The 57,671-nt window shown below is 54.9% G+C and carries 33 protein-coding genes and 1 tRNA gene (1 of these 34 running past the window's edge); 18 read left to right on the top strand and 16 right to left on the bottom strand.

The window, feature by feature from the left end; translation table 11 throughout:
• The 3 genes from QN359_RS09795 to QN359_RS09785 form a co-directional block, all read right to left on the bottom strand.
• Window positions 1-1,170 carry the 5' portion of an HAD family hydrolase gene (locus QN359_RS09795; RefSeq protein ID WP_322249773.1) on the bottom strand. It extends 120 nt beyond the left edge of the window, so 1,170 of the gene's 1,290 nt are visible here — the first part of the coding sequence; the start codon lies at window positions 1,168-1,170; its stop codon lies beyond the left edge, outside the window.
• A 188-nt stretch (window positions 1,171-1,358) separates the two neighbouring features.
• Window positions 1,359-2,993, bottom strand: a complete 1,635-nt coding sequence (locus QN359_RS09790; RefSeq protein WP_322249774.1) for a methyl-accepting chemotaxis protein — start codon at window positions 2,991-2,993, stop codon at window positions 1,359-1,361.
• 187 nt (window positions 2,994-3,180) lie between these two features.
• Window positions 3,181-3,672 (bottom strand): YqaA family protein, encoded by a 492-nt coding sequence (locus tag QN359_RS09785; protein WP_322249775.1) that lies wholly within the window; start codon window positions 3,670-3,672, stop codon window positions 3,181-3,183.
• Window positions 3,673-3,826: 154 nt separating this feature from the next.
• Here QN359_RS09785 and ilvA point away from each other — a divergent pair, with 154 nt between their 5' ends.
• The 7 genes from ilvA to rapZ all read left to right on the top strand — a co-directional run bounded on the left by ilvA (window position 3,827) and on the right by rapZ (window position 12,167).
• Window positions 3,827-5,374, top strand: coding sequence for a threonine ammonia-lyase, biosynthetic (gene ilvA, locus QN359_RS09780; protein WP_322249776.1), 1,548 nt, complete (start codon window positions 3,827-3,829; stop codon window positions 5,372-5,374).
• Window positions 5,371-6,228: an NADPH-dependent 7-cyano-7-deazaguanine reductase QueF gene (queF, locus tag QN359_RS09775; RefSeq protein ID WP_322249777.1), complete on the top strand. Its 858-nt coding sequence runs from the start codon at window positions 5,371-5,373 to the stop codon at window positions 6,226-6,228. The genes ilvA and queF overlap by 4 nt, the downstream gene beginning before the upstream one ends.
• 53 nt (window positions 6,229-6,281) lie before the next feature.
• Window positions 6,282-6,869 (top strand): hypothetical protein, encoded by a 588-nt coding sequence (locus QN359_RS09770; RefSeq protein ID WP_323493573.1) that lies wholly within the window; start codon window positions 6,282-6,284, stop codon window positions 6,867-6,869.
• 165 nt (window positions 6,870-7,034) lie between these two features.
• Window positions 7,035-9,701, top strand: a complete 2,667-nt coding sequence (locus QN359_RS09765) for an EAL domain-containing protein (protein WP_322249779.1) — start codon at window positions 7,035-7,037, stop codon at window positions 9,699-9,701.
• Between the two features lie 146 nt (window positions 9,702-9,847).
• Window positions 9,848-10,321: a PTS sugar transporter subunit IIA gene (locus QN359_RS09760; protein ID WP_322249780.1), complete on the top strand. Its 474-nt coding sequence runs from the start codon at window positions 9,848-9,850 to the stop codon at window positions 10,319-10,321.
• Window positions 10,322-10,360: 39 nt separating this feature from the next.
• Window positions 10,361-11,302, top strand: coding sequence for an HPr(Ser) kinase/phosphatase (gene hprK, locus QN359_RS09755; RefSeq protein WP_322249781.1), 942 nt, complete (start codon window positions 10,361-10,363; stop codon window positions 11,300-11,302).
• Window position 11,303: 1 nt separating this feature from the next.
• A complete protein-coding gene (gene rapZ / locus QN359_RS09750; RefSeq protein WP_322249782.1) occupies window positions 11,304-12,167 on the top strand; it encodes an RNase adapter RapZ in 864 nt (287 codons plus the stop codon).
• Between the two features lie 18 nt (window positions 12,168-12,185).
• Here the strand turns inward: rapZ and QN359_RS09745 are convergent, their stop codons facing one another.
• From QN359_RS09745 to mutM, 8 genes are all read right to left on the bottom strand, one after another.
• Window positions 12,186-13,754 (bottom strand): ShlB/FhaC/HecB family hemolysin secretion/activation protein, encoded by a 1,569-nt coding sequence (locus QN359_RS09745; RefSeq protein WP_323493572.1) that lies wholly within the window; start codon window positions 13,752-13,754, stop codon window positions 12,186-12,188.
• 92 nt (window positions 13,755-13,846) lie between these two features.
• Window positions 13,847-23,872, bottom strand: a complete 10,026-nt coding sequence (locus QN359_RS09740) for a hypothetical protein (protein ID WP_322249784.1) — start codon at window positions 23,870-23,872, stop codon at window positions 13,847-13,849.
• A gap of 386 nt (window positions 23,873-24,258) precedes the next feature.
• The gene (locus QN359_RS09735) at window positions 24,259-25,425 is read right to left on the bottom strand and encodes an ABC transporter permease (protein ID WP_322249785.1); all 1,167 of its coding nucleotides are present in this window, start codon (window positions 25,423-25,425) and stop codon (window positions 24,259-24,261) included.
• A complete protein-coding gene (locus QN359_RS09730) occupies window positions 25,422-26,225 on the bottom strand; it encodes an ATP-binding cassette domain-containing protein (RefSeq protein ID WP_322249786.1) in 804 nt (267 codons plus the stop codon). The genes QN359_RS09735 and QN359_RS09730 overlap by 4 nt, the downstream gene beginning before the upstream one ends.
• Window positions 26,222-27,649: an alpha/beta hydrolase gene (locus QN359_RS09725; protein WP_322249788.1), complete on the bottom strand. Its 1,428-nt coding sequence runs from the start codon at window positions 27,647-27,649 to the stop codon at window positions 26,222-26,224. Before QN359_RS09725 ends, QN359_RS09730 begins: the two co-directional genes overlap by 4 nt.
• Before the next feature lie 16 nt (window positions 27,650-27,665).
• Window positions 27,666-28,823: an A/G-specific adenine glycosylase gene (gene mutY, locus QN359_RS09720; protein WP_322249789.1), complete on the bottom strand. Its 1,158-nt coding sequence runs from the start codon at window positions 28,821-28,823 to the stop codon at window positions 27,666-27,668.
• A 4-nt stretch (window positions 28,824-28,827) separates the two neighbouring features.
• Entirely contained in the window at window positions 28,828-30,765 is a 1,938-nt protein-coding gene (locus tag QN359_RS09715; protein WP_322249790.1) for a dynamin family protein, read from the bottom strand.
• Window positions 30,766-30,866: 101 nt separating this feature from the next.
• Complete coding sequence (gene mutM, locus QN359_RS09710) at window positions 30,867-31,688, bottom strand: bifunctional DNA-formamidopyrimidine glycosylase/DNA-(apurinic or apyrimidinic site) lyase (RefSeq protein ID WP_322249791.1); 822 nt, start codon at window positions 31,686-31,688, stop codon at window positions 30,867-30,869.
• A 130-nt stretch (window positions 31,689-31,818) separates the two neighbouring features.
• On the opposite strand from mutM, the gene QN359_RS09705 reads away from it, so the two are divergent.
• From QN359_RS09705 to QN359_RS09680, 6 genes are all read left to right on the top strand, one after another.
• Window positions 31,819-33,666: a tetratricopeptide repeat protein gene (locus QN359_RS09705; protein ID WP_322249792.1), complete on the top strand. Its 1,848-nt coding sequence runs from the start codon at window positions 31,819-31,821 to the stop codon at window positions 33,664-33,666.
• A gap of 59 nt (window positions 33,667-33,725) precedes the next feature.
• Window positions 33,726-34,373: a lipoprotein insertase outer membrane protein LolB gene (gene lolB / locus QN359_RS09700; protein WP_322249793.1), complete on the top strand. Its 648-nt coding sequence runs from the start codon at window positions 33,726-33,728 to the stop codon at window positions 34,371-34,373.
• Between the two features lie 29 nt (window positions 34,374-34,402).
• A complete protein-coding gene (gene ispE / locus QN359_RS09695) occupies window positions 34,403-35,254 on the top strand; it encodes a 4-(cytidine 5'-diphospho)-2-C-methyl-D-erythritol kinase (RefSeq protein ID WP_322249794.1) in 852 nt (283 codons plus the stop codon).
• Between the two features lie 73 nt (window positions 35,255-35,327).
• Window positions 35,328-35,404, top strand: a tRNA-Gln gene (locus QN359_RS09690).
• A 118-nt stretch (window positions 35,405-35,522) separates the two neighbouring features.
• Window positions 35,523-36,485 (top strand): ribose-phosphate pyrophosphokinase, encoded by a 963-nt coding sequence (locus tag QN359_RS09685; RefSeq protein WP_322249795.1) that lies wholly within the window; start codon window positions 35,523-35,525, stop codon window positions 36,483-36,485.
• A 110-nt stretch (window positions 36,486-36,595) separates the two neighbouring features.
• Window positions 36,596-37,183: a 50S ribosomal protein L25/general stress protein Ctc gene (locus QN359_RS09680; protein ID WP_322249796.1), complete on the top strand. Its 588-nt coding sequence runs from the start codon at window positions 36,596-36,598 to the stop codon at window positions 37,181-37,183.
• A gap of 102 nt (window positions 37,184-37,285) precedes the next feature.
• Here the strand turns inward: QN359_RS09680 and QN359_RS09675 are convergent, their stop codons facing one another.
• Window positions 37,286-48,919 carry a hypothetical protein gene (locus tag QN359_RS09675; RefSeq protein WP_322249797.1) on the bottom strand — a complete coding sequence of 3,878 codons (11,634 nt, stop codon included), beginning with the start codon at window positions 48,917-48,919 and terminating at the stop codon, window positions 37,286-37,288.
• Between the two features lie 307 nt (window positions 48,920-49,226).
• Here QN359_RS09675 and ggt point away from each other — a divergent pair, with 307 nt between their 5' ends.
• Window positions 49,227-50,960 (top strand): gamma-glutamyltransferase, encoded by a 1,734-nt coding sequence (gene ggt / locus QN359_RS09670; protein WP_322249798.1) that lies wholly within the window; start codon window positions 49,227-49,229, stop codon window positions 50,958-50,960.
• Window positions 50,961-50,981: 21 nt separating this feature from the next.
• Here ggt and QN359_RS09665 read toward each other — a convergent pair whose 3' ends face one another.
• Window positions 50,982-51,578: a 5-formyltetrahydrofolate cyclo-ligase gene (locus QN359_RS09665; protein WP_322249800.1), complete on the bottom strand. Its 597-nt coding sequence runs from the start codon at window positions 51,576-51,578 to the stop codon at window positions 50,982-50,984.
• Between the two features lie 35 nt (window positions 51,579-51,613).
• On the opposite strand from QN359_RS09665, the gene QN359_RS09660 reads away from it, so the two are divergent.
• The 4 genes from QN359_RS09660 (at window position 51,614) to QN359_RS09645 (ending at window position 56,230) form a co-directional block, all read left to right on the top strand.
• Window positions 51,614-53,584 carry a lytic transglycosylase domain-containing protein gene (locus QN359_RS09660; protein WP_322249801.1) on the top strand — a complete coding sequence of 657 codons (1,971 nt, stop codon included), beginning with the start codon at window positions 51,614-51,616 and terminating at the stop codon, window positions 53,582-53,584.
• On the top strand, window positions 53,571-54,284 hold the full coding sequence (locus QN359_RS09655) for a glutathione S-transferase family protein (protein ID WP_322249803.1): 714 nt from the start codon (window positions 53,571-53,573) through the stop codon (window positions 54,282-54,284). The genes QN359_RS09660 and QN359_RS09655 overlap by 14 nt, the downstream gene beginning before the upstream one ends.
• 5 nt (window positions 54,285-54,289) lie before the next feature.
• Entirely contained in the window at window positions 54,290-55,486 is a 1,197-nt protein-coding gene (locus tag QN359_RS09650) for a multifunctional CCA addition/repair protein (protein WP_322249805.1), read from the top strand.
• A gap of 78 nt (window positions 55,487-55,564) precedes the next feature.
• Entirely contained in the window at window positions 55,565-56,230 is a 666-nt protein-coding gene (locus QN359_RS09645) for a GNAT family N-acetyltransferase (RefSeq protein WP_322249806.1), read from the top strand.
• 290 nt (window positions 56,231-56,520) lie between these two features.
• Here QN359_RS09645 and QN359_RS09640 read toward each other — a convergent pair whose 3' ends face one another.
• The 3 genes from QN359_RS09640 to QN359_RS09630 all read right to left on the bottom strand — a co-directional run.
• Window positions 56,521-57,180, bottom strand: coding sequence for a hypothetical protein (locus QN359_RS09640; protein WP_323493571.1), 660 nt, complete (start codon window positions 57,178-57,180; stop codon window positions 56,521-56,523).
• A complete protein-coding gene (locus tag QN359_RS09635; RefSeq protein ID WP_322249808.1) occupies window positions 57,159-57,410 on the bottom strand; it encodes a cysteine peptidase family C39 domain-containing protein in 252 nt (83 codons plus the stop codon). The genes QN359_RS09640 and QN359_RS09635 overlap by 22 nt, the downstream gene beginning before the upstream one ends.
• Window positions 57,410-57,671 (bottom strand): hypothetical protein (locus QN359_RS09630; protein WP_323493416.1); only part of this gene is annotated, 262 nt, incomplete at its 5' end. The genes QN359_RS09630 and QN359_RS09635, both read right to left, overlap by 1 nt.

Here is a 57,671-nt window from a genome sequence, read left to right as displayed (position 1 = left end):
AACGGCGGCGAGTTTTGACAAATCGCCGATTTTGCCTTTTTTGAGGCGATTCACGACCAAGCCGATTTCGGTATCGACAAAGTCGCGCAACATATCGTAATCGCCGTCGCTGTCGCCAGCCACGAAGACTGGGCCATAGCCCTTGGTCGCCACCAACTCTTGCTTGATCACTTGCGATTTGCCAGGCCCCCAGTTCAGTGGCCATTCTTTACGGTAAGCATTTTTATACACTTCACCACTTTGTTCCAGACGCAAGCCGAGCACGTTTTCACGTTTGACGTGATAACCGTATTTTGGATTGCAGGCAAATACCGCCACCACATCTTCTAACGACGCTGTGCTGACATACACATCAAAACCATTCTGACGGAACGTATCCATCAGTGTCGCTACTTCCGTGCATAAGCGAATACCATGGAAATGCGCGGTGGTGATCACGCCTGCCTGCCCGGGCAAAGTAGTCGGGCTGGTGTATTTGGTTTTAGTGAGTCCCATGCCAAGATTGGCATCGTTCGATGCTTCGGCCAGTGCACTGACTTCCGACACCGTCATATTGGCGAAGAAATAGATGACCCATGGGTAGCCGACATGGACGCCATGCGTATCATTCACTGCTTCATAGAGGAAATACAATTTGGCACGGAAATCAAGAAATTGTGCCGATTGCACGATATCAGCCAGACTCTGCGTACCAGCAAAACCTTGGTAATTGGCATGTAAATAGGCGTAATCGCTGTCGAGATCGGCGCAAATACTATCCAGATCAACAATTTTACCGGCAGCATTTTTATAATCGGCCGTAAAATTTCCAGTCGGTACGTTTTGACGCAGAATGCCGGAAAATTCGGCCAGCGTCAGTTTGAAGGCCAGTTGATTAATCTGGTACATTAATAAAGCTTCTTCGCAATCATTCATGATGCTGGTGTTATCCCAATCGAACACAGCATACGGTTTGCGTTTGGCCGTATAATTTTTCGCGCCAAGACCATGACGGGCAATCAAGCCAGCGACCAAGTCATGATTGCGTGGCGACCATTTGGCATGGTCCAAGTTCACCGTGGCAGCGACAGCATGCGCCTGCGCCAATGCCGGCACTGCCAGCGTGGCGCCGGCCGTGGTAGCGAGCAAAGTATGGAGAAAGCCGCGGCGCGGCGTAGTCGATATTGGCATAGGTTTGATCCTCAAATGTATGACTGAAATTAGGGCACTGATCGCCCGCGCGCTGCACAATCGGGTAGATGTGCGCGCGATTATAGTCAAACATTAAGACAACTTGACGACATGCTATGATTTTTTAATCCGACTGGCTTCAAACCGGGACAGCCGAGTGCCGATACCTTGCCCTCGGCGCGGCACCCTCAAGTTAGTTGCAAGGACTTGCCACGCGTCACTGCGATATTGCCGGCATGCGCCATTATACGTTTCATGCCATTGCCCGCCACGTCGGCCAATTTAAATACCGCCACCGCTTGGTTAAGTTGGTGCGCTTGCTCTTCCATGCTTTCAGCCGCCGCCGCAGCTTGCTCGACTAAGGCGGCATTTTGTTGCGTCATCTCATCCATTTGGGCAATCGCGATATTGATTTGTCCTATGCCCAGACTTTGTTCTTCGCTAGCTGCGGTAATTTCACTCATAATATCGGCCACATGCTGCACACTGGCGACGATATCATTCATGGTTTGACCAGCCTCGTCGACCAATTTACCACCTTGATCGACCTTCTCAACCGAGTCGCCAATCAGCGCCTTGATTTCTTTGGCGGCACCGGCGCTGCGCTGCGCCAGATTGCGTACTTCCGCCGCGACCACGGCAAAACCGCGCCCCTGTTCACCGGCACGAGCCGCTTCAACCGCCGCATTCAAGGCCAAAATATTGGTCTGAAACGCGATGCCATCGATGACACCGATGATATCGACAATTTTGCGTGAACTGTCTTTGATCGAACCCATGGTCGCGACCACTTGAGCGACCACATCCCCGCCCTTGACGGCGACGGCACTGGCGGAGAGCACCAATTGATTAGCTTGCCGGGCATTATCGGCATTTTGTTTCACGGTGGCGGTCAGTGTTTCCATGGAACTGGCGGTTTCTTCCAAGGATGCCGCTTGATTTTCTGTGCGCGACGATAAATCGGCATTACCGCTGGCAATTTCCTGCGATGCCACAGTGATGGTTTCTGTCGCCACCCGTATGCTTGAAACGGTAGCGGCTAAACTGTCATTCATGGTTTTGAGCGAAGTCAGCAATTGCCCGGTTTCATCGGTCGCATGCGACTCGATTTGCTGACTCAGGTCACCACCGGCCACCACTTGGGTGATCGTCAAGGCCGACAATAAGGGATTGGTGATGCTGCTGCTGACGCGGTTAAAGGTGAAGAAGAAGGCGACCAGGCAAAACAGAAAAACGGCCGCCAGCACGTATTGCGTTTGCTTAATCGTGGCTTTCGCGCTCGCTTCATCAAGCTCATTGTTCTTACTGACGGTACTAACCACTTGATCGATAGCATTACGGTGGCTGTCATACAGTGCTTGAATTTTCAGCATCGCCGCGGCAGCAGCGGCAGTATCTTGTTTTTGGATGGCTGGCACAAACTCATTGAACGCCAAGGCATAAAAGGCCAGCGCTGGTTCGTGCGCTTGTTTGAGCAGCAAATTCTGTACTTCAGTGCTCAAATTGGCATTTTTCCAGTAATCGTGGCGTTCATCATAATCTTTCTTAAAAACACGCAAACGCTCTATCAATTTCCCCTGTTTGCCAGCATCGCTCTCGGCTTGCAATTGAAACAGCGTCAAGTACGATTCGAGCACGTATTCGGGCGGCGGCAAGACATCGGCAATCAAATCCTTGCCCTGTACGATGCGCTGGTAAATCGGCCCATTGACCTTGATTTCAGAAAAAGTTTCCATGACCAAGGAGCCACAGCCGAGCAATACAACAAACGCGAAACCGAGCAGCAGACGAAAACGCTGACGAATACTGATTCTTGTAATCATGTTGACTCCATAGATATACGTGCACGCCTGCAGCAAAACTTAACTTTTCCCTGCCACGGTCGGAGACCGCGTCGGTGACGTTACAGTTAGTCAACAATACTACGATTCGTAAGACATACATCTAAGGCAACAACAAAATGTGCCGATAAGACAAAAATTCACATTCTTCAACAACACTTCACTATCGTTACGCCAACATTTCCCCTAGCCGATGCCAAAACCCATCGGGTATGCCGAGCAAGAGGTAAGTCATGCTCAGATAGCGCAAAAACTTCCCTATTGCCATATACATGACGCACGGCCAAAACGGTAATTTTAACCAACCGGCCAAGGTGCATAAGGGGTCACCGATCACCGGCAACCAACCGAGTAGCATGGTTTTACTGCCATAGTGGGCCAACCAGCGAAACCAAAAACTCTCGCGTTCACGTTGAAATGCTTGCTTTGCTGCATAGCCCATGCCGTAATCAATCACCCCGCCCAAGGTATTGCCAACCGTCGCGACCAGCAATACCGGCCAAAACATGGCTGGATTGGCCTTGATTGCGGCAAATACCGCCGGTTCCGAACCCATAGGCAGCAGGGTCGCAGAGATTAAGCTGATGCAAAATACCGAAACCAAACCGACCTGCGGTAGTGCAAGAATGCCTAAAAGATAATTTATTGCGGCGACAATCATGTATACCTAAGCGTGACGTAAAGGGCATCCATTATAATAGAAGGGCTTTTTACCGAGTTACTTGCATTTGAGCAAATTGTCGTCAGTGATAGCGCGTGGAGTGAGTCCCCTTCCCTGCGCCTGATTTTGTTGATTTACCTTTCATTCTGAGCTTATGAGCACCGATTATCTGAAAAAGATCTTGACCGCCCGCGTCTATGACGTGGCTACAGAAACCCCGCTGGAGTTCGCTCCGGGTTTGTCGGCACGCATCGATAATCGCATTTTTTACAAACGTGAAGACATGCAAAGCGTGTTCAGCTTCAAGCTGCGCGGTGCCTACAATAAAATTGCCCATTTAACGCCAGCACAACTCAAGCGCGGTGTGATTTGCGCTTCGGCCGGCAATCACGCCCAAGGTGTGGCCTTGAGTGCCAAACGGGTAGGCTGCAAAGCGGTGATTGTTATGCCGACCACCACGCCACCGGTAAAAATCGATGCCGTGCGTACCTTCGGTGGCGATGCGGTTGAAGTCATACTGTTCGGTGACTCATTTACCGAAGCCTGCGACCATGCGCTGGAATTGGAAAAGAAACGGAAGTTGACCTTCGTTCATCCCTTCGATGACCCGGATGTGATCGCTGGTCAAGGCACCGTGGGGATGGAAATACTGCGCCAGCACAGCGGCCCTATCCATGCGATTTTCGTCGCCATTGGCGGTGGTGGTCTGATTGCCGGCGTTGCCGCGTATGTGAAGGCGCTGCGCCCGGAAATCAAAATCATCGGCGTGCAAACCACTGATTCCGATGCCATGGCACGCAGTCTCAAAGCTGGCAAACGGGTAACGCTGGCAGAAGTCGGTCTGTTTTCTGATGGTACGGCGGTTAAATTGGTCGGTGAAGAAACCTTCCGTCTGGCCAAGTTGTATGTTGACGAAGTCATCACGGTCGATACCGATGCCGTCTGCGCGGCCATTAAAGATGTATTTCAAGATACCCGTAGCATTCTCGAACCGGCCGGCGCGCTGGCCGTAGCCGGCTGCAAAGCCTATATCGAACGCGAACGTGCCGCCAAACGGCCGCTTAAAAACGAAACCATGGTGACGATTGCCTGCGGTGCCAACATGAATTTCGACCGTCTGCGCTTTGTCGCCGAACGCGCCGAAGTCGGCGAAGCGCGCGAAGCCGTGTTTGCCGTCACGATTCCAGAAGCGCGCGGCAGCTTCCGCCGGTTTTGCGAGTTAGTTGGGCCGCGCAACGTAACCGAATTCAATTACCGCATCAGCGATGAAGCAGCGGCACATATCTTTGTTGGCATTCAAGTCAGCGACCGGCTCGAATCAGGAAAAATCGCCAAGAATTTTGAAAAGCATGGTTTCGCTTGTCTCGATTTGAGCCATGATGAATTGGCAAAACTCCATATCCGCCATTTGGTCGGCGGTAAAAGTGCCTTGGCAGAAAACGAATTGTTATACCGTTTTGAATTTCCCGAACGCCCAGGCGCCTTGATGCGCTTCTTGGACAGCATGGCGCCGAATTGGAATATCAGCCTGTTCCACTATCGTAATCATGGTGCCGACTATGGTCGCGCCTTAATCGGTCTGCAAGTGCCGAAAAAAGAAATGAAAGACTTCCGCGCATTTTTGGCCACACTCGGCTACCGCTATTGGGATGAGAGCGGCAACCCGGCCTACCAATTATTTCTCGGTGAAAGCGCTAAGTGAGCACAATAAACGACGCCTCTTGCGTAAATTTACCAGAACAATCGGCGCTGGGAAAAAGCACGGCCTACATCAGTCAGTATGACCCTGGCCTGTTGTTTCCAATTCCGCGCAGCGGCAAACGCGCCGAAATCGGGCTCACCACAACACTGCCGTTTTTCGGTGTCGACATCTGGAATGCCTACGAAGTGTCATGGCTCAATCTGCGCGGCAAACCGCAGATTGCCATCGCCACGATCACGGTGCCGGCCGAATCGCCCAATATCGTCGAATCGAAATCATTCAAGCTGTATTTAAACTCCTTTAACCAAACCCGTTTGGCCGATGCCGCCGCACTGGTCGCCTTAGTACAGACTGATTTGTCGGCCGCCGCCGGCGCTTCGGTCCATGTCAGCCTGACGCTGCCCGATGAATTCGCCCGGCTCAGCATGCAAGAACTGAGCGGCACCTCGCTCGATCGGCTCGACATTGAAGTCGACCACTACACGCCAGAACCTAGCCTGCTGCGCGCTGCGCACGATCATGTGGCGGTCACCGAAACCTTAGTATCTCACCTGCTGAAATCAAATTGTCTGGTGACTGGCCAACCGGACTGGGGCAGCGTGCAAATCAGTTATGTCGGTGCGCCGATAGACCAGGAGCGCTTGCTCAAATATTTGATCGGTTTTCGCGACCATAATGAGTTTCACGAACAATGCGTAGAGCGTATTTTTGTCGACATCATGCGCCATTGTCAACCGCAGAAATTGTCGGTGTATGCGCGTTACACACGCCGCGGTGGGCTCGATATCAATCCATGGCGCAGCAATTTTTCTACCTCGCAAAAGCCCGGCAACGGCCGCAATGCTCGCCAGTAGCGGCGCTCAGCCAGCGCTGACAGTCACTGATTTCTCACCCTTTTCTCTCTACTATGTGTAATTTAAAAATGTATTTCCCTCGCTCGGTTCTGCTGTTGGCGGCTGGTTTGATCAGCTTCAGCGCGGCCGCACAAACGGCCCCCGAGGCAGAAAATTCCAGTTGGTACCGCAGCGCTAAAAATAAGATTGAAAAAATCCTCGACGAAGGCGATTTGTCACTCAATTTGTCCGGCTACGCGCACCACGGGCGCGGCACGTATACGGCCGAACGCATTGCCGAACTCAATGAACGGGCCTGGGGCCTGGGGTTTACCAAGGCGTTACGTGATGACAAAGACAATGAAGAGCTGGTCTATGGGATGGTGATTTCCGATTCCCATTTCAAACCAATGCCGATGGCCGGTTATGCCTACCAATGGATGAAACCGATAGGCAGTAACTGGGAAGTCGGTGCCGGCTACACCATATCGCTGTTGAGTCGTACCGATTATTTTTCCGGCATACCATTTCCGGTACCACTGCCGGTGGCATCGATAGGCACAAAAAACACCAAACTCATGGCCGCCTACGTGCCGCGACTGTCGCAAAACAAGGGCAATGGCGATGTATTGTTGTTATTTGTGCGTATCGATTTAAAATAAATCGCGGCACTGTGACTAGCTGTGCCGTGCCGCCGCTGCATTATTGTGTTGACGAATTCCGGTGCGATCGCCATGATGGTCTCGCCGCACTTGCTTAGTGCTGGCACGATCGACCAGACTGTCCGTCGTCAACCTGATTCCTACCGTACCGTATAGACTGTTGTTGTGATATCGCCTATTTCCCTGCTGACGCCCAAGGCGCCCCCTGATGTTGTTGACCATGACTGGCATGCCAGTTTACTGGAACATCATCCCGACGCCGTGTACGTGCTCATCGCCGGCAGCATTGCCTATGCTAATCCGGCTGCTTTGGAACTCATGCAAGCGAAACGTCTGCAAGACTTGCAAGGCTTGTCACCGGACGCCCTTCTGGTCGGACACCATCACGAAACGGTACGACAACTGCTAGAACAAGCCGGTCGCGGTACCCCCCCGAGCGGCCCACGCTGCTATCAATGCATCCGTCTTGATGGCCATGTGATCAATATTGAAGTGTTAAGCAAGGTATTTTTCCACCGCGGTCAAGAAGCGATACTGCTCAGTGCACGCGCGATCGAAGCGGGCCAAATGCAGCATCAGCGCAGCGCTTTGGCGCTCAAAGATAGCCACACCGACACGGCCAGCCGGATTCACGAAGCGCTGCATCATGAGAAAGAAATTCTCGAAATGATCGCGCTCGACAAGCCGCTCGCGCATATTCTTGAAGATGTGTGCGACCGCATGGAGCGTTTGCTGGCCAACGGTTCGCTGTGCGCCATCAGCCTGTTCGACCAAAGCACGCAATTGCTCAGCGCTGCGGCCGGGCCCGGTTTGCCGCCGGAATTTCTCGCCACGCAGCGTAACATCCCAATCGGCAGCGGCTACGGTACCGCCGCCGCTGCGATTCATTTTAATCGCCTCACCATCGTCCAGAACATCGCGCTCAGTCCCTTATGGGAAAACGTCAAAGCCAGCGCTGCGGAATATGGCTTGCAAGCGTGCTGGTCGATCCCGATCACCACCGCCTTTCATAGCGTGCTCGGTACCGTCGACGTCTACTGCCAAGGCGTGCATAGCCCGGGTGATGAAGAACAGGCGATGATCATCGACGCCTGCGATCTGATCGGCTTGGCGATCGATAAAAAAAATATGGAGCAAAGCCTGGAGGAAAGCGAAGAACGCTATCGCTCGGTGGTGACCAATCTGTCGGAAGGCATCATGGTGATTGCGCCGAACGGGCAAATCGTCACCAGTAATCCCAGTGCTTTACGTATTTTAAAAATCATCGATGTCAGCCAAGTCGGACGACGCCACCGCTATTTCAAACGGGTTTTCGGTGAAGATGGAGCGGCACTGAAACTCGGTGACGATCCGGTTTCCTTCGTCTTCAAAACCCGCATGCCGATTTTGAATCTCTCGACCGGTGTCGAGCTCAGAGATGGTTCGATAGTCTGGCTACTGATAAATTGCTTGCCAATTTTCAAAAAGAGCAATGCCAGCATTTCCGCCGTACTGGTATCATTTACCGATACTACCGAGGTACGCGAAACGCAGCGCCAGCTCAGTTACATGGCTTCCTTTGATGCCTTGACCGGCCTGCCGAACCGCCATCAGCTCAATTTGCGACTGACCAAAGCGCTCAGCGTAGCGCGCATGCATCAGCAGCGCGTGGCCTTGTTGTTTCTCGATTTGGACCGCTTCAAAAACGTCAATGATACGGCTGGCCATGCGGCCGGCGATATTCTGTTGCGTGATGTCGCGGCCAGACTCAATTCATGCATACGCAGCAGCGATATGCTGGCGCGTCTCGGTGGCGATGAATTCGTCATCGTCGCTGAAAGCGTCGCCGATGCCGACTACCTGCGCAGCTTGGCGGAACGGGTGCTGGCCAGAATGCGCGAACCCTTCTTGATCGAAGGGAACCAATACCACCTCGGTACCTCGATAGGCATCAGCGTGTTTCCCCACGATGGTGACGATGCCTCGACCCTGATGCGCTGCGCCGATTCAGCGATGTATCATGCGAAGGAATCGGGACGCAATAACTATCAGTTTTTCACCACCGAACTCAATGTCCGCGCCCAGCATCGTTACGCACTGGAAACCAACTTACGCCGCGCCCTCAGCGATGGCGAATTTTTAGTCTACTACCAACCGAAAATCTGCCTGCAAACCTCGCGCATCGTTGGTGCGGAAGCCTTGATACGCTGGGATATGCCGGGTGTAGGCATCATTCCACCGAATGACTTCATTCCTATTTCGGAAGAAATCGGCCTGATCCTGCCGCTCGGCCGCTGGGTGATCGAACAAGTCTGCCGCCATACCAGCCAGTGGCGTGCCGAGTTCGTTGCCGATCTGGTGGTGAGCGTGAATATTTCGCCCAAACAGTTTCAAGATCCCGGATTATGCCAGTTCATAGCACAAACCTTGGCAGATACCGGCCTGCCCGGTTGCGCCTTGCAATTGGAGATCACCGAAGGTTTGCTCATGGGCGACATCGAATTGTTATTGCCGGTGTTTGAAGCCATCAAACAACTGGGAATCAGCATTTCGCTCGACGATTTCGGCACCGGCTTTTCTTCCCTGTCGTACCTGCAGCGTTTTCCCATCGATAATCTGAAGATCGACCGTTCCTTCATTAAACAAGTACCGGAAAATCCAGATTCCGTGGTGCTCACCCACGCCATTATTGCCATGGCCAAGGCGCTGGGCATGACGGTGACAGCCGAAGGGGTGGAAAATGTCGAACAAATGTTTTTCCTCACCGATTCCGGCTGCCAAGAAATGCAAGGTTATTATTTCAGCCAGCCACTGCCAGTGGCGCAATTTGAAAAACTGTTGCGGGCCTGCTAAATGGAAAGCGACACCGTACTAGCCGACAGAACAACACAGACCAAAGCCGTCGAGCATATTTACACTAAGACGACAAAAGAAGCCTATAATTCGGTGGGAATTTACCCTATGCCGATCGCGACAACGCGCTAACCCGCTCTTGCACCATGACGAATATTGCAAAAATTCTGCCCCTTGCCAACGTCCTTCTGGACTTGGAAATCTCGAGTAAAAAACGGGCCTTCGAGCAAGCTGGTTTATTATTTGAAAATAATTGCAGCATCGCCCGCTCGACAGTGTCGGAAAATCTGTTCGCCCGCGAGCGCCTCGGTTCGACCGGACTCGGCCACGGCGTAGCCGTGCCGCATGGTCGTATCAAGGGCCTCAAAGCACCGATTGCCGCTCTGATCCGCCTTAAGGAAGCGATTCCATTTGAATCACCAGACGGCCAACCGGTCAGTTTGCTGATTTTTTTGCTGATGCCAGACAATGTCACCCAGCAACATCTGGAAATTCTGTCAGAAATAGCAGAAATGCTGTCGAATGAAAACTTCCGCAATGAATTGAACTCCGAACCCGATGCCACGATGATTTATGAAAAAATCCTCGCTTGGCGCCCTGACCTGTTGCCTTCATCCTGAAGCAACAGTTCATCATCGCTGGATTTTTCTCCTGTTGCCATGCCTCTTAATACAGAATTAACGATACAAAAAATCTACGACGACAATCGCGACATCATGCAACTCGGCTGGTTTGCCGGGTTTGCAGGTGCCGATAAACAAATTACCGGCGATGCAGCCTCATCGGCCGATCAAGTCGGCCATCTGAATTTGATCCATCCTGGCCGTATCCAAGTGCTGGGCCATCAAGAACTCGAGTATTACCATCGCCTGTCGAATGCTTCGCGCGCCAATCTGATCCGCGAACTGGTGTCAGGTGGGCCACCAGCCTTGATCGTGGCACAAGGTCTCGATTCGCCACCAGCCTTTTTGACCACCTGCGACGACAATAACATTCCCCTGTTTTCCACGCCCTATCCGGCGGCCCAGGTAATCGATTATTTGCGCGTGTATTTGTCCAAAAAACTGGCCCAACGGATCACCATGCATGGCGTCTTCATGGATGTGCTCGGCGTCGGCGTACTCATCACTGGTGAATCCGGCTTGGGTAAGAGCGAATTGGGGCTGGAACTGATTTCACGCAGTCATGGTTTGGTGGCCGATGATGCCGTCGAATTTTCGCGTATCGCACCGAACATGATAGAAGGACGCTGCCCCGAATTGCTACAGAACTTACTCGAAGTGCGCGGCCTCGGACTGCTCGACATCAAAACCATCTTCGGCGAAACCGCCGTACGGCGCAAGATGCGCTTGAAACTGATCGTCCACTTGGTACGCCGCAGTACCCTGGAAGAAAATTACGAGCGCCTGCCCATCGATTCCCAGAGCGAAGATGTGTTGGGCTTGCCGATTCGTAAAGTTGTCATTCCCGTGGCTGCCGGCCGCAACATCGCGGTGTTGCTGGAAGCGGCGGTACGTAACACCATCTTGCAACTGCGTGGCATCAACACGCTCGAAGATTTCATGGAACGGCAGCGACGTGCCATGGAAGCCGGAGACTAAGATGCAAATTCTGCTCATTTCCGGCATTTCCGGTTCCGGTAAATCAGTCGCCCTCAATGTGCTCGAAGATGCAGGATATTACTGCGTCGACAATCTGCCGCCGACCTTGCTGCCGCAATTGATACTCACGCTCAGCCAAGAAGCGCACCCACAAGCGGCGATTGCCATCGATACCCGCAGCGCCCACTTGCTGACCGAGATGCCGGCGATGATACAGTCGCTGCGCGCCGAGGGCCACGATGTGCGGGTGTTATTTTTTACTGCCAACAGCGACTCCTTGGTGGCGCGTTTTTCCGAAACGCGTCGCAGCCACCCGCTCTCACATCGACTCGGCATCGATGAAAGCGGCACGCTGCACATGAGCCTGACCGAATGTATTGAAGAAGAACGAGAAATTTTGGCCGGTCTTCAAGCATTGGGGCATGTCATCGATACCACCGATCTGAGCGCCAACCAGTTACGTTCCTGGATCAAGCAATTAATCCATATCCGTCACGCGCCGCTGACACTGATGTTCGAATCGTTCGCCTTCAAACGCGGCGTACCGCTCGATGCTGATCTGGTATTCGATGTCAGAATGCTGCCCAATCCGCATTACGATCTGAAACTGCGTGCGCTCACCGGACGCGATGCACCGGTAGTGGCCTTTCTCGAACAACAGAAGATGGCACTCGAGATGTATGAAGATATTCTCAGTTTTCTCACCAAATGGATACCGGCCTTCAAGGCCGATAACCGCAGTTATTTAACCATTGCCATCGGCTGCACCGGCGGACAGCATCGCTCGGTGTATATGGTGGAAAAACTCAGTGCTTTTTTCCGACCGACCGAGCAGGTATTGGTGCGGCACCGACGCTTACAGTAACACCAAGCCGGTTTTTCATTAAAATATGCCACCGACACTGGCCCACATCCCACCGGCACGGGCCGTCGTGTCATAGCTTCGGCCCGCTGATTTTTGTGCATAATAAATATCCGCATTCAAAAATTTCCACTGCATTTTCATGCCCACGCCAATCGAGCTCAGATTGGCGCTGGCAATTTCTCCACTCTGTGCCGCTTTACGCGCAACATGGCCGGCATCGTAAAAGCTGTAGAGTCGCAGCGCCAGCATGTCAGTACTTAAATTCGGGGTGATTAACTCAACGCGGCCCGTCACACCACTATCCCCCCCGAGCAGACCATTCTTAAAACCACGCACCGCATTCGGGCCTGCAATATACACTTGTTCGCCCGAAACCAAAGGGCGATTAGCTGATTGGCCGGATATATTACTCTGCAACAGCCAGTCCGCCACGCTGGTATGCAGACTGAAACTATAGTTCAGCAGAGTGTAATTCCCCTCTGCTCCAACACGACTTTTTCCTAGTGCAGCCGAATTATCTGAGGCTAATTGCCCGGAAAAGTTATGGCTGAGCACCACATCGGCCGACAAGCTAGTCGTCACATTCAGATTGAGTAATCCATTCACGCCGAGTGTGATGAGTGAAGTACTGACACTCGGCACCAAGGCTGTTTGGCTGCTATCGTAATTGAACGTCACGTCGTTATCATAGTGACTGTAACGATAACCGGCGCTCACTGTGAAGGCATCGCTGCTACCAAATCGTGGCAAGACATAATTCCAACGCAAGCCCAAATTATGACCGGCACCACTGATATGAAACACATCAACATTGCCAGGATTGGATTTACTGTAAGCACCGTAAAACTCGATACTTTGTGCATTGGCATACAAAGGCAGGGTATAGCCGGTAGAAATCGCGCTCGCTTCCTGTTGGCCTAAAATATTCAGTTTCAGCACATCATCACGGCCGCTGAGATTACCATGCAAGTAACCGAGATTTATACGCGCCACCTGGTCATAACCAGGTATGGTGCCGAAATTATCAACCGTTACGTAGCCCTTATCGGCACGAGCGGTGCTGGTACTGATGTCGGCCGATAAACCATCTGATTGCGGTATTAATTTCGCATTCAAGTCTTTGCTGGGATTAGTTTGAGCCAACCGCAACTGACGATCCAGCAAATCCAAATCAACCGGCTGCCCAACTTGGAGGCTAGGAATAGAACGCCGAATATTATCGGCAGTAAAGCCAGCTGCGTCCGTAACATTCAGTGCTTTCAAGAGCGGCATTTTGCGTACTGAAACATGCAATGTGACCGTATTTTGGCTGATCGTTTGCGCTGGAACAGTCACTAGAAAATGGTTTTCTGCCAGTTGATCTAGCGCATGCTGCAAAGCCAAACGGGCGCGCTCAACATCATCCATACTCGTACCCTTAGTTGTTGCGCTCAGAGCCAGCGCGCGCTTGACCACAGTTTCATCAACTCCTTGCTCAACTTCGGTTTTCACCGTATCAAAGCGCACAGTAGGGGTTTCGGTCGCACCGGCAGATGCCGTGAAGACGATGACAGAGAACAAGCAAACACAAATGTATTTTGAGGTCATATCCACAGGAACTTTAAATAATTGAGAAAAATCGTCGGTTTCAAACAAGGCATCTCGCATCAGCATGAGGCAATGGGCTGATGCGCGATCGCCTAGCGAGAATTAATGTACGAACTCCGTTTTTTTACATTATCGATCGGTGTAGTGAGCCAACCTTCTGCGTCTGCAATCACTTCGTTGAGCAGTGTTTCGTCTATTGGGTAACTGGCAAGAATGGCGGCGGGAGTGACGGAAGCAGTGGGAGCGGCGGGAGCGGCGGGAGCGGCGGGAGCGGCATTTTTTCCTAAGATCACCACTTTAATACCGCCATGCAGATTGGCATTGCTGTCTATCGTCGTATCGCTGTGAATGTCCCCTATCGTCGCCACCGCAGCAACGCTGTCGACCGCACCTGTTACTGCCGTCGCGCCGGCACCAGCAACTGTCACGTTCCCAGCACTCCGCACGCTGCCACTACTGGTGAGAGTCATCTTACCGACCGCGTTCAGCGTGGCACTACCGGAACCACCTCTAAGCGTACCAGCGATCGTGGCGTCGCCTCCGCTGGCCACACTGATACCGTTACTACCACTCAAGATGCTGCTCGCAGCCACAGTCACCGGTATGCCGAGAACGATCACTTGTTGACCTGCTTGCAGCGCGCTCGTACCCTTAGCTATTGTGTTACTCGTGACACTGCCTATCGTCACATTGCCGAGCGTAGAGTTCGCTGCACCAGCGACATCGGTCACCGTCGTGCCTGCCACCAGTACATTGCCATTGCTGCTGTTGACGCTGCCCGTTGCAGTTTCGATCACATTGCTACCGCTAACCAGCGCATCACCAACGCTGTTGACCACGCCGGCTACCGTCACATTCGCTGCGCCATTGATCTTGACGCTTTGTGCCGTCACGGTACCGCTGCTGCCCAAGGTGACCGGAGCGCTGCTGGCCGCATTGCCAATCGTGACCAGACCACCACTACTGTTCGCAGCACCATCGACTTCTGTACTATTAACACCGACTATCGTGACACCCGTTGCACCGGCTACGCTGCCGCCAGCAACCATCATCGCACCGGCTGCAGTCAAGTTCGCGCTACCAGCGCCACCACTGAGCGTACCGGCGATTGTGGCGTCACCTCCGCTGGTGACGCTGATACCGTTATTACCAGTTAAGGTGCTGTTCGCCGCCACCGTCAAAGGTATGCCGAGAATAATCACTTGTTGACCCGCAGTGAGTGCACTCGTACCCTCAACGGTCGTGCTACTCGTCACGCTGCCTATCGTCACATTGCCCGTTGTAGAGTTCGCCGCACCAGCAACATCAGTCACCGTCGTTCCTGCTATCAGCACATTACCAGCGCTGCTGTTGACGCTGCCGCTGGCTGCTTCCTGCACATTGCTACCGCTGACTAAGGCGTCGCCGACGCTGTTGACGACACCAGCTACCGTCACATTCGCTGCACCATTGATCTTGACGCTTTGCGCGGTCACAGTTCCAGTACTACCCAAGGTGACCGGTGCGTTGCTAGCCGCATTACCGATGGTGACCAGGCCACCGCTACTGTTCGCAGCACCATCCACTTCGGTACCGTTGACACCGACTATCGTCACACCTGTCGCTCCCGCTACGCTGCCGCCGGCCACCATCATCGCCCCGGCTGCATTCAAGCTCGCAGTACCAGCACCACCGCTGAGAGCGCCGGCGATTGTCGCATCGCCACCGCTGGTGACACTGATACCGTTATTACCGGTCAAGCTGCTGCCGGCCGCAATATTGACCGGTATGCCGAGTATGATTACTTGTTGACCTGCTGTGAGTGCGCTCGTGCCTTCGACTGTCGTATTACTCGTCACGCTGCCTATCGTCACATTGCCGAGCGTAGAGTTCGCCGCACCAGCAACATCAGTCACCGTCGTTCCTGCTATCAGCACATTACCAGCGCTGCTGTTGACGCTGCCGCTGGCTGCTTCCTGCATATTGCTACCGCTGACTAAGGCGTCGCCGACGCTGTTGACCACACCGGCTACCGTCACATTCGCGGCACCATTGATCTTGACGCTTTGCGCGGTCACAGTTCCAGTACTACCCAAGGTGACCGGTGCGTTGCTAGCCGCATTACCGATGGTGACCAGGCCACCGCTACTGTTCGCAGCACCATCCACTTCGGTACCGTTGACACCGACTATCGTCACACCTGTCGCTCCCGCTACGCTGCCGCCGGCCACCATCATCGCCCCGGCTGCATTCAAGCTCGCAGTACCAGCACCACCGCTGAGCGTTCCGGCGATTGTGGCGTCACCTCCGCTGGTGACGCTGATACCGTTATTACCAGTTAAGGTGCTGTTCGCCGCCACCGTCACCGGTATGCCGAGAATAATCACTTGTTGACCCGCAGTGAGTGCACTCGTACCCTCAACGGTCGTGCTACTCGTCACGCTGCCTATCGTCACATTGCCCGTTGCAGAGTTCGCTGCACCAGCAACATCAGTCACCGTCGTTCCTGCTATCAGCACATTACCAGCGCTGCTGTTGACGCTGCCGCTGGCTGCTTCCTGCACATTGCTACCGCTGACTAAGGCGTCGCCGACGCTGTTGACGACACCAGCTACCGTTACATTCGCGGCACCATTGATCTTGACACTTTGTGCCGTCACCGTTCCTGTGCTACCCAAGGTCACCGGTGCGCTGCTAGCCGCATTACCGATGGTGACCAGGCCACCGCTACTGTTCGCAGCACCATCAACTTCGGTACTATTAACACCGACTATCGTGACACCCGTTGCACCGGCTACGCTACCGCCAGCAACCATCATCGCACCGGCTGCATTCAAGTTCGCGCTACCAGCGCCACCACTGAGCGTACCGGCGATTGTGGCGTCACCTCCGCTGGTGACGCTGATACCGTTATTACCAGTTAAGGTGCTGTTCGCCGCCACCGTCAAAGGTATGCCGAGAATAATCACTTGTTGACCCGCAGTGAGTGCACTCGTACCCTCAACGGTCGTGCTACTCGTCACGCTGCCTATCGTCACATTGCCCGTTGTAGAGTTCGCCGCACCAGCAACATCAGTCACCGTCGTTCCTGCTATCAGCACATTACCAGCGCTGCTGTTGACGCTGCCGCTGGCTGCTTCCTGCACATTGCTACCGCTGACTAAGGCGTCGCCGACGCTGTTGACGACACCAGCTACCGTTACATTCGCGGCACCATTGATCTTGACACTTTGTGCCGTCACCGTTCCTATGCTACCCAAGGTCACCGGTGCGCTGCTAGCCGCATTACCGATGGTGACCAGGCCACCGCTGCTGTTAGCTGCACCATCAACTTCAGTGCTATTAACACCGACTATCGTGACACCCGTTGCACCGGCTACGCTGCCGCCAGCCACCATCATCGCACCCGCTGCATTCAAGTTCGCGCTACCAGCGCCACCACTGAGCGTGCCGGCGATGGTGGCATCACCACCGCTGGTGACGTTGATACCCTGTGCGCCGGTCAGTGTGCTGTTCGCCGCGATATTTACCGGTATGCCGAGAATGATCACTTGTTGACCGGCCTTCAGCGCACTCGTACCTTCCACTTTCGTGCTACTCGTGACACTACCTATGGTCACATTGTTTCCTGCGGAATTGGCCGCACCAGCGACATCAGTCACCGTCGTTCCTGCTATCAGCACATTACCAGCGCTGCTGTTGACGCTGCCGCTGGCTGCTTCCTGCACATTGCTACCGCTGACTAAGGCGTCGCCGACGCTGTTGACGACACCGGCTACCGTTACATTCGCGGCACCATTGATCTTGACACTTTGCGCGGTCACCGTGCCAGTACTACCCAAGGTGACCGGTGCGTTGCTGGCGGCATTACCAATCGTTACCAAGCCACCGCTGCTGTTCGCAGCACCATCAACTTCGGTACTATTAACACCGACTATCGTGACACCCGTTGCACCGGCTACGCTGCCGCCAGCAACCATCATCGCACCGGCTGCATTCAAGCTCGCAGTACCAGCACCACCGCTGAGAGCGCCGGCGATTGTCGCATCGCCACCGCTGGTGACACTGATACCGTTATTACCGGTCAAGCTGCTGCCGGCCGCAATATTGACCGGTATGCCGAGTATGATTACTTGTTGACCTGCTGTGAGTGCGCTCGTGCCTTCGACTGTCGTATTACTCGTCACGCTGCCTATCGTCACATTGCCGAGCGTAGAGTTCGCCGCACCAGCAACATCGGTCACCGTTGTTCCTGCCATCAGCACATTACCAGCGCTGCTGTTGACGCTGCCGCTGGCTGCTTCCTGCACATTGCTACCGCTGACTAAGGCGTCGCCGACGCTGTTGACGACACCAGCTACCGTTACATTCGCGGCACCATTGATCTTGACACTTTGTGCCGTCACCGTTCCTGTGCTACCCAAGGTCACCGGTGCGCTGCTAGCCGCATTACCGATGGTGACCAGGCCACCGCTACTGTTCGCAGCACCATCAACTTCGGTACTATTAACACCGACTATCGTGACACCCGTTGCACCGGCTACGCTGCCGCCGGCAACCATCATCGCACCGGCTGCATTCAAGCTCGCAGTACCAGCACCACCGCTGAGCGTACCGGCGATGGTGGCATCACCACCGCTGGTAACGCTGATACCGTTATTACCAGTTAAGGTGCTGTTCGCAGCCACCGTCACAGGTATGCCGAGAATGATCACTTGTTGACCCGCAGTGAGTGCGCTCGTGCCTTCGACTGTCGTATTACTCGTGACACTACCTATCGTCACATTGCCCGTTGTAGAGTTCGCCGCACCAGCAACATCGGTCACCGTTGTTCCTGCCATCAGCACATTACCAGCGCTGCTGTTGACGCTGCCGCTTGCCGCTTCTTGGACATTGCTACCGCTAACCAGTGCATCACCGACGCTGTTGACGACACCAGCTACCGTCACATTCGCGGCACCATTGATCTTGACGCTTTGCGCGGTCACAGTTCCAGTACTACCCAAGGTGACCGGTGCGTTGCTGGCGGCATTACCAATCGTTACCAAGCCACCGCTACTGTTCGCAGCACCATCAACTTCGGTGCTATTAACACCGACTATCGTGACACCCGTTGCACCGGCTACGCTGCCGCCGGCAACCATCATCGCACCCGCTGCATTCAAGTTCGCGCTACCAGCGCCACCACTGAGCGTGCCGGCGATGGTGGCATCACCACCGCTGGTGACGTTGATACCCTGTGCGCCGGTCAGTGTGCTGTTCGCCGCGATATTTACCGGTATGCCGAGAATGATCACTTGTTGACCGGCCTTCAGCGCACTCGTACTTTCCACTTTCGTGCTACTCGTGACACTACCTATGGTCACATTGTTTCCTGCGGAATTGGCCGCACCAGCGACATCAGTCACCGTCGTTCCTGCTATCAGCACATTACCAGCGCTGCTGTTGACGCTGCCGCTGGCTGCTTCCTGCACATTGCTACCGCTGACTAAGGCGTCGCCGACGCTGTTAACTACACCAGCTACCGTCACATTCGCTGCACCATTGATCTTGACGCTTTGTGCTGTCACTGTTCCTGTACTGCCCAAGGTCACCGGTGCGCTGCTAGCCGCATTACCGATGGTGACCAGGCCACCGCTGCTATTAGCTGCACCATCAACTTCAGTGCTATTAACACCGACTATCGTGACACCCGTTGCACCGGCTACGCTGCCGCCGGCAACCATCATCGCACCCGCTGCATTCAAGTTCGCGCTACCAGCGCCACCACTGAGCGTGCCGGCGATGGTGGCATCACCACCGCTGGTGACGTTGATACCCTGTGCGCCGGTCAGTGTGCTGTTCGCCGCGATATTTACCGGTATGCCGAGAATGATCACTTGTTGACCGGCCTTCAGCGCACTCGTACCTTCCACTTTCGTGCTACTCGTGACACTACCTATGGTCACATTGTTTCCTGCGGAATTAGCCGCACCAGCGACATCAGTCACCGTCGTTCCTGCTATCAGCACATTACCAGCGCTGCTGTTGACGCTGCCGCTGGCTGCTTCCTGCACATTGCTACCGCTGACTAAGGCGTCGCCGACGCTGTTAACTACACCAGCTACCGTCACATTCGCTGCACCATTGATCTTGACACTTTGCGCGGTCACTGTTCCTGTACTGCCCAAGGTGACCGGTGCGTTGCTGGCGGCATTACCAATCGTTACCAAGCCACCGCTACTGTTCGCAGCACCATCAACTTCGGTACTATTAACACCGACTATCGTGACACCCGTTGCACCGGCTACGCTACCGCCAGCAACCATCATCGCACCGGCTGCATTCAAGCTCGCAGCACCAGCACCACCGCTGAGCGTACCGGCGATGGTGGCGTCACCTCCGCTGATGACACTGATACCGTTATTACCAGTTAAGGTGCTATTCGCCGCCACCGTCACCGGTATGCCGAGAATAATCACTTGTTGACCGGCTGTGAGAGCACTCGTACCCTCAACGGTCGTGCTACTCGTCACGCTGCCTATCGTCACATTGCCCGTTGTAGAGTTCGCCGCACCAGCAACATCAGTCACCGTCGTTCCTGCCATCAGCACATTACCAGCGCTGCTGTTGACGCTGCCGCTGGCTGCTTCCTGCACATTGCTACCGCTGACTAAGGCATCACCGACGCTGTTGACGACACCGGCTACCGTTACATTCGCGGCACCATTGATCTTGACACTTTGCGCGGTCACCGTGCCAGTACTACCCAAGGTGACCGGTGCGTTGCTGGCGGCATTACCAATCGTTACCAAGCCACCGCTGCTGTTAGCTGCACCATCAACTTCGGTGCTATTAACACCGACTATCGTGACACCCGTTGCACCGGCTACGCTACCGCCAGCAACCATCATCGCACCGGCTGCATTCAAGCTCGCAGCACCAGCACCACCGCTGAGCGTACCGGCGATGGTGGCGTCACCTCCGCTGATGACACTGATACCGTTATTACCAGTTAAGGTGCTATTCGCCGCCACCGTCACCGGTATGCCGAGAATAATCACTTGTTGACCGGCTGTGAGAGCACTCGTACCCTCAACGGTCGTGCTACTCGTGACACTACCTATGGTCACATTGTTTCCTGCGGAATTGGCCGCACCAGCGACATCAGTCACCGTCGTTCCTGCTATCAGCACATTACCAGCGCTGCTGCTGATGCTGCCGCTAGCTGTTTCCGTCAAAGAGTTAGCCGTGATACTGGTGCCGGCAACACTGTGAACCGTCCCACTGACCGACACTGGCCCGCTGGTAGCAATACTCACAGTTTGTCCGCTCAATGTCCCAGTAACATTGAAGGGAACGGTAGCGCTGGTGGAGCTGATGCTGATGCCCTTGGTAAAATTGACCGTATTACCTGGATTAAAATTCACGCCACTCGCTTGACTGAGATCGATAGCAAATATATTTGCCCCGCCCAAGGCCGTCAAAAATCCATCACTGATGCCCGAGGTATCATTGGCCTTCGCCGCGGCACCACCGACATCGACTACCACGCCAACCGGCGTGAAAATAACGGTACCGCCGACATTGAAATGATTGAGTGCAGGGTTATTGACACCGGTATTTTGTATGATGCCACTGCCCTCCAGTGTCAGATTATTATGGGCGTTAATCGTCAATTGATTGAGCACCAGTTCTGACGATTTCAACTTGTCGTTATTCGTCGTCAGCGAAACATTGTTCCCGCCGATAGTTCCATACAAGCCCACATCCAAACCGGTATTTTTATACGTGCCGGTGGTGATATCGTAAATATTATTAACCGGCATATGAATATTGACATCACCATTCACCGCCACGATGCTATCGGTGAGGTCAATCATACGAAACGGTGCGGCATTGCGGTAGACGTCACCGGCGGCGGCATCGATGGTGATATTGCCGCTGCCATTTTGTAAAATATGGCTGCTATTGCGCACGTAGATCGCTGTATTGTTTACCGGCCCACCGCCATCGCCGGCCACACCAAGACGCTGATGCGAATTAATCAACGTAATATCTCCACTGCCATCATGCTGTATCGTCGAGGCATTGTTGATATACATACCGTAGTTGGTGAAGGTGGCATTGTTATCATGCGAGAGCGTGATATTAATAGGCTTGCTGCCGGTCGCCTTGATGGTTGACGCAGACAAAAACATGTCGCTGTATTGACCAGCGCTGGCAGTATTGGCGTCGAAGTTTCCATTGATGGTGACGCCGCCGGCCGCCACAGCAATGTTGGAGCTGTTAATAGAGAGAATACTGTTACCCACATCAACCGTTGATTTTGAACTGCTGGCATTGAGATTGAAATCGCCGCCTTGTGTCGAAATTTGACCGTTATTCATATACATGCTGCTGATACCGAGTGTGCCACCGACCCCGCCGTTGAAATTGACGTTGCCACCATTCGTTTGTATGGTCTGCACACCGGCCACGCCATTGATGCTTAAACCACCCAGATCGGTGATGAGGCTGCTGTTGGCGCGCGTATTGAGTGCGACATTGAGCGTACCGATGCCGCTGGCAAGAATGCGGGCGCCGGCATCGAGAGTAATATTTTGGTCGGCATTGACGGTCAAATTCGTGTTTCCACCCAAAGTTTTATTAATGATCGCTGCACCGCCTGCATCGGCTGTGCCGCTGAAAAGCACATTGCCGACGTTACCAGTCGTGTTATTGATATGCGTATCGATCACGACATTGGTACCGCCATTCAAGGCGGCATTGATATCCCCATCTTTAACGCTGCTAACATTAAAACCACCACCGCTGGCAGCACCAGAAACGATAGTAATATTTGTCGGATCCATCAACCAAGTGCCGTTGCTAGCGCTGTGATTGCGTGCGCTCGCATCGACGCTGATGTCGGCGACATTCAAGCTCTGCTTACCGGAGGTTTCTACCAAACCACCATCCCCACCGAGCAGCCCGCCGCGTGCGGTCAGCGTCCCGCCGGCATGGGTTTGCTTATCAGACCAAACGATAATTTCACCACCATGACCATACTCCAGCGCATCGGCATGCAGTGTTGCACCGGGCGCGACAGTCGTCGTTAAGGCATTGGGCAGGTCGGCATTTTTCCCTTGATAGCCACCGCCTAGAAATATACTGCCGCCGCCTAACCTGCCGGAAGTATTGAGCTGTGCCGTGCTGGTCAGGGTGAGCGTTTCTCCCAGTATCTGAACTTGCCCGCCCTTACCATAGTTGGCGTCTTGCTGCGCGTTTTGCCAGCGTTTTTGCGTACTCGGATCAGGTAAATTGATCGATGCTAACGCAGCGGCGTTGGTGGCTGTAATCGTGCCATCAACATACGCCGTGCCACTGGCTTTAATCACCACCTCACCATGTTCATTGAGCGCCGCAGTATTGGCATTAATAAGCCCCGATACTTGGATGTCATGCGCAATCAAGGCCGCCTTCAAGCCATTGCCAAGCAATGACCCCAGATTAATCACTTTATTGTCCGGTGCCGTCACCACCAGTGACAAGGCCGGATTATAGATATCGACTAAGGTGACACTTTGACCGGCCAATAACATGATGCTGCCGTGATCGGCTTTGATGATGCCATTATTTTGTACCGTGTTGCCGAGCAAGGCGATACTGCCGGCATTGCTGATCAGCGTGCCGTTGTTGGTGACGTTTTCTCCCAGGCCGTTTTTTTGAAATGAATAATTCCCATTAAGAAAATCTTTATCACTCAATGCCAGCGTTGATGCCACTAAGCCCGCCGTATCGACGCGCGCACCGGCACCGAATACGATGCCGTTAGGATTGATTAAAAATACCCGCCCATTCGAAGTCAGCGTACCCAAGATGCTGCTCGGTGCGACGCCACTGACACGGTTCAATACCGCGCTATTGGCATTCTGCTGGGCAAATCGGACGACCTCATCGACAGCAATATTGAAGCCATTCCATTTAATGATGGCATTCGGGCTATTGGTCACCGTCATCACCTTACCGTTTTGCGTGATCACCACTTGACCATTGACGATGGTCGCATTCAAAGGCGTGACACCGATCGCTGCAGTGGGCATGAAACACAGGGAAATGCTCAGTATGCTTGGCCGAAAATTGAATCGGCAAACAAGCAGGTGACGACTATTTTTCATGGAATTCTCTCAGCAGTTGATTGGAGGAAACCAAACAAAAGAAACTGATAAAAATAAGCTGATGTAAAAAGATCTATCTCAGATATTTAGCGACCGCGCAAAATAATTGTCAATTTTAAAATATTAAAAATATAGAAAAATAGGCTATTTGTTGACCGTTCAGCACATCAAGAATAATTTCGTCGCAAGCCAGCAACAGGGGCGAAAAATTAAATTTCTGAGTGGGAAATTTCACTGCACGCGGAGTTTACCCACAGCATTTTTTTAAATGCTGTGTCGCAATTTATGGAAATTACTTGAAGGAAAATTGATACTGAGAAAATTTTTTCACCAAAAAAATTCAGCATTAATTTGAGAGGAATGATTGTAGCCTGCTGGAAAAACTTTCAGCCTTCCAACACGACCCGGCGCATCTTACGCGCGATGCGATACAACACCAACAGCGTCAGCACCGCGCACACCAAGGCGGCCGCCAGCAACGCCGCCAGTGTGGGTGGCTGTCCCTTCAGCACTTGGTTCATCATTTGGTTTTGCGCCAGCACCGGCAGCCATTGAAACCAAGTCGGTTCGCGGCCGGGGAACAGCACAGGCAGTAAACTGACCAAGGGTATCAAGATCGTCACGAGCTGATTTCTGACTTGCGCTTCCTTGTAAGTTTTACAGTCGAGTGCAATCGCAATTTGTAGTGCCGCCACTAAGGCCGCCAGCGGCAGCAGGATTAATAAAAAATTCCCCGCATCAGCTGGACCGAACTGGAACTCGGCACGCAGGGTATCACTGCGCAGCAGCCACTGCGCCGGAAAAAAACTGGCGATTGTTAAGCTTGCCACAGTCCAACTCAGCAGTGTCACCGCGCCCCATTTACCGAGCGCCAATTGCGTACCGCTCAAGGGATTCATCATCAAGGGTTCGAGTGAACCGCGCTCGCGTTCGCCGGCCGTGCTATCGATGGCAGCGACCATGCCACTGATGACGATGGCCATCATGACCATCATCGGCAACATTTCGGTCAAGCTGCCTTTGCGGCTTTCGGCCGCCTGCACATTGCGTTCGCGGATCTCTACCATCTGCAGCAATTCTGTCGATACGCCACGCAGGCTCAGCAAACGCAGCGTGGTTTCCTGCGCATAGGCAGTCAACAAGCGGCGCAGTGCGCGGACTCCGAACTGGGCCGGGCGGTTGCCGCTGTCATAGGCAATTTCCAAACTGACTTTTTCACCGGCGGCGAGTTTTTTTGAAAAATCGGCCGGTATGATTAAGACCGGCGCGTCGAGTTCTTTACTGCGCGATTTAGCGACATAATCGGCCGGTGCCGGCACAATTTGATAAGCATTGCGTAAGATGAAATTTTCCAATTCGGGTGCCGCTGCGATACCAACTACCAGCACACTGCGACGCTCGTCTTGGCTTTCCATTTGGGCCAGCAGAACTGAAAAAATCAATAACAATAAAGGCACGGCCAACATGGAACTGAGCAGTGCGGTCAACAAAGTGCGGCGGTCACGCAGCGCATCGAGCAATTCTTTGCGCACGATAATCAGGCTGCGTTTCATCGTCCCCCCGCGCGCTCGGCCATCGTATCGGCGAACGCCAGCTTGACGAAGGCATCTTCAAAATCTGCTTCCTGCGCCTGCGCCAGTAATTGTGCCACGCTACCCTCGGCGACGGTGCGACCGGCGGCAATCACCACCACGCGATCGCACAAACGCTCAACCTCGGGCATGATATGAGTAGAAAAAATAATGCATTTTCCACCGCCTTCGGGCGCACGTAGCCAACGTAAAAATTCGCGCAAAGCACGATTGGCGAGCACATCAAGACCATTGGTCGGTTCATCGAGAATAATATTGTGCGGATCATGCACTAAGGCGCGTGCCAGCGCCGTTTTCATGCGTTCACCCTGACTGAAACCAGCACAGCGACGCTCGAGCAAATGGCCCATATCGAGCCAGTGCGCCAGTTGCTCACAGCGTCGTCGCGCCGCCGCCGCCGACATGCCATGCAATAAGCCGTAGTATTCAATGTTTTCGCGCGCGCTTAAGCGTGGGTACAAACCGCGGGCGTCAGATAAAATTCCTAACCGCGCTTGCGTGCTCACCTGTCCGGCACAAACGGCTAGGCCATCGACGCGCAGCGTGCCGCGATCGGGTGCCAGCAAACCGGCCACCATGCGCAGGGCGGTGGTTTTGCCGGCACCATTGGCCCCCAATAAGCCGGTGATGCAGCCGTCCTCGGCACGCAGGCTCAGGCCATTGACGGCCGCGACCGTGGCAGCATGGCCGCGCCCGAACCAGCCCATCACACCAGGGGCCGGCAGCCTAAAGTGTTTAACGACATCATCGATTTCTATCATGGCAAACCCGCCGGTGTCAGCGGCTGCCACGCCAGCGCGCGCGGAATCGGCCGCAGGCAGCCGGTACCAAGTTCAAGGGCAGCGGCAGCCGTGGCGGCATCGATGAAATGAAATACCAGCTCACGCACACAGCCTTGTGCCAGCATGCCGTGGCCGGCATGCTCTAGTGTCAGATGCAAGGCGAGTGGGCCGAGTGCCGCGCTGACCGCGGCACCATGCCGTATCGGCGTGACCGGATCGATGCCGCCGCTCAGTAGCAATACCGGTGAGGCGGCCGCAGGCAGTGTAAAAAAACCTGCCGGGATGTTGGCACGCGGCCAGTCGCGGCAGACTTGATCGTAAAACTGCCGAGTATTGGCATCGAAGTCATCCTGCGGTGCGGCCAAGGGGCGCGCATAGGCTTCGCTACACCAAACTGAGAAGTGCATGCCGTCGGCGATTGCGCCGGCAGTTGCGGCATTGGTGGCGGCACTGACGGTGATGAGCGGGGCGAAGTCACCGCGCCACGCGGCACTGATTAAATACGGTAAGGCGGCCGCCTGCTCGGCTTGGTACAAACTGGTTTGTACCAGATTGAGCAAGATTTCTCGCCGCATCGTCAACTGCAGGGGGGTGCCCAGGCGGGGATGGGTCAGGCGTATCGGACGGGGCAAGCTATTGAGCAATTCTTTCCAGCGCCGCGGCAAGTCCGGATAGCTGGCACCACAGGCTGCTTGTTTAGCGCAATCGGCAAACACGGCATCGAGCGCCACTTGCGCATCCTGATTCGGCAAGCCCAAGCTCGGTGCTACCACGCCATCGAGCACCAAACGCCGCAGCGCCTGCGGGAATTGGCGCTGGTATTCCAAACCGACCCGGCTACCGTAAGAGATACCGAGCACATTGATACGCGGATAGCTTAATTGCAAGCGCACCGCCTCGATATCTTGCACGGCAATGCTGGTGCTGAAAAAACGCAAATCGCCATACGGCAAGCTTTGCAATTGTTGCAGGCAGGATCGCGCTTGCGCCAAGCTTTGCGGCAAACTGGCCAAGCCGGCATCGCCTGCCGAGCTCGGACAATTCAGCGGCGCGCTGCGGCCAGTGCCACGCTGATCGATGAACACCAAGTCACGACGCTGATTGAGCCGACCCAACAAGGCCTGAGCAGTGGCTGCCAGCGCGATGGCACTCTGACCTGGCCCACCGGCCAGCAGAAACACGGCATCGCTGAGTTTATTTTTATCTTGCGAGGGCAGCACCACGTAGTGCACGGTGATTTTCTTGCCCTGCGGCGCAGCTGGGTCGAGCGCACGCTCAATCTGACCGCAGCGTACTTCTTGCGGAAAATCGGGCAAGCGACAGGCGCGCAGCACCGTGCCAGCCTGCACCGGCAAGCCAGCACAGGCGAATAACAAGACGACGAGCAGGTGGCGCAAGGACACGGTCAGCTCCCGCTGATTAAGAAGGATAGCCAGCCGGCTCGGCTTCGTGCTGTAGCGATAACAACAGTGTCTTGATCGGTGCCGGCAAGGCCGCCGTCGCCAGCTCGCTTAAATTGGTCCACACATACTGGTCTTGTCCGGCAAAATGATAGCGTTGGTGCAACTCAACCAAACAAGGCTGTATGTGTAATTTGAAATGGGTAAACACATGCTCTATCGGTGGCAAGGGGCGCAAGGCTGCGGCTTGGCCGAAGCGGGCAATCAACGTGTGTAAGGCCGGGTCGAGCTGGGCCGCGGCGTGCGTAGCCTCATCGTGTTCCTGCATACCATCAAATTCCGGCAACGATAACAAGCCACCCCAGATACCGCTGTCAGGGCGGCGTTCCAGCAAAACCTGGCGATCGTTGATCATTACCAGCATCAAGGCTTGCTTGTGCCTTTGCGCTTTTTTTGGTTTTCTGGTCGGCAGTTCTGCGGTACGATCTTGCGCATAAGCTACACAGCGGGCTTGCATAGGACAAATCCCACATTGCGGTCGACTACGGGTGCAGACGGTGGCACCGAGGTCCATCAAGCCTTGCGTATAGGCTTCAATTTCAGTCTCTGGCAACAAGGCTTCGGCACGTTGCCACATCAGGGTTTCAACCGGCTTGCTGCCGGGATAACCGGCAATACCAAACACTCGGGCAAACACCCGCTTCACATTACCGTCGAGAATAGCCGCCACGGTGCCATAAGAAAATGCCGTAATCGCTGCGGCAGTCGAGCGACCGATGCCAGGCAATTGCGCCAGCAAGCCTGGATCGGCTGGAAATTCGCCGGCATACTCAGCCACCACTTGTTTGGCGCATTGGTGTAAATTCCGCGCCCGCGTGTAGTAGCCGAGGCCGCTCCAATGCTCCATCACCGCTTGCGCCGGTGCGGCTGCCAGCGCTTGTACGGTGGGAAAGCTGTGCAAAAATTTTTGATAATACGGAATCACCGCCGTCACCTGGGTTTGCTGCAGCATGATTTCTGACAGCCAAACGCGGTAGGCGGCGCGGCTTTGTTGCCAAGGCAAGGCATGCCGACCGGCGCTTTTTTGCCACCTTATCAGGGCGTGGGAAAAACTCGGATCGAGATACTCAGGGTGGGTGAATTGGGCGGCGGCGACGGCCGCAATACGAGCTTTCATTAAATCAGGCAGCAATCTTCAACTTATTCAAATCGGCAAACAAAGCATTTTTTAAATTCTCTTCAAGCAAAGTCAGCTGGGCTTTTTGCGCATCGACTTCTTGCTGCATCGTTACGAATGAGGCAATTCTATCTTCCAAGCTATCGGTGGCAACATGGATGCGCTGTATCGATTGCATGCGGTTTTTCAATTGCCCCTTATGCTCACGAATTTGCGCTTCCAGCGGTGCCATCACTACCTTTTGCCAAGCTTCGACATCTTTATTGGCTTGTAAAAAATTTTGCTTCACACGGGCCGCAACCGAATCAAAAAATTTATGCACCAAAGCCACGCGTGTATTGGTCAGCATGGTGGTAGTGGAAAATTGCTTTTGATAAACAGCTTCGATGGCCTCAAGTTCTTTGATGTACTTATCGAGCGAAAATGGCATCGGCGCAGTCAGTGCCAAGCCATGTTCGGTGGAAAATTTTCTATACATGACGACCATCATCTCGGAAATTTCATCGGTCTTTTGATTTGAGGTGAGTAAATTAAGCTTAATCTGTGCAAAAAATTGTCTGACTGCTTCACGCAAGCCCATAGACAAATAACTGTTTTCCATGGCCGAGCGCGTTTTGCGTATTTCTTCGCGCAAAATATCCATGCCCAAGCTGGTATACACCTCAGTCGACAAGCGCGTAAACACGGCACGGGTGCCCTGCATACGTATCAAACTGGCATCGAATTCTTTTTTCTCGGCATCGACTCGACGCATCATGTGTTCGATCACATTCATGTTTTTGCCGCGCAAACTCGTGAGTTCCAACATTTGCTCGACCACGCTGCGACTGCGCGCCGCGACCAGCGCTTGCTGTGCGTGGGTGATTTCATGAATTTCCGCAACCATTTGGGCCCGAATGATGTCCTGCTTGGAGGGAATCAATTCCTTCGATAAAGCATATTCCAGCGTCGGTAAACGGCTCTTGGCCAGCAGCGGTGCATCCTTATTGATTTTTGCCACCAAGCCTTTTTGTGCCGAGACGGGAAACACTTGCTTCTCTCCCAGTCCCAAGGTGTGCGCGACGGTGCTGACTTGGCGTACCAATTGCGCTTCGATTTCTTCCGGCGTGCGCAATTCATCCCACATGCTGTCGATTTTATTGAGCACCACCATACGACCTGGCCCGCTGCCTATGTGATTGCGCCAGACATCGATATCGCTCTTGGTCACGCCTGTATCGGCGGCCAAGATGAACAACACGGCGTGGGCATTCGGGATCAGATTGAGGGTCAGCTCGGGTTCGGTACCGATGGCGTTGAGCCCTGGGGTATCGACTATGATCAAGCCCTCTTTGAGTAAAGGATGGGGGAAATTGACGATGGCATGGCGCCAGCGGGAAATTTCAACCAAGCCATCACTATCCATCTCCAGCGCGGCATCAGGGTCTTCTTCATCGAATAAGCCATACGACTTGGCAATTTCGACACTGACCTTTTTGGTCAGGCTGACTTGTTTGAAGGCTTCAAGCATACCATCGCCGGACTGTATATTCAGCGGCAAGACCGTCCAAACATGACTTTGGCCTTTGTATTCACTGGTCGATTGCGCTTGGGCGCGGGTTTCTATCGGCAGTAGACGAATACAAGGAGGAATCGTGTCGTCGTACAGTAACTCGGTCGGGCACATGGTGGTGCGACCGGCCGAAGAGGGCAAAATACGTTGGCCGTAGTCGGCGAAAAAAATTGCATTGATCAATTCCGATTTGCCGCGCGAAAACTCGGCGACAAAGGCAATCGTCAGTTTATCATCGACCAAGCGCTCCATGAGTCGTAACAGACGTTGGTCTGCCGCGGCGTCGGCCAAATCCGATCCATTTATCCAGGCACGATATTGCTCGAGGGTGGAGGCGACACCTCGGCGCCATTCGCTGTACTCTTGGAATTTTTGAACCAGATTGCTCATGTTTCCCTCAGTAAATTTCTTAGTTGGAACAGTATATAGGGAAGTATTGAAAAATACGTACAAAACCAGTCAACAGATGTTAATCCCAGCTCAAAAGTGTTTTATTTTTGACAATGTGCACAATAAAAGCTGCTGCGCTGGCCCTGACGAATTTGCCGCACCTCGTTATTGCAAATACGGCAAGCAGCACCGGCACGGTTATAGACGAAATAATTCTGCTGAAAATAACCGCTCTGGCCATTGACGCCGATAAAGTCTTTCAGACTGCTGCCGCCTTGCACGATGGCCGCCGCCAAGGTTTCACGAATTGCCGTGACCAGCAGCGCATAGCGCGCCAGAGCGATGCGGCCGGCGGCAATTTTAGGGTTAATGCCGGCCTTGAACAAACTCTCAGAAGCATAGATATTCCCCACCCCGACCACCACATCACCGGCTAACAAGGCTTGTTTGATCGAGGCGCTGCGGCCGCGCGTGGCGCGATACAAGAGCTCGGCGTCGAAGCCCTCCTCAAGCGGCTCGACCCCCAAGCCGCGCAGCAAAGCATGCTGTGCCAGTGGCCCGGCACTGTCCGGATGCCAGAGCACGGCACCGAAGCGGCGCGGGTCACACATACGCAGTAAGTGATCACCAACGACAATATCAATATGATCATGCTTGGCCGCCTCTGTGCCAGTTGGCAAGATGCGCAAATGTCCGGACATACCAAGATGAATCAGCACCGTACCATGATTAAAATGTAATAATAAATATTTGCCACGTCGACCGACCGAAACGATGCTTCTGTCGTGCAGCAGCGCCGCCAAATCGAGCGGAAACGGCCAGCGCAAACCGGCGCGGCGCATGACCACGGCAGTGACGCGGCGACCACTCAGATGGGGGGCCAAACCGCGACGTGTTACTTCAACTTCAGGTAATTCAGGCATGATTATGAACTTTATAGATAGTTACTGTTTCCAAACCTGCGCAATTTGATACAGAGTAGCGCGGTCGTTGACCACACACCATGATTACTTCAGCGTAAAATCAGCCATCACAGTTTATTCCGGATACGTTTTGAAAACACTTTCAGCTTTTGTCAGCACCTCCATTGTAGCCGCACTCCGTCCGGCAGCTACCCTCAGTTGTGTCGCGCTGTTATCGGCCTGTGCCGGCTTCGGTGGCCATGGCGGAACCCAAACCGAACAGGCACATCATGCCGAAGCGGCGGCCCAGTCTGCGCTGGCGGCCGACAAAGACCTCAACGGCACTGCCACGGCCGCGGCTGAAAATCAGGAAGGCTTGCCGAAAGTCGCACTGAGCGACGAATTACTGTACAAAATCCTGACTGCCGAAATCGCTTATCAGCGCGGCAGTTGGCAAGCTGCCTACGTCACCCTGATGGGGGCGGCACAGCAAACGCGCGATCCGCGGCTGGCGCGCCGCTCAGCCGAGATCGCGCTATCGGTGAAACAAGCCGGCGAAGCGCTGGCGGCGATACGCTTGTGGCGCGAACTGGCACCGGAATCGAATGAAGCAGCACAGTATTATCTCGGCTTCATGGTGATGAACAATAATCTCTCGGAAATCCGCAGCGTATTTTCCGAACGCTTGAAAAATGCCGATGCCGCGCAGTATCCGGTGATCATGCTGCAAGCACAGCGACTGCTGGCACGCGCACGCGATAAAAACGCCGCCTTCGATATGCTCGAAGAAACCCTGGCCCCCTACAAGGCGATTCCGGAAGCGCATTTAGCGCTGGCGCAGGGTGCCTACAACAAGGGCGACAGCCAACGCGCCATCAGTGAAGCCAGCGCCATGCTGGCGGCACGGCCCGATTCGCAACTGGCGATACTGACAATCGCGCAAGCCTCACCGCAGCCACAAGCGGCCACGGCACTGGCGGCATTTTTGAAAAAAAATCCGGGCGCGCGCGATGTTCGCCTGGCCTATGCCAGCATCTTGATCGATTTGAAGCAGCTCGATCTGGCCGCAGCCGAATTCGAATGGCTGCTGCATGAAAAAGCGGACGACCTCAATGCCATCTACACCTTGGGCATGCTGGCCTTGGAAAAAAATCAGTTCAGCAATGCGGAAACCTATTTCCTGCGTTTTTTAAAAACAGTCGAACGTACCAGTGAAGATCGCGACGTCAGCAACGCCCTGATCAATCTGGCGCGCATCGCCATCGAACGCAAAGATTACGCCGCCGCCCAAGATTGGCTGTCGAAAGTCGATGCCTTCGAAGGGAGAAACCCAGTCTGGTTCAATGTGCAGTTGCGGCGCGCGAATTTGCTGGCTAAAGATGGCAAACTCGATAGCGCCCTCGCCTTGCTCAAAGACTTGAAAACCACCACCCCGGAAGAGCAAATACAGGCGCGCCAAACCGAGGCGCAACTGCTGCGCGATGGTGGTCGCACGGTGACGGCAGCGACAGTACTGCAAGCAGCCATCAAGGCGCATCCCGAAAATCCCGATCTGATGTACGATTTTGCGATGCTGCTCGAGTCGCAGCAAGAGTATGCGCAGATGGAGCAATTACTGCGCCGCGTGATCGCCGTCGCGCCCACCAGTCAGCATGCCTACAATGCACTCGGTTACTCGTATGCCGATCGCAATATCCAACTGACCGAAGCACTGAATTTAATCCAGAAAGCCAATCAGTTGGCGGCCGATGATCCGTTCATACTCGACAGTCTGGGTTGGGCGTATTTCCGCCTCAATTTGCTCGACGATGCCGCTAAAACCCTGCAACGCGCCTATACCTTGCGGCCCGACGCCGATATCGCCGCGCATCTCGGCGAGGTCTTGCTCAGCCTGGGCAAAAAAGATGAAGCACTCACAATTTGGCGCGCCGCCCGTGCCAAAGCGCCCGACAACGCGGCGCTCAACAGTACGCTCAAACGTCTCAACATCCACGATTGACCACGCCGACGCGCCGCTCGTAAAACGGCGGCGCGTGGCTTTTTTTGATACTGCGTTCCATGCCTCTCACTATCGACCGTGTTTCACTGCCGCTGACCCTCGCCGGCGCGCTGCTGACGTTGTTGTTAAGCGCCTGCAGCAGCCTGACACCGCTCGCCACACGCGACGCCAGCGCTAGCCTCGGCACCAGCCCGGCACGTAGCTACCAAGAGCACATCCATTTGAGCGGAAAAATGTCGCTGCACTATGAGCAAGACAATAAGCCACAATTTTTGCCCGGTAATTTCGACTGGGAGCAAGAAGGTTCGCAGTTACAACTGACACTGAGCTCGCCGCTGGGATCGACCGTCGCCAAGATCAGCGCCGACGCCGACGGTGCCATGTTGGAACGCGCCGACCAAGCGCCACGCCGTGCCGCCAATCTCGACCTGCTGGTGGCCGAGGCCCTGCAGTGGCCGCTGCCGGTAACCGGGCTACGCGACTGGTTGCAAGGCTTTGTGCGTGAGTCTGGCGGTGGTGCGCGCGTCGCTGTCAGCACCAACGCCAACGGGCAGCGCTATCAAGTCGATGGCTGGACCCTGCGCTACCTGAGCTGGCAAGACGATGGCCAGTTACCGAAACGCCTGGAACTGCAACGTGATACCGCCACCGCCGGGGCCGTTCACCTCAGCATCTACCTTGCGCCCCCGACTGCCTCGGCCCCTTGAATGACGTTTGACTAATTTGGCTTACTATCATGCACCTGCGTTTAGAGCACTGCCCGGCCCCGGCCAAACTCAATTTATTTCTGCATGTTACCGGCCGGCGCGCCGATGGCTATCATCTGCTGCAAACTGCGTTTCAATTGCTTGACCATGGCGATACGCTGGACTTTGCCGTACGCGACGATGGCGCGATTATTCGCAGCAATGACATCGCCGGCGTACCGGCCGACAGCGACCTCATCGTGCGCGCCGCGCGCTTGCTACAGCAAGCCAGCGGCTGCCGCTTAGGGGCCGATCTGACGCTGCACAAGGTGCTGCCCATGGGTGGCGGCTTGGGCGGCGGCTCGTCCGATGCTGCCACTACCCTGATCGCTCTCAACCACCTGTGGGCTACCGGATTGTCACGCACGCAACTGATGGACTTGGGTTTGCAGCTCGGTGCCGACGTGCCGTTTTTTCTGTTCGGTGAAAATGCCTTTGCCGAAGGCGTGGGTGAACAATTACAGGCGATCACGACGCCAGAGTGCTGGTTCGTGGTGATAGAACCTGGGGTACAAATACCTACTCCTGCAATATTTTCATCCAAGGAGTTGACAAGAGACACGAAGCCCGTCAGAATAACGGACTTTTCCAGCACTGCTGAAATGCATTGGAAAAATGATCTGCAAACAATTGCCTGCGCAATGTTTCCGGTAGTTGACGAAGCCATACAATGGCTGTCACAATTCGGCAACGCAAAGATGACGGGTTCAGGAGCTTGTGTTTTTTGCGCTTTTTTCGAGCAATCGAAAGCCGATGAGGTGATAGCGAAAATGCCGCAGCGCTGGACAGCTTGGAAAGCAAAATCATTGAGTCGCCACCCGATGGCAGACTTAGTGAAGTAAAAAAGAATTTGGTCTGATGCCGATTTGCCGTTAAAATAGCGACAAATTCCGGACGACAGACAAACGGTTGTGTAGGGGAGTCGCCAAGTTGGTTAAGGCACCGGATTTTGATTCCGGCATGCGAAGGTTCGAATCCTTCCTCCCCTGCCATTAAATTAAAGCCGCCGCATAAATTGTGCGGCGGCTTTTTCACTTTCAGATTTGATTGTTTGCAAAAAGTCTATGCAAAATGATCAGAGCCCCTCACCTTCAGCCGATAGGTCTCGCCATGGCAAACGCGCGCGCAAATGACAACATGATGGTTTTCACTGGCAATGCCAATCCTGCATTGGCTGCCGGTGTAGCCAAGCAACTGGGCATTCCTCTCGGTAAAGCCGATGTTTCCAAGTTCTCCGACGGTGAAGTCATGGTCGAGATCAATGAAAATGTCCGCGGCAAAGATGTATTTGTGTTGCAATCGACTTGCGCGCCAACCAACGACAACCTGATGGAAATCATGTTGATGGTCGATGCACTCAAACGCGCTTCGGCTGGTCGCATCACGGCAGCGATTCCATATTTCGGTTATGCCCGCCAAGATCGCCGTCCGCGCTCCGCACGTGTGGCCATCTCGGCCAAGGTGGTGGCGAACATGCTCGAAGAAGCCGGTGTCGATCGCGTCTTGATCATGGACTTGCATGCCGATCAAATTCAAGGTTTCTTCGATATCCCGGTTGATAATATTTACGCTTCACCGATCTTGCTCGGCGATTTGGTCGCCAAAAACTACGATGATTTATTGGTGGTGTCGCCTGACGTCGGTGGCGTGGTACGTGCCCGTGCACTGGCCAAACGCCTCGGCTGTGACTTGGCGATCATCGACAAGCGTCGTCCGAAAGCCAATGTGTCGGAGGTGATGAATATCATCGGTGAAGTCGAAGGTCGCAATTGCGTGATCATGGATGACATGGTCGATACCGCCGGCACGCTGACCAAAGCCGCCGAAGTATTGAAAGCACGTGGCGCGAAAAAAGTATTGGCGTATTGCACGCATCCGGTCTTGTCCGGCCCGGCGATACAGCGTATCTCGCAGTCGCCACTCGATGAACTGGTCGTCACCGATACGATTCCTTTGTCGGAAGCAGCGCGCGCTTGCCCGAAAATCCGCCAACTGTCATGTGACAGTCTGTTAGCAGAAACCTTCCGCCGCATCACCAAGGGTGAATCGGTGATCTCTTTGTTTACCGACTAAGATTTTTTTCGGCGCGGTCATGCAGTGTTGCTGACCGCGCTTTTTTCTGTGTGCCTGGTCGCGGGCATGCAAAACCGCAAGTTGACTCTTGCATATTTTGGAGTAACACCATGAAAGTTATCGCATTTGCACGCAAAGAACAGGGGACCGGAGCGAGCCGCCGCCTGCGTATTGCTGGCCAAACACCAGGTATCATCTACGGCGGCCCACAAGCCCCAGTATCGATCACACTCGATCACAATGCTTTGTACCATGCATTGAAAAAAGAAGCGTTCCACTCGTCCATCCTTGACCTCGAAGTCGATGGTAAAGTTGAAAAAGTTCTGTTGCGTGACTTCCAAGTCCATGCGTACAAACAATTAGTTCTGCACGCTGATTTCCAACGCGTCGATCCTAACCAAAAAATCCACGTCAAAGTGCCACTGCACTTCATCAACGCCGATGTCTCGCCAGCCGTGAAATTGTCGGCAGCGATCATCAGCCACGTCTTGGTTGATTTGGAAGTCACTTGTTTGCCTGCAGAATTGCCGGAATTCGTAACGGTCGATCTGGCTACGCTGGAAGCCGGTCAATCGATCCACGTATCGAGCCTGGTTCTGCCAGCCGGTGTCACAGCCGTTGTTCACGGTGATGACGCAACTGTCGCCATCGCTACCGTACCCGCCGGTGCCGTCGCTGCTGAAGCGCCTGCCAAGTAATACCGTTTGCGGCGACCTTGGTCGCAGCAAATACAAAAGCCGCACAGTGTAAGCTGTGCGGCTTTTTTTATGATAGCAGGGCGATCGCCCTGCTATCCCGGATCAAAAGCCACGCCGCCACGCGGTCGGGAAGACGCGCCAGAAGACCTGCTGTTCCAATTCGCCAAGCTTTTCATTGACATGCTCGCGCATCGAATAGCTGATCGAAGCGCTGCAACTCTGCGCTACTTCCAAAGTGTGATCATCCACCTTACCGCGTCGCACACCGCGCAATTGATCTTCCCAAGTAAAACTGGCGAAGCCGCTGACCCTGCGCGGCACCACGGCCGGATTGTACTCGGCCGCCGTCGTCAGAAAAGCAATCGCCAACTCCCGAAACGGCGTCGGTGAAAAGAGCTCCTCACCGAAAATATGACTAGACGAGACATGCGCGAGCAAGGCTGAAATGCCAAACATCAAAGCACCCTTTTCACGCGCCGAGGCCCCTTCCATGCCATAGGTGCGCAAGACCCGCGCAGCAAAGTCCGGCAGCAAGGTTTTGCGGTCGCCCGAACGATCCGCAAAATCCACCGTGTGAATGTAAGAAGTATGGAACAATTCTTGTACGGTCGCCATGCCCTCACTCCCATCAAGATGCTTGTTCCTAAACTCGCCGACCTCAGTCGCCGCCCGGAAGTCTTGCTCCAGCGCCGGCGGTAAAGCTAAGGCTTTGATGAAGGAGACGGTATCGACGCGGCCTTTGATACTGCGGTAGATAGCACCAAGTAAAGGTAAGCGACTAAATACTTGCTCGGTCGTTCCCAGTGCTGTCAGTTGATGTTCGCGTAGAAATGCAAACGGCTGGGGTGACGCATCAGGCCGTACCGGATCGACCGGACGGGCAAAAAATTTGAACTGATCCCACAACTCCACCGCTGCCCGGTCCGCTTGTTCCAAGATGCTCGCCAATTTTGCATCGTGAATGGCCGCATACAGTGTCCCATCGGCCGTAGCCAGCACACGCACGCGCTGCGCTAAAGAACGATGCGCATTGGCGGCGTTGGCATCGTCCATGACTTCATCGATGAACTCACGTATTTCCAGCGGCAAGCCATCCCACCATGTATCTGCCAGGCTGCGCGCCAGGCTTTGCATCTCCACCGATTCAGCCGCTTGCGCGTGCATGATCAACTGATTGAACAATCCACTGTGCCGCGTTAATGGTGCGGCATCAGGCTCAAGCAGCATCTCGCTCAACAAACGAAACTTCACCGCTGAAGGGCTGGCGATCGCCATTTTTTCGGCGTCAACCAGCACTCTGGGAAGTAAGCGCTGGCGCACAAAACGAAGTATCTCAGGATGCCGTAAATAAGCCCCGTCTGAGCGGTTTAATAAGATATCTTCGAATGAGTTATACGCCACCGAAAAATCAAAATTTGGGTACTGGTTGATTTTTTCCAATAGACTGCGCATGGCTTCGACACGGATCGGCAGATCAGGGATGCGTTCTATCGCCAGCAGCAGGGAGCCACGTTGGTGGTTACCAAGGTGATTGAAATACCGATCGACAAGACCGGCCCACTCAGTTGGCGCGCTCTGGAGGAGGTTCGCGTAGACCGAATCCCAGTTGAAGCTCATACGCGTTTGATCAAACAGCGCACCGCTGAAATCAGTCGCCGCATTGATGGTAACGGATTGCCAATTAGCACCGCGTAAATCAGCGCCTCGCATATTATTTACATCACGCAGACTAACGTTAGTCAATTCACTGCCACGTAAATACGTCGCGCCACTGAGGCTGGTGGTCAGACCACTTCTCGGTCCAAACATCAACGTTAGCGCTTGAAGGTTCAACTTACTCGCGAGTACCGCTTCGAAGCTAGCGCGATCAGCAAAACCGCCATCGTATTCGCGCGCGCCTATCGGTTCGCGCCACGCCGGCCACTCAGGGTGCCAACGCCCAGCAGCGTCAACGGTAATCGGCACGAGTTGCCCCGCTCCCTTGTCTATCATGTCCGTTCGGAACACGACACTAAGCGGTGCCGTGTCGTCGGCTGGCAGGATCACGTAAGAATGCCCCATCTTGCTACGTTTAAACGCCTCCATGGCCAGTACACGCACCGAAGCCGGATGGAAATCGAGGCGTAAAAACGGCTGCAGTGCATGCAAAGCGACAGATGGCGTGCCGGACCCGTAAATCGAATGGCTACCTATGCTCAGCACCGGCCGGTCGCGAAACACACTACGCGGCGCAATGGTGACGCCCACCGCACCGGTGAGCTCGGCCAAACCCTGCACATCCGCGAGGCGGACTCGATATCGGCCGCCCGACGGCTGGTGTTCCGGTCGTGACGTATGCACATTAACCGCATTGACAATGGCAACAAATTTTTCGCCAGAGCGAATTTTTTCGGCATGCACTTTGTGAAACAAATAATTGCTTACTTCAGTCTTACCCGCCATTTCCTGCATCGCGTCAGTCATGGAGAGATCTCGATCGTTGACCGTGCGCGCCTGTCCACGGCCGCTGACCAGTAATCCAGGATTATCTTTATTTGGCACACTGGAGAGCAGCGTATCAACGCAGTGCACCTCCATGCCGAGTTCGACTGCCAACTTGAGCGTTTCGTAGTACATCGGCGTGCTGGGCGACAGGTAGGGATCATGCGCCAGCAGCGCCTGATCCTTTTGCTGCAATAGCTGTTTCAAGGCTTTAGGCATCACGGCGCGATTTTGCATGTAGGCGGCCAAGCCATCTCCAAACAATTCATCCTGCAATCCCTGTATCAACAAATGACTTTGCCCTTGCTTGCGCCACTGGGGTAACTGCGCATGAGCGAATCTGAGCGCCGCCGCCGTATCATCAGGCTCACTGCCAATGATCAAACTCTGACTGCCGCCCGCCCCCGAAAGCAAATCATCAATCGCCAAGGACTCGCTGACGAGCCGCACGTCGGCCGGTGGCGGCAATAAAAAATGTGCAAAATGCTGATGCGCCTCGGCTTCGAGTTGAGCGCGAGCTTGCACCCAATATTTGGTGACCTCATTGCTAACTTGCGACTTGAGCGGCAGTTCTTCGAACGCAGTCTGCAAATTCGCCAGATTGCTGCGCAGAGTAGCGCGACTGCACCATTGCGCGGGCATGCGGTAATTAATCAAAGGGCGTGCTGCCACGTCGACCGCGGAAGCCCGGCCGGCCGCTTGGGCGCGACTGGTGCTGGGGCCGGGAGCGCAAGCTTTCGAATTGCCTGCCCCGCGCCGCACCCGGTCGAGAGCAAGGCTGGTCCCTACTGTGGCAGGGCGATCAAGCACGGTAACGCGGACAAAGACTTGACCGCTCTCGTCTGCCAGCGGCCGCTGTGCCAACAATAGCTGTTTACCGGGTGGAATAACAAAAACCAGACGCGTTCGCTCATTTTTTTCATATAAGTAATATTCGCCGCGCTCCACATTGATATACTCGGCGTCACTACCGACAGCGAACAGATGAGCGTTCACTTTCAGCGACATCGACTGTCCATTCTGCAAGCGTATCAAGTCAAATAAAAACTCCGGCATAGCGCCCTCTTCAGCCACAAGGCGCTCCACCAGTTGCGCACCGATGCGTTGCATGCCGCCCGCTTCAGCCACGGTTTCATAGACGCGTGCGCCTTGGACGTACGGTGTGTCGAAACCGGAACGTTTCGTATTCATCGCAAAACTGACACGCTGTTGCGTACGGTCGCAACTGAACCATGCCATCCGCCCCAAGCATTTCTTGACCCCGCCGTCGACTCGGGGAGCACGCCATAGGGCACCCGTCATGCCATCAAATAACAGCGGCACGCCTTGTTCATCAATACCGGCTACCGGGTCCGCCCATACGGCCAAATCCACGGAGCTTGATCGCAGCTTCGATGCGTAGCTTTGCAGACGCTGCAGGAGTTGCGCCACATTCGCATACACATCGCCATTGATTTCAAGTCCGGCGCGTGGAAACGGCGTCAATGTCAGCGTCGCCGTTTTCGCTTTGGCAAACACGATGTCACTTTGCTCGCCAGCAGACGTCGCAGACCAGTTAGGCAGGTCGGCGACAGTCAATTGCAGCGGCAAGTCATTGTTGCAATGCAAAACGAAATGACCACGCAACTCTGCCGTTACCAAAAAGCGTTCGCCACGATTGTACAGTTCCGTGTGACTGTCCGCGGCGCGGCTCCACAGGCGCAGTACGGCAGTTGGGGTCGCAGCGGCAGGACACACATAAGCCTCCCAGCCAGTTTGATTTCCAGGCACGATGTCATATTGGCCGGGCATCAGTAGACTGCTGTCCCTGGTCGTCAATTCGAGCAAATCACCCGTGCTTGGCTGACGCAGACGATGACATGGTGCCCCGTTGGGAAGTGGCAGACTTCCTTCGTAATGCAGCAATTCCCGGTCATACGGCGGTACGGTGGTCAATATTTGTTCATTTTCCCCCAGATACACCCATACCGGCAGCTGCACGGCACCAAGCTGTTGGAAATAGCAAAAGGCCAGCAAAGGACTGCTGCTGCCATCGACTGCCGGCACCCGCTCGAAACGTTCGCCAACCGCGTTGACCAAGGCGTCACCGGTTCCACTGAAATTGAGTTGCTCGCCACGCAGACCCAGGCGTGTCAATAGCGCCGGTGCCGGCAAGCTCAGCCAAAGCGGCTGCTGCTGAGCCAAATCACGATACTGCTCGGCCTCAAGCCGCTGCAAAGTTTGTGTGATTTCTGCTTCCGATTGCAGCACCGCGCGCGACAAAGCTTGTCCTTGCGGATGAACAAACCAGGCGCTGCCATTGTTGCGTCCGCTATAACGTAAATCAGGCGTCGTCACGACAAATTCGGGGGCCGTCTGTTGCGGCGACAAATTGCCGTTAGGAAACACCCATAAACTCAAGCTCGACGAGGTGAAGCGCACCGCTTCGGCCAGCATCACTTCGCCATACCGCAAGTATTCGCGCGCCTTGTCGAGCTGACTGCCGTTCGCGCAATCGAGCGCCACCAACTGCGCATTGTGGCCGCGCATTTCGTAGTGTTCACCGTAGCGATCTCGGGTCGGCGTATAGCCCATAGTGATGCCCTCGAGAACTGTTTCACGAACGTCCAGCAATTGAACCAAGGCGGCATACTCCTGTTTTCCCGCAGGCAAATATAAGCCATAGGTGGTGATCATTTCTTGTAGGGAAAGCGTGCTTTGCGCACGTTCCCAGCCCAGTAGCGCCAGCGCCGGCGAGCGATAACCCAAACGAATAGGTAAATCAGCAGCGATCTTCCCCGCCAGAGGTAATTGCGCGCGTAGGCTACGTATATCTTGCAAAGCCGCTTCAGCCATCAAACGCTCGGCCAGCGCTGTCGGCAACTCGGCAGCGCTGGAAAATTCTGCAAACCGCAGGCCAGTCTGATCGTGCACACGCAGAAAGCGGCCCTGTAAGGTATCGATCGGAGTCACACTGCGGCGGTCGCCATTGAGCCAAAAAAATTCACCGTCGCCATGCTGCTGCCAACTGCCGTTGGCAATACTACCGGCGCCCAGCAACGTGACCAACTTCGCGTGGCTGAGCTGGTGTTCGACTTGGTACTCGTCGAACCGTTCATGCAAGGCAGGGTTGAAACGTAGCAATTCGTGTGAGAAGCCGAAACGAGTGAAATAATAATGCGGGTCACGCGCAACCCGCCCAAGATACACCAAGGGTGCGCCATGATCGGGCGGCGGCACAATATAGTCACTGTTAGCCGCATCGTAAAACGCGCGCAAATGCGCTTCGCCCAGAGAATTCCATTGTATCGTCACTCTGTCGATTTCAGCATGACACTGTTTCAGTGCGTCCTCGACCACATCCCTCAGCGGCGCGCTCGGGCAGTCAAATTGCAAGCCTGTCAAGCGTTTGCTTTCATCATTGCCGTATTCGTAGCGCGCGACCACGGCCACTGTGTCACCGCCGGCACGCGCCAGCATATTTTCTTCGGCATAGGCACGCACCATGAATTGATCAACCAGGGCTTGTTCACCCTTGACGCGAGTCAGGCAACGATCCAGCATGGCAAGACTGAGTGGCTCGCTCCAGCCATGTTCGCGCCCTAGCAAAGCCAGCGCGACATCCTGCGTCAATAATGTTCCCTGCGCCGCCTTCCAAGCCAATTGCTGTTGTGCGCGTTCCTCACCGTCGTGATAGCGCGTACGTGATGCGACCCAACCCTTAGCCGGCAAGCTCACCCATTCCAGCTGGTTCGCCGTGGCATCGGCGGCCAATGCCGCACGTGCCGCCTCGAGCTGAGCGCGAAAGCATTCCAGATCTTCGCTGCGCGCGTGAACCGTATGGTAGGCCGCGGGCGGTGGCGTGTAGGGACGTCGCACTGTGTTGCCATCGATTTGCACCAGTAATTCACGCCGACCATGTTGATCGACCGCCACTTGGCCACGCTCATGCGCCTCCAGCGGTGCGCCCAGTGTTGCAAGCAAGGTGGGCGCAGCAGCGCCGGAGAAGGACGATGATTGCTCAATAACAAGCCTCTCCGGGCGCAAACGTTGCCAACCGTCTCGACGAAGATAGCGATACGTGTAGGCGACACCCTGCTCCACCACCCGCATCAGCAACGGCGCAGCAACAGTATTGGTGAGGCTGAAACTGGCGCGGTTTTCCACCGTGACATCGAGCTTGTCAAACAAACTCGTCAACCACTGTTGCAGCAGCGCGGGCATAGGATCATACCGCTGCCCACTCGAATAGGCCCGATATTCAACGAGGTCATGCACCCGCATCAAATGCAGCAATTGGGCATCATATACCGGGCGATAGCTGCCTTGGCGGTATTGCACTGCCTCTTCCGGGGTAAACAGCGTACTGCTCAACACCGGTGCCGGATTCCATAGGTTCAATGCTTGTCCGCGCATGGCAAAAGCACGCTGCAGAAAAGATGGATTCAGCGCCATCTGACGCAAAGGCTGACCGTCTACCAGCATATGCGAAAACATTTCGGCATCGGTGTTGGCTTTGACCTGGGCAAAAAATTGCTGGTAATACTCGGCCGATAAGCCGGTCTCGTCATCTTTTCGCACCAGGCCGTCGCCGATCACTCGGGCAATATACCCGGCCAAACTGCCGGTTTTCGATGCCAACCCAGCCTGAAATTCATCCAAATACTTGGGAATCGCATTTTGTGCCGCCAACATATCAGGCAAACCACGCCGTATCAGATGAAATTGCTCACCATCAATTTGGCTATAGAGTTCGGTTTGCTTGGCGCGCGCGGACGAAAACGGGACACTCACAAATTCCATCACTGGCGTGCCGCCCTTGCCGCTTAATCGATACGCGACTTCGCCGGAAATTTGCAAAGGAAATAGAGCATTCCCATCGCCGACCAATTCGAGCTCAAGCGTCACCAGATTTTCTTGCCCGGCTAAGGGAGGCAAGACGCGCAGCGTCACTTCCGGCGCCATGCGCACCGGCAGCGTATGTTTATCGTAAACCGTTTCGACTTGATCGATTACTTTGCTACCACTGCTGATCGTAAAATTGCTATCATCGCGCATCTCTGCTTTGGTGAGCTCCCGCTTATTCTTTACATCGCTATCCGTGGCCGCCAGCATCACTCTGTCCGTGCCCCAGATATCCTGCGATTTTGCCAGCGGCACCATTTCGACTATGGGCTTACCATCCCCGAAAAACGATTGCCGTTCCGAGCGTCTGTTCCGCTTCGATAACGAGTAATAGGGGTGAAACGGATTGCCGTGCTGATACAGCGTACCGTTCATCGCCCGACCGGCTGAGCGAATCACGTTCATCCGGGTGGCCTCATCAGGATAAGGGATGTGCGGCATTTCGGCACCATCAAAAATGCCGAAGTCCAATGACATTTCCAGTTCGACCGCATCCTTCGTCATATTGAGCCAAGCGAGCGGCACCTGTGGGCTGACACGCACGAGTTGCGCTGACGCCGCTGCGTCGGCGGTGCTGTGCCATGTTCCTACATTGACAGGTTGCAGCAATAAACCATTACATGCTCGCAATTTTTTCAAGATCGAATTGGCTTCCAACAAATGCTGATCCATGATCGCCAAATCCGCCGTCAAACGATAGCCACCGAGGGCAATCCCGACCGCTACCGGCATAAATACCAACGCGGCCCCGCCGGCGAAGGAGGCCGCACCCGCCATACCGGCACTGGCGGCCCAACTGGCCGACACCAGCGTCGCACTCATACCAAAGCTGGTGGCAGCCGCACTGATCTGAAAGATCGCCATGGTCTTTTGGCCTGAGCTGGCATGTTCATCGCCGAGTACGCGCACGGCTTCCCGTATTCCGGCCACACCCATAATCACATCGCCCGTCGAAAAACCGGCCGACAGCCCCCCGCCGATGCCACTGGAAATCGCCTTCCATAAACCGGACCCGCTGCCGAGCAAGCGCGCGGCGAGGGCGGGCGATGCATGCTTGAGTACAAATTTGACCGTCCCATCAATCAGCGGTGTGAGGTTTTCAATGATTTGCCACGAATCGGAGGTTTGACCATACAGTTCGACACCGCTGTAATATTTCGGACTCCCCTGGGTCAGTAAGCTGATGGCGGCTGTCAACACAGCGCCGATCTGCACCAGACGTGGATTGCCAACCGTATAGGCGGTGCCGCTGAAGGACTCGGCGGCCGGCAAATCGCTTTCCTGCATACTCAGATGCAAGCGCTCCAACTCCCTGATCTGTTCCGCTGGCGTGAGGCGACGCTCGAACGGCTGACCGCTGCGCACATTCATCCCATCCAACACCAAGGTGTCGTCAGCCAGTCGGCGTATGCCGCTCACACTGTCGCCCTCGTGCAAATGCAAACGGAAGGCTTCTTGGAGCACCTCTTGAAATTGCCTATATTCAAATTCATCAGAATTTGCCGTCCTCACCGTGGTCTCATCACCAGCCATGTCGATCAAGGCCCCGCGACGCTTGATTTCCCTCGACTCCGGCTCCGCGCGGTCGCCTCCCAGGCTCAGGCAAGCCTGCGGCATACCGCTACGCGCCTCCGTACGTCGCGACAAAGCAGCAAATAACACGACGCTACCAAGCAGCGGTTGTCCCAGCAAGGACAAGCCGGCACCGAGGCCGAGTTCCAAGCTCGAGCGCAAGATATTGTCAGGCGGCGATAGCCAATGCGGCAGCGCATCCACGCTCGGCTCTGCCACGCCCAAGTCGTGCGCGATGGACGGCGACGCCTGCAGCGGCGGCGCCGTCGGTGCCAACGAAGTCGGCTGTCCCAGCACGGACAGCACAGGTTCAAACTGTGCCGACGCCGCCTCACCTTGCTCCAGCAGCGTGCGCGCCAACCATTCGAATACGGCGCCAGGTGCGCCGTCTTGGCCGAACACATCCGCGACCGGCCCCGGCGCGCGCAAGTCTGCCGGCGCATCCCAACGCCACTGCGGTGTCTGCCATGGTCGCTGCTGCATTTGTTCGGCCGTGAATTGCGCCAAGCTTTGTGCTGGCACTGGCACCTGATGCCGCTGCCATTGTTCGAGCAACTGCGCGAGCAGTTCCGGTTGCTCTGCCAGACGCTGTTCCATATCGCGCTGATAGCACTGGATTTTTTCTGGGTACGGCAAATCCGGCAAGCCGCTTTCCCAATCGCACACCGACACCGTCGTATCGAGCAAATAACGCAGTATCGTGGCAGATTCCGGTGTTTGCAACACGGAGGAATCCACAGTAGTCGATTGCGCCGACCAGTCCCGTCGCCATTGTTCCTTATCAGCATGATGCCGTGCCTGTGCTGCTTTCAGCGCCGCCCCACCCTGCATGCCGCCGACCACCGTGGCAGCAGCGCCAAGCGCCAGCGTCAAGGCCAACACGGCCGCCATGCTGGTCTGCGCGATACCCCATTCGATCTGCACCTGCTCGGTATCGACCAAGAAACGTTCACGCACCCGTGCCAGCGTTTCCTTGAGCAAAACATCGTGCTGCTCCAAAGTGCGCCAGACATCCTCATGCAGCACCGCGAGTGCGCCGCCGCAGCAGGCGTCCAGTTGCTCCATCTCGATCAGCGCCGGGCCGAATACCTCGAGGTACTGGATCGGGCCCAAAGGTGGCAAAACGGCCACTTGCTTAGCGATATCATGCGCCAAACGACGGTAAATCGGCCCCAGGCTGCTAATCAACCACGTCAATTGTTTGAATTCAAGCGCTGCCGGCCTCGCGAGCTCAGCCACACAGGCGGCGCGCTGCGCGACATGGGCGGCCGCCTTGCCACGCATGCCGATGAACAACTCGGTGGTCTCGGCTAAGCACAGACGCGCCGCCGGCAGCGCCACAGCGCGTTGTTTCAAGCGTTCTATCAGGGCATCGGCCCGTTGTAACAAAGCTTGTTGGCGGCGCACGCTGCGCGTATCGATTTCTTCAAAAAAAGGCGAGGTGATTTCGCACGATAGCAAGCAGCTTTTGAGTTCAGCGGCACCGATGCGACAACTTAAAGCCGCCACCGGCCCGAGCACGTCGACCAATTCTTTCTGATGAAGATCGAGACTGTTTTCCAGCGTTTGCATGGCTGTATAGGCATCGCTAAGCTGAAAACTCTGGTTAAATTTTTCCAATATCGTATCCTGCATGGCCATCGCCTTCTGACGCGTCGCCTCGATGGCTGGGCTCTCACGCAGTGCGCGCAAACATCGAATGTCTTCAATTTTCTGTGCCAGCTTTTCCTCAACAGTAAAACAACGCTGCTGCAAAGCGGCATCGTCCCGCCATCTGGTTTCACGTTGCTTCTTTAAGCTCAGCAGCATGTCGGCATCGGCGCGCGGCGGTTCCGCCAGCCCCTGTGCAGGCACCGGCCCGAGCAGATATGTTTGCCATTGCGACCAATTGTGTTTTACCGTTTTCGCCACTTGCGCCGCCATGTCCAGCGGACTGGATGGCTGTGGCCCCATGCCTTGACTACCCTGCAAAGCCGCATAAAAATCGGCCGCCGGATGCCATTCTCCCTCCCGTAAACTGAACCAAGTTTGCTCCACTTGACGCAACACCGGGCCGCACAGATCGGCCAGCGTTAAGGCATTGGCCGCCATACTCTTTGGCGACGCATCATCGCTATACACCTGTGCCACACTCAAATCATCACTCAACACCACGAGACGCGGCACCAAACCAGCCGCCACCGCCAATTCCGGCCAATGCTCAGCGACGCCAAAGCTGCCGCGCGCGCGCAGATGATTGAGCACTGCAGTTTGATGGTCGTATATAACCAAGCTGTCGGCATAAGCAATGGCGCGACGAAATTCCTGGCGAAAAAACAGGCTTGCCGCCGACCGCGCCAACTCGGAATTGAGAATATCACTCTCAAATAAAGGCTTGAGCACATGCCAGTGTTGAGAAAAAAAATCAGCTAGCTCACAGCGCCATTGTGCCAACGCCGACGCACTGGTGTCGCGACCGAGTACCTCACCCAAGGCGCGTAAAAAACTGTCGCCGCCGGCACCGGGATCGCGGATCCCCGCGTCTTGCACAGCGACATAATGGTCTACTCCGCGGCGCAACAAACACACATCATTCTCCGCATCCGTATCGCTAGCCAGCGGAGCCGGGTAATCATGCCAATGTTGTACCGGCCCCGAGCCATCTTGCTGCAAGATCGCCAATCCACGCTGCGGCGGCCACTGTGGCGACTGCAACAATAACTCCGGCAACAGTATCGCCCATTGCGCACTCCAGCCCCCCGGCGCACGCAATTGAGCCAAGGCATCCGCGATCCGCGGCGGCAAACAAGCTGATGGCATCTGCGTGCAATTAGTGGCCCCACACAAACGGCGCAGCGAAGACCAAAAAGAAGAACATTGAGCCATCAAGGCAGCGCTGGTATTGCACGAGCTAGGTATCGAAGTAAGCGACACAAAGTATCCTTTATATAGAGAGAAACGAACGAAAAAATGCGCGACCTATCCTCACACGCGAGCACCACACTAACTTGTAAAAAACAACCACAAAAACCGGCATCGGTAATACGGGGTAGAATAAAAACTGAAAATACAGATTCAAGCACTGTGCTTGCCTAGAGAACACAGCACATAGACACGGAGTCCCAACATGTCACGATACAAAAAAAACGCCCTGCTTCTGCTGTTGACAATCGGCGTCGCAGCGCCGTTTGCTGCCGCTCAAGTGGCCGCAAATATTCATTACGACAGCAACTTCCCTATCATCAGTCCGCTCAGTCAGCCGCATGGCATGGTGGTATCGGAACAAGCGCTGGCGACCCGGGTTGGCGCTGAGATTTTGCAAAGTGGCGGCAATGCGGTCGATGCCGCCGTCGCGGTCGGTTTTGCCTTGGCCGTCGTCTTACCGAACGCCGGCAATATCGGCGGTGGCGGTTTCATGCTCATTCATGATGCCCGCTCGGGTCGCGATAACGCCATCGATTTCCGCGAAATGGCCCCGGCTGCGGCGCGGCGCGATATGTATCTCGATGCGGCCGGCAAGGTCATCGCCGGCCGCTCAACCCACAGCCACTTGGCCAGCGGCGTACCGGGTAGCGTGGCTGGCTTTGAACTGGCCTTGCGCAAATACGGCAGCATGTCCATGTCGCAAGTGTTGGCACCGGCCATCAAACTCGCGGCCAATGGCTTTCGCATCAGCCCCTATCTCGCTTCCGTGCTCGATGCCGAGCGTGAACACTTAGGTCGCTGGCCAGCTAGCCGAGCGATTTTTTTCAAACAAAATCGCCCTTTGCAAAGCGGTGAATTGCTAGTGCAAAGTGATTTGGCAAAGTCGTTCAAACTCATCGCCGAACAAGGTGGCAAAGCGTTTTATGAAGGTGATATTGCGCGCAAGCTAGTCGCTGAAATGGAACGGCATCAAGGCCTCATCAGCGCTGCCGATTTAAAAAATTACCGCGCCATCGAACGCGAACCAGTGCGCGGCAAGTACCGCGGTTATGAGGTGGTATCGATGCCGCCACCGAGTTCCGGTGGCGTGCACCTGATTGAAATGCTCAACATGCTCGAGCATTATCCGCTCAAAGAACAAGGTGCCAACAGCGCCACCACCTTGCACCAAATGAGCGAAGTCATGAAACTGGCTTATGCCGACCGCTCAGAATACCTCGGTGACCCCGACTTTCTTCACGTGCCGGTGGCCGGGCTGACTTCTCCCAGCTATGCGGCGAAACTGGTCGCTAAAATTGACCCGGAACACGCCACCCCATCGAGCCAGATCAAACCAGGCCAGCCACCTGGTTATGAAAGCGACCAAACCACCCATTTCAGCGTGGCTGATCGCTTCGGCAATGCCGTCGCTACCACGTACACCCTTAATCTGAATTTCGGCAGCGGCATCGTGGCGGCCGGTACCGGCATCGTGCTCAACGATGAAATGGATGATTTTTCCGTCAAAGCCGGGACCCCGAATGCCTTCGGTTTGGTCGGCGGTACCGCCAATGCGGTGCAGGCCCTCAAGCGGCCATTGAGTTCAATGACACCAAGCATCGTGCTCAAGGATGGCAAACCCTTCCTCGTCACCGGCAGCCCCGGCGGCAGTCGCATCATTAACATTACCTTGCAAATGCTGCTCAATGTCATCGACCACGGCATGAACATCGCCGAAGCCACCATTGCCCCGCGCATTCACCAGCAATGGATGCCGGACCGCCTATACTATGAAAAAGGCATCAGCGCCGACACCCTGGAATTACTGCGCAAAAAGGGCCAGAATTTAACGCCGGCGAACGTGCTTGGAAAAACCGAAACGATACAGATCAGTGACGGCCAATTTTACGGCTTCGCCGACCCGCGCAGTCCCGATGGTTTGGCGCTCGGCTTTTAAACTGCCCACGACCGGCCAGTGTCAAACAGCACTGACACTGCCGGCCGTCAACATTTGATCCATCGCGATATCGTATTCGCCTGCGGCAAATTCCTCTTGCAGGCATAGGTAAGCGAGCCCCAGTGATGTTGCCTGCGGCCATTGCGCCAGCGTACGATCATAAAAACCACCGCCGTAGCCGAGCCGAAAGCCACGTGCATTGAAGCCGACACAGGGAATCAGCAGCGCCTCTGGCACCAGCATGGTGGCCCCTACTGGGGGGATGGCGATGCCATAGCGATCAACTTGCAATTCGGCATTTTCTTCCCACAGCGCGAAATCCAGTGCTGCGCCCGCCGCCCTGACCACCGGCAAAGACAGCACCATGCCGAGCGCGCGCAACTGCCGGTACACCGGACGCAAATCGGGTTCACCCTGTATCGGCCAATACACGGCCAGACTGCGCATAGTTGTGCGGCTACACCAATCGAGCAATTGCTGCCCCAGTTGCGCATCCCACGCGCTTCTATCCGCTGGCGCGATTGCATGCCGACGAGCAACAAGAAGCGCACGCAAAGTTTTTCGGTCCGTGCAGACTTCTGCAGTCTGTGGATGCGCGCTGGCAGGTGGCTGTGTCATACTGTCAAAAATAGTGATGAAAACGATGTAAAAACATGTCTCTGAAAAAACTTTTATACCCTTTAAGTGCGCTGATCTTAGCAGGTTTCAGCAGCATCGCCAGCGCTGCACCAAAAACCTTCGTCACCGACGACGACCGTTTCATGGCTCTGCGCGATGCGGCGTTTCATGATGATGCGGCCAATGCCGAACTGTATGCGCAAGCACTGCCGCAATACGCGATTCCCTCGTATGTCGATTATTACCGTATCCGCGCCCATCTGGCCAGCGCCTCCAACACCGAAATGCGCGCCTTCATCACGCAATATCAAGGTAGCGCCATCGCTGATCGTCTGCGCAACGACTGGCTGAGCCAACTTGGCAAACGCGGCGAATGGGAGATATTCGACCAACAATACCCGCTCTTCGTGGTCGCGGATGACAACCAACTGCGTTGCTACGCCGTATTATCGAAAGCCTACAAACAGCAAAAAGTTACCGCCCAAGCACAAGCACTGCTCACGACCCCACGCGATTATGGCGAGGGCTGTTACAGCTTAGTCAATTACTTGGTCGACAACGGCCAATTCGGCCCAACTGAATTATGGGGACAGATGCGCATGGCGGCCGAAGCCGGTGCCCAAGCATTGGCGCAAAAACTAGGAAAATTACTCGGCGTGGCCGATAAAAAAATCAGTGCGGTGTTCGACAAACCCACTGCCATCATTAAAAACGGTCCCGATAACAATCGCGCCGGACGTGAGCTGTATTTACTCGCACTCGGCCGCGCCGCCCGCAAAGACAGCGGCGAAGCCGCCGATAATCTGTCGCGCTACGATGCCCACCTCAGTAGCACTGAACGCGCCAATGCTTGGGCCCAGATCGCCTTGCAATCGGCCCTGAAACTGGAAGCGGAAGCACCAAGCTACTGGCTGCGCGCCGATGGCGCAAATTTCTCGAACGAAGCCTACCAATGGCGCGTCCGCAGCGCCTTGCGCGAACTCGACTGGAAACGCGTGAAAAGCGCGATTCTCGACATGCCGGCCAATTTGAAAAATGACCCGACCTGGATCTATTGGCTAGCCCGCGCGCTCAAAGAAGAAGGCAAAACTGATGAAGCGCGCCAGTTGTTTGCCAGCATCGCCGAACAACTGCATTTCTACGGTCAACTGGCGAGCGAAGAAAGCGGCCAAAAAATCGGCGTACCTGCCAATGCCAAACCGATCAGTGCCGAAGAACTGGAACCTATTGCGCGCAATCAAAATTTACAAAGAGCCTTGAAATTTTATTCCATGAACCTGCGCCTTGAGGGCACGCGTGAATGGAACTGGGAATTGCGCAAGCTAACAGAACGACAACATCTGCTGGCTGCCGAATTGGCACGCCAAAACAATCTCCTCGACCGCATGGTCAACACCTCCGACCGGACCAAGGGTGAACTCGATTTCAGTCAGCGCTATCCGACGCCATTTAACGACAGCATGTACAAAACTACTCAGGCACTCGGACTCGACATGGCCTGGGTGTATGGCCTGATACGACAAGAATCACGCTTCATCATGACGGCTAAATCACAGGTCGGGGCTTCCGGCCTGATGCAAATCATGCCGTCGACGGCGCGTTATGTCGCCAAAAAAATCGGCTTGGGTAATTTTGTACCTGAGCAAGTCAATGATATCGATACCAATATCACGCTCGGTACCAACTACCTCAACATGGTATTGAGCGACCTCGGCGGCTCACAGGCACTGGCTTCGGCCGCCTACAATGCCGGCCCGGGCCGACCACGCGCCTGGCGCGCCAAATTGAGCCGTCCGGTCGAGGGAGCGATTTTTGCCGAAACGATACCGTTTTCCGAAACCCGCGGCTACGTCAAAAATGTCTTGTCGAATGCCACGTTCTACGCCGCCATGCTGGAAAAAAAACCGCAATCGCTCAAAGCCCGTCTCGGCATGGTCATACCGAAAGGGATGAACAGTGCCGATCCTGCCCTCACCGAAGAATTGAAAGCTGATGCAAGAGACTGAAACCCATCCTGCCATCGCGGCCCTGCTGGAACAGCACCGCCAGCGCATGGTCTTGGTAATAGGCAATAAGAATTATTCCTCTTGGTCGATGCGTGCTTGGTTGGTGATGAGCGCGTTCGGCATACCCTTCGAGGAAGTCCGCATTGCACTCGGTCAAGCCGATACCGCCGCACGCATCGCCAGCTACTCGGCGGCCGGCAAAGTGCCTGTACTGATCGCCAACAACATGGCGATCTGGGATTCCTTGGCGATTTGCGAATTTCTGGCCGAACAATTCAGCTCGCGCAATTTATGGCCGGCCGATGTAGGCGCGCGCGCGCATGCGCGCAGCATCTGCGCCGAAATGCATGCCAGCTTTGCCTCGATTCGCCACGACATGCCGATGAACATCCGCGCCGACTTGCGCGAGCAAGCACGCAGCTCGGGCGCGCAAGCCGATATCGGCCGCATCTGCGAAATCTGGGAAGATTGTCTGACCCGTTATGGCGCGCATGCCTACCTGTTCGGAGAATTCTGCATCGCCGATGCCTATTTTGCTCCGATCGTCATGCGCCTGCGCAGTTATGGCGTCACCTTGGCACCGGCCTTGCAAGCCTATGCAGAACGCCTGATCGCCCATCCGGCTGTGGCCGCTTGGATCGCCACCGCCCTGACAGAAACCGATACCGTCGCGTGGCACGAGGCACGCTCGGGAAGCTGAATGCGATGAAACAAACCTATGTCGTCGGCGGTGCGGTGCGCGATGCCTTGCTCGGCTTGCCGGTGCACGACCGCGACTATGTCGTCGTCGGCAGCAGCCCGGCGCAAATGCTGGCCGAAGGTTATCAAGCCGTCGGTAAAGACTTTCCGGTATTCCTGCATCCGCACAGTCATGCCGAATACGCATTGGCGCGCACTGAGCGCAAAACTGCCGCAGGCTACCAAGGCTTCGTGTTCCATACCGACCCCAGCGTAACGCTGGAACAAGACTTGATACGTCGCGATCTGAGCATTAACGCCATGGCGCAAGATGAGGATGGGCAACTGTACGACCCCTACGGCGGTCAGCGCGACCTGCAACTACGCATGTTTCGCCATGTCTCACCGGCGTTTGCCGAAGATCCGGTGCGCATACTGCGTGTGGCCCGCTTTGCCGCTCGCTTCTCGCTGCCACCGCACGACTTCACGGTTGCACCCGAAACCACCGCGCTCATGCGCAGCATGGTCGAGGCCGGCGAAGTCGACGCCTTGATGCCGGAACGGGTATGGCAAGAACTGGCACGCGGCTTGATGGAAGCCAAACCCTCGCGCATGTTTGAAGTCTTGCGCAGCGCCGGCGCGCTGGCACGCATCCTGCCAGAACTCGACGCCCTCTGGGGCGTGCCGCAAGCACCACAGCACCATCCTGAAAGCGATACCGGCATCCATGTCATGCTGTGCATCGATTATGCCGCCGCACGCAACTTTCCCTTGCCAGTACGTTTCGCCGCCTTATTGCATGATTTAGGCAAAGCTAGCTTGGTGGAACAAGTTTGCCGCCGCCTGAAAGTACCGGGCGAGTGCCGCGATCTGGCCTTCATGACCGCGCGCGAGCTTGGCCATCTCGGACGCGTATTCTCCATGTGCAGCAGTGACATCGTCGACCTGCTGGTGCGCAATGACGGCTTACGTAAGCCGCAACGCTTCCTCGAACTGCTGCGCGCCGCCGAATGTGCTCAATGCGGCCGCGCTGGTATCGCACAGCAAGACTTCCCGGCCGCCGTGGTTTGGCAACAGGCGCTACATGCAGTGCAACAAGTCGATGGCGCTGCCATCGCCAGGCTTTGCGTAGAACAGCAAAAAAGCATTCCCGAAGCCCTGCGCAAGGCCAGAATTGCCGCAGTGCAGCATCTTGAAAATCAAGTACTTAAGCAAGAAAACTAAGCTTTTCTGGAATAATTCGCCAGAATCGCCTACAATGCGTTGTGCGCTGCACAAATTCAATTGCAGTAAGGACACATCATGAATTCTGCCGACCTCTACGCCTCCCCAGCCCCTTCCTCGACGAGCAGTAAAGCCAAGGTTTACGTCAAAGAACTGGCCGAAAAAGACCGTCACCGCATTCTCCAGCATTTTCTCGCCCTGGAAGAAAGTGACCGCTTACTGCGCTTCGGCACTTATTTGCCCGACGTCATGGTCGAAAAGTATGTGGAAGGCCTCGATTTTTCACGCGATAAGGTATTCGGCGTGATGAGCCACCGTTTCCGCCTGGTCGGGGTCGGCCACCTCGCCTTCGCCGCGCGCACCGATAATGATGACATCAGTGAGAAGGACAGCATCGCCGAATTCGGCGTATCGGTCTCGAAATCCGCACGTGGCAAAGGAGTAGGCGCGAAACTGTTCGAACGCGGCGCAATTCACTGCCGCAATGCCGATGTTGACACCCTCTACATGCATTGCCTGGCATCGAATCAAACCATGATCCATATTGCCAGAAAAGCCGGTATGGAAATTCATCGCGAATACGGCGAAGCCGATGCCTATCTCAAATTGAGCCCGGCCGACGCCGCCAGCGTCTTGCTCGAAGCCGTGCAAGAACAAGTGGCCGCCATCGACTACACCATCAAAGCCAATGCCCGCGCCGCTGCCAAATGGCTCAAGCATTTGCCGGGTTGGAAAGACCGCTAGGCCAGTGTAGTTTTCCCAATGCTAGACTCGGCCAAGATATTTTTCACATCTCAAGCAACATCAAGCAACCGACTGCCGAACAACACCAATACGCTGTTTGCCTTTTTTATATGCGTGTTCTTGCAAAAATATGAGCTCAAAAAAATCTGCCATACAACAGCACCGAAAAGCAAGCCTGTGAAAATTTTTTGACGCTAAGAAATACCAGATCAGTGCAGTCCTTTTTTCCCTCGCTCATTGGCGAAGCTAACAATTTCGCACAGGCCAAGCCAGTCAAGCAAACAAATAAATTACTCGATGGCGATCCCTAAATCCTGTGGCGTCACGCCAACCACAGGCTGACAAGACTGCTGCGTAATGAGTTCGTCGCCAGCGCAAAACCAAACGTGGTGCAGACCACCATTTTCCTTTGACGCGACAGCCTGACGTAAGATATAGAGGCCGCCCTCAGGCGTTTTGACCTCGTAAGTCATTTCCAACAAAGAGAGCGGAAATCGATTACCGCTGCGTGCGACGATTTTTTTAAAATCACGGTCGGCATGACCATAATTCATTTCTTTAGTCAGACTGTTTCTGGGCACATGGATAAACAAGTGGGTCGGAACCTGATCCAAAGAAGCCAGCAATACGCGTTCATGCCCAAGCAAAAAAGCAACGGCACAGGCGGAACCACATTGGCCTCTCGCAAAAGTCGACAGTCGTCGCATATCGATCAATGCTTCGATTTCTGCCCCTATCCGTTTAGCATCGGCAGACGCACCAGGCGAGGCGCGATATTCAATCGCACGTAAAGTCGGATCATCGAAAAAGGCTTGTTTGCAATGTTTCAAATGCTCAGCAGAGATCATGCCTACCCACACATATCGATGGGAAAGTTTGTCCACGCCTATATTTTCCGGAAAAAAAAGGACTACGAAAAACACAGCACTCAGGAATAATTTTCCAAACATAGCTCATTCAAATAGACCGAATCAAGGAGAGGTTCTAGTCGCAACGCACGTGTCGACAATTCCAATGTCGCAGCATGTCGCATCAATTGCGCCATGCTCGCGCCTTTCAGACTGATACTGAAACGCCGGCGTAAATCAGCCAATTCGATATACCGACCGAAGTGTGCAGCGATCATCGCCAGACAAGCGAGCCCGCATTCCGTCGTTTCAGTTTGCAATATTGCTCTCATCACACGCGCCACGGCCCGCATTCATCAGCTTGCAACTGTTGCGATGCTCCATTGCCGATGCATAGTAAGAGAATGCGCGGCACAGCGACGGCATCGGGGAAGCGCCTAACTAGTGTGGTGCGTGCTATCGTCATCAGCGCGCAGCACCAATCGCCGCGCCCGAACAGCGGGTCATTCAGCTGCAAACAAGTTAATGGATCGTCGCAAGCGACGATGGAAAAGACTCTGGAAGGGGTTTGCATCCCCTCCCATCGCGTCGCT

Source organism: Undibacterium sp. 5I2, assembly GCF_035019605.1.
Classification (GTDB): Bacteria; Pseudomonadota; Gammaproteobacteria; order Burkholderiales; family Burkholderiaceae_D; genus Undibacterium.
This window is presented reverse-complemented; position numbering and strand designations above follow the sequence as displayed.

What these genes read in the sequence shown, in the direction of transcription:
- rapZ (WP_322249782.1), top strand. Translation starts at nt 11,304, where the DNA reads ATGCAAATTCTGCTCATTTCCGGCATTTCCGGTTCCGGTAAATCAGTC.
- QN359_RS09730 (WP_322249786.1), bottom strand. Translation starts at nt 26,225, where the DNA reads ATGATAGAAATCGATGATGTCGTTAAACACTTTAGGCTGCCGGCCCCT.
- mutY (WP_322249789.1), bottom strand. Translation starts at nt 28,823, where the DNA reads ATGAAAGCTCGTATTGCGGCCGTCGCCGCCGCCCAATTCACCCACCCT.
- QN359_RS09645 (WP_322249806.1), top strand. Translation starts at nt 55,565, where the DNA reads ATGAATTCTGCCGACCTCTACGCCTCCCCAGCCCCTTCCTCGACGAGC.
- QN359_RS09675 (WP_322249797.1), bottom strand. Translation starts at nt 48,919, where the DNA reads ATGCCATCAGCTTGTTTGCCGCCGCGGATCGCGGATGCCTTGGCTCAA.
- QN359_RS09785 (WP_322249775.1), bottom strand. Translation starts at nt 3,672, where the DNA reads ATGATTGTCGCCGCAATAAATTATCTTTTAGGCATTCTTGCACTACCG.
- QN359_RS09665 (WP_322249800.1), bottom strand. Translation starts at nt 51,578, where the DNA reads ATGACACAGCCACCTGCCAGCGCGCATCCACAGACTGCAGAAGTCTGC.
- ispE (WP_322249794.1), top strand. Translation starts at nt 34,403, where the DNA reads ATGCACCTGCGTTTAGAGCACTGCCCGGCCCCGGCCAAACTCAATTTA.
- QN359_RS09660 (WP_322249801.1), top strand. Translation starts at nt 51,614, where the DNA reads ATGTCTCTGAAAAAACTTTTATACCCTTTAAGTGCGCTGATCTTAGCA.
- QN359_RS09680 (WP_322249796.1), top strand. Translation starts at nt 36,596, where the DNA reads ATGAAAGTTATCGCATTTGCACGCAAAGAACAGGGGACCGGAGCGAGC.
- QN359_RS09740 (WP_322249784.1), bottom strand. Translation starts at nt 23,872, where the DNA reads ATGAAAAATAGTCGTCACCTGCTTGTTTGCCGATTCAATTTTCGGCCA.
- hprK (WP_322249781.1), top strand. Translation starts at nt 10,361, where the DNA reads ATGCCTCTTAATACAGAATTAACGATACAAAAAATCTACGACGACAAT.
- ilvA (WP_322249776.1), top strand. Translation starts at nt 3,827, where the DNA reads ATGAGCACCGATTATCTGAAAAAGATCTTGACCGCCCGCGTCTATGAC.
- QN359_RS09635 (WP_322249808.1), bottom strand. Translation starts at nt 57,410, where the DNA reads ATGAGAGCAATATTGCAAACTGAAACGACGGAATGCGGGCTCGCTTGT.
- QN359_RS09760 (WP_322249780.1), top strand. Translation starts at nt 9,848, where the DNA reads ATGACGAATATTGCAAAAATTCTGCCCCTTGCCAACGTCCTTCTGGAC.
- lolB (WP_322249793.1), top strand. Translation starts at nt 33,726, where the DNA reads ATGCCTCTCACTATCGACCGTGTTTCACTGCCGCTGACCCTCGCCGGC.
- mutM (WP_322249791.1), bottom strand. Translation starts at nt 31,688, where the DNA reads ATGCCTGAATTACCTGAAGTTGAAGTAACACGTCGCGGTTTGGCCCCC.
- QN359_RS09655 (WP_322249803.1), top strand. Translation starts at nt 53,571, where the DNA reads ATGCAAGAGACTGAAACCCATCCTGCCATCGCGGCCCTGCTGGAACAG.
- QN359_RS09735 (WP_322249785.1), bottom strand. Translation starts at nt 25,425, where the DNA reads ATGAAACGCAGCCTGATTATCGTGCGCAAAGAATTGCTCGATGCGCTG.
- QN359_RS09790 (WP_322249774.1), bottom strand. Translation starts at nt 2,993, where the DNA reads ATGATTACAAGAATCAGTATTCGTCAGCGTTTTCGTCTGCTGCTCGGT.
- ggt (WP_322249798.1), top strand. Translation starts at nt 49,227, where the DNA reads ATGTCACGATACAAAAAAAACGCCCTGCTTCTGCTGTTGACAATCGGC.
- QN359_RS09640 (WP_323493571.1), bottom strand. Translation starts at nt 57,180, where the DNA reads ATGTTTGGAAAATTATTCCTGAGTGCTGTGTTTTTCGTAGTCCTTTTT.
- QN359_RS09770 (WP_323493573.1), top strand. Translation starts at nt 6,282, where the DNA reads ATGTGTAATTTAAAAATGTATTTCCCTCGCTCGGTTCTGCTGTTGGCG.
- QN359_RS09715 (WP_322249790.1), bottom strand. Translation starts at nt 30,765, where the DNA reads ATGAGCAATCTGGTTCAAAAATTCCAAGAGTACAGCGAATGGCGCCGA.
- QN359_RS09650 (WP_322249805.1), top strand. Translation starts at nt 54,290, where the DNA reads ATGAAACAAACCTATGTCGTCGGCGGTGCGGTGCGCGATGCCTTGCTC.
- QN359_RS09685 (WP_322249795.1), top strand. Translation starts at nt 35,523, where the DNA reads ATGGCAAACGCGCGCGCAAATGACAACATGATGGTTTTCACTGGCAAT.
- QN359_RS09745 (WP_323493572.1), bottom strand. Translation starts at nt 13,754, where the DNA reads ATGACCTCAAAATACATTTGTGTTTGCTTGTTCTCTGTCATCGTCTTC.